This window comes from Micromonospora sp. M42, assembly GCF_000568915.1.
GTDB lineage: Bacteria > Actinomycetota > Actinomycetes > Mycobacteriales > Micromonosporaceae > Micromonospora > Micromonospora chalcea.
Genome location: NZ_KK037233.1, coordinates 4404667 through 4460772 on the forward strand (window position 1 = coordinate 4404667; position 56106 = coordinate 4460772).

53 protein-coding genes and 2 pseudogenes (1 of these 55 only partly in view) are annotated in these 56106 nt (G+C 72.8%); 19 read left to right on the forward strand and 36 right to left on the reverse strand.

All coding sequences use genetic code 11. From position 1 onward, the window contains the following. Window positions 1-965: 965 nt before the first annotated feature. Window positions 966-2375 (forward strand): replicative DNA helicase, encoded by a 1410-nt coding sequence (gene dnaB / locus MCBG_RS20300; RefSeq protein ID WP_043327703.1) that lies wholly within the window; start codon window positions 966-968, stop codon window positions 2373-2375. A gap of 6 nt (window positions 2376-2381) precedes the next feature. Here dnaB and MCBG_RS20305 read toward each other — a convergent pair whose 3' ends face one another. From MCBG_RS20305 to MCBG_RS20325, 5 genes and pseudogenes are all read right to left on the reverse strand, one after another. After that, window positions 2382-3062, reverse strand: a complete 681-nt coding sequence (locus MCBG_RS20305; RefSeq protein WP_043330810.1) for a maleylpyruvate isomerase N-terminal domain-containing protein — start codon at window positions 3060-3062, stop codon at window positions 2382-2384. Between the two features lie 107 nt (window positions 3063-3169). Continuing rightward, window positions 3170-3565 (reverse strand): annotated as a pseudogene (locus MCBG_RS20310) (zf-TFIIB domain-containing protein). Window positions 3566-3588: 23 nt separating this feature from the next. After that, a pseudogene (locus MCBG_RS20315) lies at window positions 3589-4222 on the reverse strand (phosphoribosyltransferase). Beyond that, window positions 4219-5562: a glycosyltransferase 87 family protein gene (locus tag MCBG_RS20320; RefSeq protein WP_043327704.1), complete on the reverse strand. Its 1344-nt coding sequence runs from the start codon at window positions 5560-5562 to the stop codon at window positions 4219-4221. Before MCBG_RS20320 ends, MCBG_RS20315 begins: the two are co-directional and overlap by 4 nt. Window positions 5563-5602: 40 nt before the next feature. Beyond that, the gene (locus MCBG_RS20325; RefSeq protein WP_369799318.1) at window positions 5603-8041 is read right to left on the reverse strand and encodes a putative bifunctional diguanylate cyclase/phosphodiesterase; all 2439 of its coding nucleotides are present in this window, start codon (window positions 8039-8041) and stop codon (window positions 5603-5605) included. A 642-nt stretch (window positions 8042-8683) separates the two neighbouring features. On the opposite strand from MCBG_RS20325, the gene MCBG_RS20330 reads away from it, so the two are divergent. From MCBG_RS20330 to MCBG_RS20350, 5 genes are all read left to right on the forward strand, one after another. Then, window positions 8684-11686, forward strand: a complete 3003-nt coding sequence (locus MCBG_RS20330) for an AfsR/SARP family transcriptional regulator (protein ID WP_051611309.1) — start codon at window positions 8684-8686, stop codon at window positions 11684-11686. A 244-nt stretch (window positions 11687-11930) separates the two neighbouring features. Then, a complete protein-coding gene (gene moaC, locus MCBG_RS20335) occupies window positions 11931-12422 on the forward strand; it encodes a cyclic pyranopterin monophosphate synthase MoaC (protein ID WP_043327705.1) in 492 nt (163 codons plus the stop codon). Continuing rightward, window positions 12395-12889 carry a MogA/MoaB family molybdenum cofactor biosynthesis protein gene (locus MCBG_RS20340; protein ID WP_181373751.1) on the forward strand — a complete coding sequence of 165 codons (495 nt, stop codon included), beginning with the start codon at window positions 12395-12397 and terminating at the stop codon, window positions 12887-12889. Before moaC ends, MCBG_RS20340 begins: the two co-directional genes overlap by 28 nt. A 37-nt stretch (window positions 12890-12926) precedes the next feature. After that, the gene (locus tag MCBG_RS20345) at window positions 12927-14186 is read left to right on the forward strand and encodes a molybdopterin molybdotransferase MoeA (RefSeq protein ID WP_043327706.1); all 1260 of its coding nucleotides are present in this window, start codon (window positions 12927-12929) and stop codon (window positions 14184-14186) included. 35 nt (window positions 14187-14221) lie between these two features. Continuing rightward, window positions 14222-14647 carry a molybdenum cofactor biosynthesis protein MoaE gene (locus MCBG_RS20350; protein WP_181373752.1) on the forward strand — a complete coding sequence of 142 codons (426 nt, stop codon included), beginning with the start codon at window positions 14222-14224 and terminating at the stop codon, window positions 14645-14647. A 4-nt stretch (window positions 14648-14651) separates the two neighbouring features. On the opposite strand, the gene MCBG_RS20355 is transcribed toward MCBG_RS20350, so the two are convergent. Together MCBG_RS20355 and MCBG_RS20360 are read right to left on the reverse strand one after the other, a co-directional pair. After that, a complete protein-coding gene (locus MCBG_RS20355) occupies window positions 14652-16073 on the reverse strand; it encodes a glycosyltransferase 87 family protein (protein ID WP_043327708.1) in 1422 nt (473 codons plus the stop codon). A 205-nt stretch (window positions 16074-16278) separates the two neighbouring features. Beyond that, window positions 16279-16824 carry a DoxX family protein gene (locus MCBG_RS20360; protein WP_030499461.1) on the reverse strand — a complete coding sequence of 182 codons (546 nt, stop codon included), beginning with the start codon at window positions 16822-16824 and terminating at the stop codon, window positions 16279-16281. Between the two features lie 135 nt (window positions 16825-16959). Here MCBG_RS20360 and MCBG_RS20365 point away from each other — a divergent pair, with 135 nt between their 5' ends. Continuing rightward, complete coding sequence (locus MCBG_RS20365) at window positions 16960-17508, forward strand: GNAT family N-acetyltransferase (RefSeq protein WP_043330817.1); 549 nt, start codon at window positions 16960-16962, stop codon at window positions 17506-17508. Between the two features lie 13 nt (window positions 17509-17521). Here MCBG_RS20365 and MCBG_RS20370 read toward each other — a convergent pair whose 3' ends face one another. Together MCBG_RS20370 and MCBG_RS20375 are read right to left on the reverse strand one after the other, a co-directional pair. Next, a complete protein-coding gene (locus MCBG_RS20370) occupies window positions 17522-18757 on the reverse strand; it encodes an ATP-binding protein (RefSeq protein WP_030499459.1) in 1236 nt (411 codons plus the stop codon). A 153-nt stretch (window positions 18758-18910) separates the two neighbouring features. Further along, window positions 18911-19732: an LppU/SCO3897 family protein gene (locus MCBG_RS20375; RefSeq protein ID WP_043330819.1), complete on the reverse strand. Its 822-nt coding sequence runs from the start codon at window positions 19730-19732 to the stop codon at window positions 18911-18913. Window positions 19733-19817: 85 nt separating this feature from the next. Here MCBG_RS20375 and MCBG_RS20380 point away from each other — a divergent pair, with 85 nt between their 5' ends. Next, a complete protein-coding gene (locus MCBG_RS20380) occupies window positions 19818-20858 on the forward strand; it encodes an EamA family transporter (protein ID WP_223201276.1) in 1041 nt (346 codons plus the stop codon). After that, window positions 20840-21469, forward strand: coding sequence for a prepilin peptidase (locus tag MCBG_RS20385; protein ID WP_043327709.1), 630 nt, complete (start codon window positions 20840-20842; stop codon window positions 21467-21469). Before MCBG_RS20380 ends, MCBG_RS20385 begins: the two co-directional genes overlap by 19 nt. Window positions 21470-21480: 11 nt before the next feature. Here the strand turns inward: MCBG_RS20385 and MCBG_RS20390 are convergent, their stop codons facing one another. The 5 genes from MCBG_RS20390 to MCBG_RS20410 form a co-directional block, all read right to left on the reverse strand. Next, window positions 21481-24666 carry a UvrD-helicase domain-containing protein gene (locus tag MCBG_RS20390; protein WP_043327710.1) on the reverse strand — a complete coding sequence of 1062 codons (3186 nt, stop codon included), beginning with the start codon at window positions 24664-24666 and terminating at the stop codon, window positions 21481-21483. A gap of 94 nt (window positions 24667-24760) precedes the next feature. Then, window positions 24761-26023, reverse strand: a complete 1263-nt coding sequence (locus MCBG_RS20395; RefSeq protein ID WP_282596139.1) for a metallophosphoesterase — start codon at window positions 26021-26023, stop codon at window positions 24761-24763. A 20-nt stretch (window positions 26024-26043) separates the two neighbouring features. Continuing rightward, window positions 26044-26289, reverse strand: coding sequence for a MoaD/ThiS family protein (locus tag MCBG_RS20400; protein WP_043327712.1), 246 nt, complete (start codon window positions 26287-26289; stop codon window positions 26044-26046). 2 nt (window positions 26290-26291) lie between these two features. Continuing rightward, on the reverse strand, window positions 26292-27308 hold the full coding sequence (gene moaA, locus MCBG_RS20405; protein ID WP_043327713.1) for a GTP 3',8-cyclase MoaA: 1017 nt from the start codon (window positions 27306-27308) through the stop codon (window positions 26292-26294). Continuing rightward, complete coding sequence (locus MCBG_RS20410) at window positions 27305-28219, reverse strand: fructosamine kinase family protein (protein ID WP_043327714.1); 915 nt, start codon at window positions 28217-28219, stop codon at window positions 27305-27307. Before MCBG_RS20410 ends, moaA begins: the two co-directional genes overlap by 4 nt. A gap of 152 nt (window positions 28220-28371) precedes the next feature. On the opposite strand from MCBG_RS20410, the gene MCBG_RS20415 reads away from it, so the two are divergent. After that, entirely contained in the window at window positions 28372-29481 is a 1110-nt protein-coding gene (locus MCBG_RS20415) for a DUF4192 domain-containing protein (protein WP_043327715.1), read from the forward strand. A 4-nt stretch (window positions 29482-29485) separates the two neighbouring features. Here MCBG_RS20415 and fdhD read toward each other — a convergent pair whose 3' ends face one another. Continuing rightward, window positions 29486-30340, reverse strand: a complete 855-nt coding sequence (fdhD, locus tag MCBG_RS20420) for a formate dehydrogenase accessory sulfurtransferase FdhD (protein ID WP_043327716.1) — start codon at window positions 30338-30340, stop codon at window positions 29486-29488. Window positions 30341-30586: 246 nt separating this feature from the next. On the opposite strand from fdhD, the gene MCBG_RS20425 reads away from it, so the two are divergent. From MCBG_RS20425 to MCBG_RS20435, 3 genes are all read left to right on the forward strand, one after another. Beyond that, window positions 30587-31321: a molybdenum cofactor guanylyltransferase gene (locus MCBG_RS20425; protein ID WP_043327717.1), complete on the forward strand. Its 735-nt coding sequence runs from the start codon at window positions 30587-30589 to the stop codon at window positions 31319-31321. Continuing rightward, the gene (locus MCBG_RS20430; protein WP_043330820.1) at window positions 31318-31575 is read left to right on the forward strand and encodes a DUF6457 domain-containing protein; all 258 of its coding nucleotides are present in this window, start codon (window positions 31318-31320) and stop codon (window positions 31573-31575) included. The genes MCBG_RS20425 and MCBG_RS20430 overlap by 4 nt, the downstream gene beginning before the upstream one ends. 65 nt (window positions 31576-31640) lie before the next feature. Further along, entirely contained in the window at window positions 31641-32795 is a 1155-nt protein-coding gene (locus MCBG_RS20435) for a T3SS (YopN, CesT) and YbjN peptide-binding chaperone 1 (protein ID WP_043327718.1), read from the forward strand. A 6-nt stretch (window positions 32796-32801) separates the two neighbouring features. On the opposite strand, the gene MCBG_RS20440 is transcribed toward MCBG_RS20435, so the two are convergent. Together MCBG_RS20440 and MCBG_RS20445 are read right to left on the reverse strand one after the other, a co-directional pair. Next, the gene (locus tag MCBG_RS20440) at window positions 32802-33758 is read right to left on the reverse strand and encodes a zinc-binding dehydrogenase (protein ID WP_043327719.1); all 957 of its coding nucleotides are present in this window, start codon (window positions 33756-33758) and stop codon (window positions 32802-32804) included. Between the two features lie 55 nt (window positions 33759-33813). Continuing rightward, window positions 33814-34272: an Lrp/AsnC family transcriptional regulator gene (locus MCBG_RS20445; protein ID WP_030499444.1), complete on the reverse strand. Its 459-nt coding sequence runs from the start codon at window positions 34270-34272 to the stop codon at window positions 33814-33816. Between the two features lie 59 nt (window positions 34273-34331). Between MCBG_RS20445 and ddaH the strand changes: the two genes are divergently transcribed. Further along, window positions 34332-35165 (forward strand): dimethylargininase, encoded by an 834-nt coding sequence (gene ddaH / locus MCBG_RS20450; RefSeq protein WP_176722883.1) that lies wholly within the window; start codon window positions 34332-34334, stop codon window positions 35163-35165. Window positions 35166-35231: 66 nt separating this feature from the next. Here ddaH and MCBG_RS20455 read toward each other — a convergent pair whose 3' ends face one another. Both MCBG_RS20455 and MCBG_RS20460 read right to left on the reverse strand, forming a co-directional pair. After that, on the reverse strand, window positions 35232-36455 hold the full coding sequence (locus MCBG_RS20455; protein WP_043327721.1) for an ABC transporter substrate-binding protein: 1224 nt from the start codon (window positions 36453-36455) through the stop codon (window positions 35232-35234). A gap of 48 nt (window positions 36456-36503) precedes the next feature. Then, on the reverse strand, window positions 36504-37331 hold the full coding sequence (locus MCBG_RS20460; protein WP_043327722.1) for an alpha/beta hydrolase family protein: 828 nt from the start codon (window positions 37329-37331) through the stop codon (window positions 36504-36506). A 57-nt stretch (window positions 37332-37388) separates the two neighbouring features. Here MCBG_RS20460 and MCBG_RS20465 point away from each other — a divergent pair, with 57 nt between their 5' ends. Next, window positions 37389-37979, forward strand: coding sequence for a bacterial proteasome activator family protein (locus MCBG_RS20465; protein ID WP_043327723.1), 591 nt, complete (start codon window positions 37389-37391; stop codon window positions 37977-37979). A gap of 35 nt (window positions 37980-38014) precedes the next feature. Here MCBG_RS20465 and MCBG_RS20470 read toward each other — a convergent pair whose 3' ends face one another. The 3 genes from MCBG_RS20470 to MCBG_RS20480 all read right to left on the reverse strand — a co-directional run bounded on the left by MCBG_RS20470 (window position 38015) and on the right by MCBG_RS20480 (window position 40496). Beyond that, window positions 38015-38827, reverse strand: a complete 813-nt coding sequence (locus tag MCBG_RS20470) for an HAD family hydrolase (protein WP_043327724.1) — start codon at window positions 38825-38827, stop codon at window positions 38015-38017. Further along, window positions 38827-39648, reverse strand: coding sequence for an HAD family hydrolase (locus tag MCBG_RS20475; RefSeq protein ID WP_043327725.1), 822 nt, complete (start codon window positions 39646-39648; stop codon window positions 38827-38829). The genes MCBG_RS20470 and MCBG_RS20475 overlap by 1 nt, the downstream gene beginning before the upstream one ends. 155 nt (window positions 39649-39803) lie before the next feature. Continuing rightward, entirely contained in the window at window positions 39804-40496 is a 693-nt protein-coding gene (locus tag MCBG_RS20480) for a hypothetical protein (RefSeq protein WP_223201277.1), read from the reverse strand. A 162-nt stretch (window positions 40497-40658) separates the two neighbouring features. Between MCBG_RS20480 and MCBG_RS20485 the strand changes: the two genes are divergently transcribed. From MCBG_RS20485 to MCBG_RS20495, 3 genes are all read left to right on the forward strand, one after another. After that, window positions 40659-41087, forward strand: coding sequence for an OsmC family protein (locus tag MCBG_RS20485; protein ID WP_013289315.1), 429 nt, complete (start codon window positions 40659-40661; stop codon window positions 41085-41087). An 89-nt stretch (window positions 41088-41176) separates the two neighbouring features. Then, window positions 41177-41521 carry a metallopeptidase family protein gene (locus MCBG_RS20490; RefSeq protein ID WP_176722904.1) on the forward strand — a complete coding sequence of 115 codons (345 nt, stop codon included), beginning with the start codon at window positions 41177-41179 and terminating at the stop codon, window positions 41519-41521. A gap of 86 nt (window positions 41522-41607) precedes the next feature. Beyond that, window positions 41608-42327 carry an AIM24 family protein gene (locus MCBG_RS20495; protein ID WP_043327727.1) on the forward strand — a complete coding sequence of 240 codons (720 nt, stop codon included), beginning with the start codon at window positions 41608-41610 and terminating at the stop codon, window positions 42325-42327. A gap of 43 nt (window positions 42328-42370) precedes the next feature. Here the strand turns inward: MCBG_RS20495 and pheA are convergent, their stop codons facing one another. From pheA to MCBG_RS20515, 4 genes are all read right to left on the reverse strand, one after another. Next, window positions 42371-43327 (reverse strand): prephenate dehydratase, encoded by a 957-nt coding sequence (pheA, locus tag MCBG_RS20500; RefSeq protein WP_043327728.1) that lies wholly within the window; start codon window positions 43325-43327, stop codon window positions 42371-42373. A gap of 10 nt (window positions 43328-43337) precedes the next feature. Further along, window positions 43338-43877, reverse strand: a complete 540-nt coding sequence (locus MCBG_RS20505; RefSeq protein WP_043327729.1) for a hypothetical protein — start codon at window positions 43875-43877, stop codon at window positions 43338-43340. Between the two features lie 73 nt (window positions 43878-43950). After that, window positions 43951-44403 (reverse strand): hypothetical protein, encoded by a 453-nt coding sequence (locus tag MCBG_RS20510; protein ID WP_030499431.1) that lies wholly within the window; start codon window positions 44401-44403, stop codon window positions 43951-43953. 144 nt (window positions 44404-44547) lie between these two features. After that, complete coding sequence (locus tag MCBG_RS20515) at window positions 44548-45285, reverse strand: hypothetical protein (RefSeq protein ID WP_043330823.1); 738 nt, start codon at window positions 45283-45285, stop codon at window positions 44548-44550. Between the two features lie 162 nt (window positions 45286-45447). Between MCBG_RS20515 and MCBG_RS20520 the strand changes: the two genes are divergently transcribed. Continuing rightward, a complete protein-coding gene (locus tag MCBG_RS20520; RefSeq protein ID WP_043327730.1) occupies window positions 45448-46662 on the forward strand; it encodes an arginine deiminase in 1215 nt (404 codons plus the stop codon). 8 nt (window positions 46663-46670) lie between these two features. Here MCBG_RS20520 and MCBG_RS20525 read toward each other — a convergent pair whose 3' ends face one another. From MCBG_RS20525 to MCBG_RS20570, 10 genes are all read right to left on the reverse strand, one after another. Then, a complete protein-coding gene (locus MCBG_RS20525; RefSeq protein ID WP_043327731.1) occupies window positions 46671-47555 on the reverse strand; it encodes a DUF5926 family protein in 885 nt (294 codons plus the stop codon). Between the two features lie 60 nt (window positions 47556-47615). Next, window positions 47616-48032, reverse strand: a complete 417-nt coding sequence (locus MCBG_RS20530; protein WP_181373753.1) for an ATP-binding protein — start codon at window positions 48030-48032, stop codon at window positions 47616-47618. Window positions 48033-48095: 63 nt separating this feature from the next. After that, complete coding sequence (locus MCBG_RS20535) at window positions 48096-49550, reverse strand: ATP-binding protein (RefSeq protein WP_043327733.1); 1455 nt, start codon at window positions 49548-49550, stop codon at window positions 48096-48098. Window positions 49551-49626: 76 nt separating this feature from the next. Next, window positions 49627-50418: a glycerophosphodiester phosphodiesterase gene (locus MCBG_RS20540; protein WP_043327734.1), complete on the reverse strand. Its 792-nt coding sequence runs from the start codon at window positions 50416-50418 to the stop codon at window positions 49627-49629. Between the two features lie 7 nt (window positions 50419-50425). Further along, entirely contained in the window at window positions 50426-50761 is a 336-nt protein-coding gene (locus tag MCBG_RS20545; RefSeq protein WP_030499424.1) for a rhodanese-like domain-containing protein, read from the reverse strand. Between the two features lie 28 nt (window positions 50762-50789). Next, a complete protein-coding gene (locus tag MCBG_RS20550) occupies window positions 50790-51707 on the reverse strand; it encodes an LCP family protein (protein WP_223201278.1) in 918 nt (305 codons plus the stop codon). A gap of 197 nt (window positions 51708-51904) precedes the next feature. Further along, entirely contained in the window at window positions 51905-53119 is a 1215-nt protein-coding gene (locus MCBG_RS20555) for an LCP family protein (RefSeq protein ID WP_043327735.1), read from the reverse strand. A 203-nt stretch (window positions 53120-53322) separates the two neighbouring features. Continuing rightward, window positions 53323-54570 carry an LCP family protein gene (locus MCBG_RS20560; RefSeq protein ID WP_043327736.1) on the reverse strand — a complete coding sequence of 416 codons (1248 nt, stop codon included), beginning with the start codon at window positions 54568-54570 and terminating at the stop codon, window positions 53323-53325. A 74-nt stretch (window positions 54571-54644) separates the two neighbouring features. Next, a complete protein-coding gene (locus tag MCBG_RS20565; RefSeq protein WP_043327737.1) occupies window positions 54645-55622 on the reverse strand; it encodes an NAD-dependent epimerase/dehydratase family protein in 978 nt (325 codons plus the stop codon). Window positions 55623-55688: 66 nt separating this feature from the next. Beyond that, on the reverse strand, window positions 55689-56106 hold the end of the coding sequence (locus MCBG_RS20570; RefSeq protein ID WP_043327738.1) for a solute symporter family protein. 1256 nt of this gene lie beyond the right edge of the window; the window shows 418 of its 1674 coding nt (coding positions 1257-1674); its start codon lies off the right edge, out of view; the stop codon is at window positions 55689-55691.

Genomic DNA, 56106 nt, shown 5'->3' on the forward strand with positions numbered 1-56106 from the left:
CCCGCTGTCCCGCGCGGGTTCCTCGTCGCCCGAGCCCGCCGAAATCCGGCAGCCCGGACCAGATCACCTGCGGACGCCGAGTCGCCGCGCGACGGGGACGACTACGTGGCGACACCCCCGACACCGGCTCGTCGTCCGAGTCGGCACGCCTGTTCCCCACGTACCCCCGCTCCTGGGGGGCGTCCATCGTCCACTCGGCAGTGTGGTCCGACAACGGACCCGCACCTATCACCCGCGGCTCGGGCCGATCGCGCCGACGGCGGCCCGCCTCCGTGCGCCGGCCACCCTCGGACGACGGCGTCTCGACCTCGATCTCGTAAGAAGTCGGGCGCCGCGTGCCGCCCGCCCCGTCCGCGCGGCTCACCCCGGACTCCAGAGCCCAGCGGGGAAGGTAGGTGTCCACCGGCTCGTCCTGGCCGCGCTCGATCGCCCGCCGCCGACTCGGCGTGCGGTAGCTCTCCGGCGCGTACGAGTCGGCCCGGCGCGGCCCGGCGGGCTCGTCCCAGGAACCGCTCGGCCGTCGCTCGCGCGGGCTGTCCTCCCCGCTTCCCCAGTCCCGGTGTCTCACGGCCGGAGCGTGACCTCTCTCAACCCGAAAGTAAACCCGCTGTCCCAGGTGTCGCCGTTCGCAGCGATAGTACGGGACGAACGACGACAAAGCTCAGCCGGAAATCTTCCGTCCACAGGGTGGGGACAGTAAAAGCGCAGGTCAGAGGCGATACGCCCGGAATTCCCCATCACTTTTCCACACCCTGTGCACACCCTGCGCACATGCCGGTCCCCAGGCGTCCACAGGTTGTCCCGAGGCTCATCCACCGGCCTTGTTGAGTCGCTGACCTCGGGTTCCGTATCGTGGTCCCCCCGACCGCCGGGCGATGACCCCCGATCGACCGGAGGGGTCGGCGGAAGTTGTCACACCCCAGCGATAGAGCTGGACTCGATCCGACGCAGCAAGGGGGGCACCCGTGTCGGTCACCGACGAGGCGCGTACGGAACGGACCGGGGGGCAACCGTCGTCCGAGCCGCCGCCGCCGCGCGACGCGCCGTTCGAGAAGACACCACCGCAGGACGTGGCCGCCGAGCAGTGCGTACTCGGCGGCATGCTGCTGTCCAAGGACGCCATCGCGGACGTCGTGGAGATCCTGAAGACCAACGACTTCTACCGCCCCGTCCACGCCACCATCTTCGACGCGATCCTCGACATCTACGGACGCGGCGAACCCGCCGACCCGATCACCGTCGCCGCCGCGCTCGCCGACTCCGGCGACCTCGCCCGCATCGGCGGCGCGCCCTACCTGCACACGCTCATCGCCAGCGTGCCCACCGCCGCGAACGCCGCCTACTACGCCCGCATCGTCGGGGAACGGGCGGTGCTCCGCCGCCTGGTCGAGGCCGGCACCCGGATCGTGCAGCTCGGCTACGGCACCGGGCCGAGCGGCAGCCGCGACGTCGACGACATCGTCGACCTCGCCCAGCAGGCCGTCTACGAGATCACCGAGAAGCGCGTCAGCGAGGACTTCGCGGTCCTGGCCGACATGCTGCAGCCCACGCTCGACGAGATCGAGGCGGTCGGCGCCCAGGGCGGCGTGATGACCGGTGTGCCGACCGGCTTCACCGACCTGGACCGACTGCTCAACGGCCTGCACGCCGGCCAACTTATTATCGTGGCCGGCAGGCCTGGTTTGGGCAAATCAACCGCATCTATGGACTTTGCCCGAAATGCGGCGATCCGGGCCAACCAGGCGTCGGCGATCTTCTCGCTGGAAATGAGCAAGGTCGAGATCGTCATGCGACTGCTCTCGGCCGAGGCGCGCGTACCGCTGCACGTGCTGCGCAGCGGGCAGCTCTCCGACGACGACTGGACCAAGCTGGCCCGCTGCATGGGCGAGATCAGCGAGGCGCCGCTCTTCGTCGACGACACACCGAGCATGAACCTGATGGAGATCCGGGCGAAGGCGCGGCGGCTCAAGCAGAAGCACGACCTGAAGCTGATCGTGGTCGACTATCTCCAGCTGATGACCTCACCGAAGCGCACCGAGAGCCGGCAGCAGGAGGTCGCGGACCTGTCCCGTGGCCTGAAGCTGCTGGCCAAGGAAGTCGAGTGCCCGGTGATCGCGGTGAGTCAGCTGAACCGTGGCCCGGAACAGCGTACCGACAAGCGTCCGCAATTGTCCGATTTGCGTGAATCGGGATCAATTGAGCAGGATGCGGACGTTGTTATCCTTTTGCACCGCGACGACTACTACGACAAGGAGTCGCCGCGCGCGGGCGAGGCGGATTTTATTGTTGCCAAGCACAGGAATGGGCCGACCGACACGGTGACGGTTGCCGCGCAGTTGCACCTGTCGCGCTTCGTGGACATGGCCATCGTCTGAGCGGCGTCAGCCGAGCAGCGGGAACCAGCCGGCGGCCTCGCCCAGCTCCAGCCGGTCCCGGTCGGTCAGCGGCACCCGGCCGGCGGCCTTCAGCAGGTACTCGTGGTCGTCCCAGCCGGCCGGCCGTACCGCCTCGTCGCTGAGCAGCCCGTCCATGGTGGTCACCGCGACCCGCGTCGGGTCGGCCGCCGGCAGCGGCGCGTCCGGCAGATCCACCACGAGGTCGAGGTGGTGGATGACCGCCTCGGTGGTCAGGGTGGCGAGCAGATGGGGTACGCGCAGCACGTGACCCTGGGTGGTCACGTACCCGTCGGGGTCTATTGCGGTGGCCGCGCGGACGGCGGCGGGCGCGGTGTCGGACCAGAGCCGGACCACGCCGGTGGGCCGGTCGAAGGCGACGGCGGAGCGGCGTGCCCACCAGGCGTGCCGGGCGCTCGCGTCGTCGTCGCCGGGAGGGAACGCGCGCCAGTAGCTGACGTCGTCCACGTCGGGCGGCCCGGGTGCGGGGCTGGCCAGGGCGACGAGCGCGCGCTGGGCGTCGCAGAGCACGTGGAAGAGCAGGTCGGCGACGAGCCAGCCGCGGCACCGGGTGGGGCGTTGCAGGGCGGCGTCGTCGAGCGGGGTGACCACGGCGGTGATGCCGTCGTACGCCTGGGCCAGCGCTTCGTGCTGCCGGATCGGGCTCATGCCGTGCAGCCTGCCACGGCGCGCCACGCCCGGCACGGTGAAGAAAGACGACGACGAGCACGCCGGGTCGATGCGGCGCACCGGCCCGGCGTGGGCGACGTCGGCGGTCAGTCGAACAGTTCGCCGAGGAAGCCGTGCTTCTTCTTCCGGCGGTAGTGGCCGTGGTAGCCGTAGTGCTGCTGACCGTGGCCGTACGCGGGCTGGGCGTAGCCGTGGCCGGGCGGCGGCGGAGGAGGGGGCGGGGGGACCGCGCCGAACCGGGCTGGTGCGGCGCGAAAAAAGCACATTCTAAACCCCCTTTGATTCTACAACGCCTCCGGAGACGGCGCGGGCTGCCGGGCGCCGCCGTGCTGCTGGTTCCAGTTGGCCTCGGCATCGAACAGCTTTTCCAGCTCGCCGCGGTCGAGGAAGATGCCCCGGCATTCGCCGCACTGGTCGATGACTACTCCGCTGCGCTCGTACTGGCGCATCTCTCCGCGGCACTTGGGACAGGTCATCTGCATGACAACGACGGTACCGGGTGTTTTCACGCGGTGGCGGTCAGCGCCTGCGTCACCTCGTCGTCGGAGACCTCGTGGAAGTCCTCGAAGTACGCGCCGACGGCGGCGAAGTCGGGCGGGAGTTGGCAGCTCACGACCGTGTCGGCTTCGGGCGCGAGCATCTCGTACGCCTGCTCGGAGCCGACCGTTTTTTTTTACGAGGACGCGGGCGGCGCCGAGGTGGCGGGCGACCTGGACGGCGGCGCGTGCGGTGGCGCCGGTGGCGAGTCCGTCGTCCACGACGACGGCGGTGCGTCCGGTCAGGTCCAGTGGCGGGCGGCCGCCGCGGTAGCGCTGTTCGCGGCGTTCCAGTTCGGCCTGTTCGCGGCGGCGGACCTGGGCGCGGTCGTTCTCGCTGATCCGGCCGGCGACCATCTCGTTGAGGATCTGCACGCCGCCGGGGCCGAGCGCGCCGTACGCGACCTCGGGCGCCCAGGGCACGCCGAGCTTGCGGACGACCAGCACGTCGAGGGGGGCGCCGAGCCGGTCGGCGATCACCCGGGCGACGGGTACGCCGCCGCGGACCAGGCCGAGCACTATGACGTCGGGTCGGCCGGCGAGGTCGGTCAGACGTTCGGCGAGTTGCCGTCCCGCCTCGGCCCGGTCGCGGTAGGTGGTCATCCCTCAGGTGTACGCCTTCCGGCCGCATCGCGCGGGGCGGTTGCCGGGAATGCCGTCGGGTCGCCTGGTCGGGTGAGCGCCAGCGCCGGGGCGAGCACGAGCAGCGCGATCGGGTAGAGCAGGTAGCCGAAGCGGGTGGAGGGCATGAGCAGGATCGCGGCGAGCAGCCCGTACCCGCAGATGATCGTGGTGGCGGCGGCGGTGCGCGGCGGGCGGCGCAGCAGCCGGACGGCGATGGCTCCTCCGGCGGCGACGAGCAGCGCGGCGGCGATCGCCCGGCCGGCCGGGAGCGTCTCGGCGATCAGGTGGCCGGGGAAGGGTGACTGGGCGGGGCTGGTGACCAGGCCGTGGCCGAGGGGGAAGCGCAGCACGTTCTCGACGAGGGCTTCGCGGTCGACGAGCAGCACCGGGATCAGTGCGAGGACTGGTAGGCCGAGGGCGCCGAGGGCGGTGCGCAGGGTGGCGCGGCGGGTGGCGGCCCAGAAGAGCAGCACGAGGGCGATCGGCCAGGCGAAGAGTTTCAGCGCGCCGGCGGCGCCGACGGCGAGACCGGCGCGGCCGGGTCGGCCGGTGGCTGCGAGTGCGAGGGCGAGCAGGCAGAGCGCGAGTACGGGCAGGTCGTCGCCGCCGGTGGCGAGGGTGAGCGCGCAGACGGGCAGGACGGTGGCGGCTTGGACGGCGCGCAGTACGGCGGCGTCGCGGCGGGGCGCGGCCGGGCCGCCGCTCGCGCGCAGTGTGGCGACGAGGGCGATCACTGTGAGCGCGGTGACGACGGCGAACCAGACGCGGGCGTCGGTCCACCAGGCGTCCACCGCGGCGCGGGGCAGCCCGAACAGGGCCATGCCGGGCTGGTAGGGGGTGTAGCCGAGGAGTTGTTCGCCGGGGGGCAGCGCGGCGATGGCGTCGGGACCGAGGTAGGGGGTGCCGTGCTCGGCGAGGCGGGCGCCGGCGTGTTCGACCACGATCACCTCCTCCTGGGCGCGGTCGGTACGCCCGCCGGCCCGTTCGAGGCTCTGCGTGACGATCGGCAGCAGCGCGGTGGTGGCCCAGGTGATTCCGGTGACCGTCCAGCGTGCGGGCAGCGCGGCCAGGGGTGTTCCGGGGGCGCGGCGGCGGGCGAGCAGTTGCGTGGTCGCGGCGAGGGTGGCGAGCGCGTACCCGATGGTGGCGACGGCGCCCCAGGCGCGGTGCGGCGGCAGTGTGGAGGTGGCGGCGGTGACCGCGGCGAAGACGGTGGCGGCGGCGTAGAGGCCCAGGTCGAGGGCGAGACCACCGGCTGCGGTGTCGAGTGCCGACCAGCGGCGGGAGACGGTGGTTGCGGGGTCGGCGTGGGCGGTCACGCGGGCCAGTCTGGCAGACCGGCGCGGTGGCCCGGCGGGGTCAGGGTTGCCGGGAGTCGCCGGCGGCGGACGGGTTGGGGCGGGTTCGGGCGCCGCCGGCGCGGCGTCCGGGGAGGCGGATCACGGCGCCCGCGTCGTGCAGTGCCGGGGCGAGCGCGCCGGTGCGGCCGCCGTGGCCGCGCTGGAGGCTGGCGAGCAGCGCGGCGGCGGGCAGTGGCCGGGCGAACAGGTGGCCCTGGCCGGCGGCGCAGCCGAGTTCCCAGAGGGCGCGGCGCTGGGGTTCGCTCTCCACGCCCTCGGCGACGACTGTGAGGTTGAGGCTGCGGCCGAGGTCGAGGGTGGAGCGGATGACGGCGGCGGCCTCGGGCGCGGTCTCCATGGCGGTGACGAAGCTGCGGTCGATCTTCAGTTCGTGTACGGGGATGCGGGAGAGCAGGGAGAGCGACGAATATCCGGTGCCGAAGTCGTCGAGCGCCAGGCGGACGCCGGAGTCGCGCAGGCGGCTGAGGACGCGGTCGACGACGTCGAGCTGGCTGAGCGTGAGCGTCTCGGTGAGTTCCAGCACGAGCCGGTCCGGCGGGAGGTCGTGGGCGCGCAGCCGGGCCAGGACCGCGCCGGGGAAGCGGGCGTCGAGCAGGCTGCGGGGTGACACGTTGACCGAGACGGGCAGGTCGAAGCCGGCGTCGCGCCAGGAGCCGGCGGCGATGAGCGCCTGGTCGAGGATCGCCTCGGCGAACGCGGGCAGCAGGCCGGAGCGTTCCACCGCTTCGAGGAAGCGCAGTGGGTCGATGAGCCCGTGGGTGGGGTGGTGCCAGCGGGCGAGGGCCTCCGCGCCGATCACCTCGCCGCCGGCGAGGTCGACGATGGGCTGGAAGTTGACTGTGAACTCGTGGTCGGCGACGGCGCGGGGCAGTTCCCCGCCGAGGGTGAGCCGGCTGAGGTCTGCGGTGTCGCGGGCGGGGGCGTAGGTGGCGAGTCGTTGGCCGGCGCGTTTGGCCTGGTACATGGCCACGTCGGCGCGGCGAAGCAGCTCGGGCATCCCGCCGGTGGCGGGGGCGACGGCGATGCCGCCGCTGGCTTCCACGCTGATCCGCATGCCGTCCACGTCGAGCGGGTCGTGCAGGGCGTTGAGCAGGGCCTCGGCGCGGTGGGAGGCGACGGCCGGGGCGGGCAGCCCGCGCAGCAGCACGGCGAACTCGTCGCCGCCGAGCCGGGCGACTAGGTCGTCGGGGCGGGCGGCGTCGCGCAGCCGCTCGGCGACCTGGATCAGCACCTGGTCACCGGCGCCGTGGCCGAGGGTGTCGTTCACTTCCTTGAAGTGGTTGAGGTCGATCAGCACCAGCGCGGTGACGCCGTCGGCGTGCCGGGTGGTGAGCTGGGCGCTGCCCTCGTCCAGCAGGTGGCGCCGGTTGGACAGGTCGGTGAGGGCGTCGTGGGTGGCGGCGTAGGCGTGGTCCTCGGCGATGCGGGCGAGTTCGGCGTACGCCTGGGCGTTGCGGACCGCGGTGCACAGGGCGGAGGCGAAGGTACGCAGGGTGTACTGCTCGCGCTCGGAGAGTTCGACCGGACCGGCGAACCGTAGCCGCAGCACGCCGAGGTCGTCGGTGCGGTTGTGGCCTTCCAGCGCGACCGGCATGACCCGGCCGTCGATGTCGCTGGGCTGGGGCGACGTTCCGTCGTACGCGATGCCTGCGGCGTTGCCGCGGACGGTGCGTCCGCCGTCGCGCAGTTCGATCTCGATCTCGTCGGCGGAGAAGAGTTCGCTGGCTTCGGTTACTGCGGTGGTCAGCACCTGGTCGAGGTCGACCACGTTGAGCGCGTCGGTGGCGCGGGCGAGTCGTTGCCACGCCTGCTGCTCGGTGCGGGTGCGGATCCGCGTGGAATAGGCCAGGTGGAGGCTGAGCACCAGTGCCGGCACGGCGAGCAGCAGCCGGGGATCGGCCCGCAGGATGAGTACGGTGCAGGCGGCCACCAGGAAGCGGACCGCGAAGCCGGCCACCCGCAGGTCGAGGTCGGTGCGGAACTGCCGCACGATGGGCGTGCCGGACGCGAGCGCGATGACCGGCATCGCCAGCAGGTCATCGAGCAACGCCGCTACCAGGTAGACAATCGCCAGGGTGCCGATGAGGTTGCTCACCGATGGTGATGCGGCCGGCCAGTCCAGGGCCGAGGCCATGGCCACCGTGCCGCCGGCGATCAGCACGTTCTTCCCGATGCCGAAGGCCGACTTGATCGCCGGCAGGCGCAGGATGAACGAGGACAGGGCCACGCCCAGCACGGTGCTGGCGACGACCCAGGACGCTGGTGCGATCGCTACACCGATGACCACTGCCGTCTCCACCCATGCGATGGAGTGCGTGGTGGAGCGGATCCGAATGGACGCTTTGACGACCCCACCCAATGTGATCATGAAGATGAGGGTGGCGAAGGTGCCGATGTCCCGGACCGAATCGGGGAGTGTCCGGGGAAGTGACGCCATGGCGCCGATCACGACGCCTGACGAGAGAACGACGATGAGACCGACGAGCGTCAGTAGACGCCGATCGGTCCCAACATCGTGTCGTCCGGCGGTGTGACTCATTCAGCTCCCAGGGCTGAGAGGCTGACGTTCGTGCTGGTGTGGCCCAGCGTCGTGACGTCAGGAGCCTACCGCGAGGAGTTTCTCGGCGAGAAGTGCCGGATTTTCAGTGCCACTCGCTACCGCGCATCGCCGAACTCCTTTCCTGCTCTTTTCGAAGCCGTTGCGGCTGGGCAAAACCTCGAAAGAAGCTTAGGAGAGGAAAGCTCCCGGTTAGAAGACATAAATGTCGCTATGCGCAATATCAGTTAAGTCTGTGGCGATTAATGACGTTCTGTCCACGGTGGTTGTGCAGAACGGAGTCGGAGGTATCCCCCATGTGCCTGCCCGGTTGCGGATTGCAACCGCCGCTCGATCGGCACTCCTATCCGCTGTCAGCCTGATGACCTGTAGACCGGAATTCAACCGTCGGGCAGCGCGGGTTTCATGCCGAATCGGCTATCCCGGGCCTTGACCACGCCTTGGCCGGTCAGCGATGACCCGCGATCGGGACTAGCATTTCAAGTTGCGCAATGGAGTTCGCTGAATCCGGGGTCGAGCGGCGTGGAGATTCGGGTCTTAGGCGGCATGGCGGTCAGGACCGGGCGCGACTCCCTGCATCTCGGAACGCCGAAGCAACGACTTGTCTTCGGCATGTTGGCCGTTGATGCGGGCCGCCTCGTGACCCTCGACAGTTTGGTCGACGAGCTGTGGCCCGAATCGCCGCCGCGCTCGGCTGTGGCGAACGTCCGCACGTACGCGGCAAACCTCAGGCGGGCGTTCGCCACAGCCGGCGGGGAAGCGGCGGTCGTCCGTCATCAGGGCGGTTACCAGCTCTCCGCCAGTCTGGAGGCCGTCGACCTGTTCGGGATGCAGCGGCAGTTCGCGCAGGGCCGCGCGTTGGCCGACACGAACCAGGGGGCCGCCGCGATCCGTGTGCTCGTGAATGCGCTTGGGCGTTGGCCGGGGCCTTTGCTGCACGGGCTGCCGCTGGGGCCCACGTTGACCGCACGACGCGAGGCGGTCGATGGGGAACACGAAGAGGCAGTGCTGCTGCTGGCAAGCTTGTACCTCAGTTCCGGACAGCCTGAGCGTGCCGTCGCGTTGCTCCGTCCCCATGCCGCGCGTCATCCCACCGGGGAGCGGCTCCAGGCGGTTTTCATGCAGGCTCTGCTCGCGTGTGCGGACGCAGCCGGGGCGGTCGCCGTCTATCGGGCAACTCGTGCAGCGCTGGCTGAGGAGATGGGCGTACGTCCTGGGCCGACGTTGGATGAGCTTCACCGAGTGGCGATCAAGGCTGCCCGACCACTTCCGAGCGCGGTTGACCGGCCGGGAGCATCGAGGCCGGTTACCCAACCTGCTAGATGGCTCCCTCTGCCGACGAGCGACTTCGTCGGCAGGGAGGACGTGCTGAACCGGTTGTCGAGGGAGATCAAGGAGCGATCCGGGCGAGCCGCTGCCGTCCAGGTGATCGATGGGATGGCGGGCTGCGGAAAGACCACTCTCGCGGTGCGGCTGGCGGAGATGTTGTGGGCCGAGTATCCCGACGGCCAGTTGTTCGTGGACCTACGAGGGCACGGGGAAGCTGCTCCCCTCGAACCGGCGGCGGTGCTGCTGACCCTGCTCCGACAGTTGGGCGTGCCACCAGGACGGGTACCGCCCGATCTCGAGGATCGGGTCGACCTCTGGCGCCGTGAGTTGGCGAAACGCAAGGTAGTACTGGTTCTGGACAACGCCGCGGGGATTGATCAGGTACTCCCGCTGCTGCCTCGAGGAGCGGGCACGGCAGTGCTGGTGACCTCCCGGTCACGGGTGCTCGCCACCGAGTTCGGCGTCCCGGAATCGCTCGGCGTGCTGAGCCGCGACGAGGCAATGAGTCTCCTTGCCTCCACGGCCGGGTCGGATCGGGTGCTCGCGGAGCCGGATGCGGCCGAGGAGGTGGTACGGCGCTGTGGTCATCTTCCTCTCGCCATCCGGCTTGCGGGAGCCCGACTGGCTCACCGTTCCACGTGGCTGGTGGCGGACCTGGCGACTCGCCTCGCTGACGAGCGTGGACGGATCGGTCAATTCGCCGTGGGTGACCAGACGCTGGCTGGCGCGTTCGCCACCTCCTACGAACCGCTTGACGATCAGAGCCGGCGGGTGTTCCGGATGCTCGCGCTCCACCCCGGTGACGATCTGAGCCAGCCGATGGCTGCAGCGCTGGCCGACCTGCCACTGCCCGAGACCATACGAATCCTCGAGGATCTGATCGATCGTCACCTGCTGGAGGAGACCGCGAGCGGGCGTTACCGCATGCACGACCTGATCCGCGAATACGCCGGCGAGATGTCACGGCTGGTCGACAAGCCGGAGGCGCTGCTGGAAGCCACGGACCGGCTTCTGAAGCTGTGTCTTCACGCCGCGCTGTCAGTGGCGGTCGTGCTCGAAGCGCGTCTCGGCGGGAAGCGACTGGCCGTCGAACCCACGTTCAGGTCAGATCTGCTCGCTGCCGTTGAACCGGACGTCGAGTGGCTGGAACGCGAACGGACCACCCTCACCGCACTAGTGGCATATGCGACAGAGGCCGGGCGGGACGAACTCGCTTGGCGACTGGCACGTGCACTCTGGCGCTTCTTCTACATTCGGACGTACTTCGACGACATGTTGTCGACCCATCGGTACGGCCTGCTTTCCGCCGAGCGGCTCGGGGACCGAGTGGCGGTTGCGCAGATGCAGAATTACCTCGCTTCGGCCTGCGTGCGGACCGGCGACTATCCCGAAGCGGCTCGGCTGGTGGAATCCGCCGTGGACATCTACCAGGCACTGGGTGATGTGCGCAGCGCGGCGCGATTCCGGGCCAATCTCGGCGTGGTCTACTGGTTGACGGGCAGGCTCGAAGCAGCGGTGCGTCTCGGCGCGCAGATGCGCCGAGACGTGTTGCTGTACGGCCACGACTGGATCGACCTGGTGCTGCCGAACCACGGCATCGCGCTGGCGGCCGTCGGTAGGTATGCCGAATCCCTGGAACTGCATCGACTCCACCTGTTCCTGGCTCGGCTCGAGGCCGACCAGTTCCAGCTTCTCAACGCTCTCGGGCACGTCGGCATCGTGCGGTCCAAGATGGGTGACCATCTGCCGGGCATCCGGATCATGCAGGCCTCGCTCCGGCTGCGGGACCGCACCGGCCACCGTTATGGAGAACCGGAACTTCGGGTGGAACTCGGCGTCGCGTTACGCGAACTGAACAGACTGGACGAGGCTCGGCACCAGCACGAAACAGCATTGCGGCTGGCTCTCGACAACGGCGAACGCCACGCGCAGTGTGCCGCTCTGAATGAGCTCGGCACGACGGCCGGGGCGCAAGGTGATCCGCTGGAAGCGATTCTGCTCCACGAGCAGGCATTGAAGTTGGCTACTCGTATCGCCCACCCACAAGAACAAGCCCGGGCCCTGGCCCGGCTCGGTGACCTCATGACGAGTAAGGACCGGGACGAAGCGCGCCGGCTGTGGCGGAGGGCACTGGCGATCTTCGAGCGGATCGGCGGGCCGGAACAGCAGCGCGTACGAACTTTGCTCTCCGACTGAGCGGTGGACCCGGCTTATCGATTTCTTATCGCGGCGTTCGTTAACGTCCCCGCCATCGGCCACGGGGAGGGCTCACCGCCAGGGCGGGCCAGGCCGAACGAGGCCCCCACCGCCAGTTCCCCCCAGCGAATCGGCGGTGGGTAGGTGAGGGAGGGGCGTCGTGGATCTGCACCCGACACGGCGCTCCTCCCCGCCGACGGCCCGGAGCACGCGCGTCGTCGTACCCGGCGGATAGGGTCGGGCCGTGACCGAACCCGCGCAGCTCACCCACGTCGACCCGGCCGGCGCGGCCCGGATGGTCGACGTCTCCGCCAAGCCGGTCTCGGGCCGGCTCGCGGTCGCCGCCGGCCGGCTCCGCACCACCGCCGAGGTGGTCGAGCTGCTGCGGCGCGACGGCCTGCCCAAGGGCGACGCGCTGGCCGTCGGCCGGCTCGCCGGCATCATGGGCGCCAAGCGCACGCCCGACCTGATCCCGCTCTGCCACCCGATCGCGCTGCACGGCGTCACCGTCGACCTCGACCTGACCGCCGACACGGTCGAGATCACCGCCACCGCGAAGACCGCCGACCGGACGGGCGTCGAGATGGAGGCGCTGACCGCGGTGGCGGTCGCCGGCCTCGCTCTCATCGACATGGTGAAGGCGGTCGACCCGGCCGCCTCGGTGGAGGCCGTCCGGGTGCTCCGCAAGGAGGGCGGCAAGACCGGCGAATGGGTCCGGCCGGAGGACCGGCCGTGATCCGGGCCCGGGTGATCGTGGCCTCCAACCGGGCCGCCGCCGGGGTGTACGAGGACACCAGCGGCCCGCTGCTCGTGACCGGCCTGCGGGAGATGGGCTGCGAGGTCGACCCGCCGGTGGTGGTGCCGGACGGCGATCCGGTCGGTGAGGCGCTGCTCGCCGCCCGCGAGGAACGTGTGGACGTGGTGCTGACCAGCGGTGGCACGGGCATCACCCCGACCGATCGCACGCCCGACGTGACCCGTGCGCTGCTCGACTACGAGATCCCCGGCATCGCCGAGGCGATCCGCGCGTACAGCCGCGACACCGTGCCGACCGCGGCGCTGTCCCGCGGGCTGGCCGGGGTGACCGGCCGGACGCTCGTGGTCAACCTGCCCGGCTCGCGGGGCGGCGCCCGCGACGGCCTTGCGGTGCTCGGGCCGATCCTGCGGCACGCGGTCGACCAGCTTCGCGGCGGCGACCACTGAACCCGCGGGCCACGTGCCCCGGCGCTAGGCTCGCCGGATGAGCACGGAAACCGAAGCCGCCGCGGCCGAGGCGGGCACGCCACCACCGGCCGGGTGGGAGGAGGCCCGCTCCCGGGTGTACGCGGTGGGCCTGTCCGCCGCGCTCCCCGCCGTCGCCCGCCCGCTGGCCGAGGCCGACGGGCACACCCTCGCCGAGCCGTTGACGACGCGTACCGACCTGCCGGCGTTCCCCACCTCCAGCGTGGACGGCTGGGCGGTGCGGGGCCCGGGGCCGTGGCGGGTGGTGGGCCGGGTGCTCGCCGGGCACACCGCCGCGCCGCTGGAGACCGACGGCAGCACCGTCGAGATCGCCACCGGCGCGATGGTTCCCGAGGGCACGACGGCGATCCTGCGGATCGAGGAGTCTGCCCGCACGGCGGACGGCCTGGTGACCGGCACGCCCCGCCCGGCGCCGGAGTGGCGGGAACCGGGCGAGGAGGCGTACCTCGGGGAGGAGCTGTTGCCCGCCGGCACGCCGGTGGATCCGGCGGTGCTCGGCCTGGCCGCCTCCTGCGGGCACGACACGCTGCGGGTCCGCCGCCCACCCCGGGCCGCGCTGCTGGTCTTCGGCGACGAACTGCTCACCTCGGGCCCGCCGGGCGCGGGCCGGGTCCGCGACGCGCTCGGCCCGTCGGTGCCCGCCTGGCTGCGCCGTTACGGCTGCCAGGTGCGTACGGCCGACGTGGTCGGCCCGGTCGCCGACACGCTGCCCGCGCACGTGGCGGCGGTGCGTGGCGCGCTCGCCAACGCCGACCTGGTCTGCACCACCGGCGGCACCATGCACGGGCCGGTCGACCATCTGCACCCGACGCTGGAGGCGCTCGGCGCCGACTACGTGGTCAACACGGTGGCGGTGCGCCCGGGCTTCCCGATGCTGCTGGCCCGGCTGGTGGGCGACGACGGGCGGGTGCGGTTCGTGGCCGGTCTGCCGGGCAACCCGCAGTCCGCGGTGGTGGCGCTCGTGTCGCTCGTCGCGCCGCTGCTCGCCGGTCTCACCGGCCGGCCGATGCCGGTGCTGCCGCACGTGACGCTGGCCGAGCCGATTCCGGGGCGCGGCGACTACACCCATCTGGCGCTGGCCCGCTGGGACCGGGTCGCCGGCACGGCGTACCCGGTGCGGCACGTCGGGTCGGCGATGCTGCGCGGTCTCGCGGGCGCGGATGGTTTCGCGGTGATCCGGCCCGGCGCCAGCGGCGCGGCCGGCGACCGGGTGCCGCTGGTGCCGCTGCCGCTGACCCCCGGGGAGCGTGCCGGGTGAGCGCGACGAACGAGCCGACGGGAGACGTTGTGACGGTGCGGGCAGGCGTGGTGCTCGGCGCGGTGACCGACCGGCCGCTCGACCTGGCCGCGCACGAGGCGGCGGTCGCCGACCGCCGGGCCGGCGCGGTGGTCTCCTTCCAGGGCGTGGTCCGCGACCACGACCACGGGCGGGGGGTCACCCGGCTGGAGTACGAGGGCCACCCCACCGCCGAGGCGGTGCTGCGTGAGGTGGTGGCCGAGATCGCCGCCGACCCGGCGGTGTACGCGGTCGCGGTGTCGCACCGGATCGGCCCGCTGGAGATCGGCGACGTGGCGCTGGCGGCGGCGGTCAGCACCGCCCACCGGGCGGCCGCGTTCGCCGCGTGCGCCCGGCTGGTCGACGAGGTGAAGGCGCGGCTGCCGATCTGGAAGCGGCAGGTCTTCGACGACGGCACCGAGGAATGGGTGAACTGCCCCTGAGTGCTCAGCGCCGGCCGGCGAGCGCGGCCGCGCGGCTGAACCGGTCGTGGTAGAACGCGGGCTCGGCTCCCGGACGCCACGGCAGCGCCGCCACCAGCACGATCAGCGCGATGGCCAGGGAGTTCTCCATCAGCGCGCCGAACAGGCCGTCCTGGTAGTGGGACACCTCGGGGAGTTGGTGCTCGTACGGCCAGATCGGTGAGATCAGGAACAGCAGGTAGAGCCCGAGCGCGCCGACGCCGTGGCGGAGCCCGGTCAACGTCGGGTACCAGATCGGCGGGCGCAGCGCCGGCACACCGTTGGCCGAGGGGCCGCTGCCGCGCAGGGGCAGGCCACGGCTGGCGTCGCGGCGGCGTACCGCGGCGTCGGCCAGCACGATGATCGCCGGGATGACCCAGATCAGGTGGTGCGACCAGGAGATCGGGCTGATCACGTTGGCGGTGAGCCCGACGAGTGTGAACGCGGTCAGCTCGTCGCCGTCGGCGCGGGCGCTGATCGCGCGGGACAGGCCCAGCGCCAGGAGCAGCACCGAGAAGGCGAGCCAGAGCAGGCCGGGCGTCTCGATCGAGTCGTAGAGCCGCGCCAGCAGCCCGGCGAGCGACTGGTTGGCGGTCATGTCCGCCGCGCCGACCCGCTCGGTCTGCCACAGCACGCTCGTGAAGTACGCGCGGGACTCCTCACCGACCAGGCCGAACGTCGCGATGGTCACGCCGATCGTGGTGCCGACGGCGGTGAGCGCGGCCCGCCACTGCCGGGTCAGCATCAGGTACGCGACGAACAACGCCGGGGTGAGCTTGACGGCGGTGGCGAGCCCGATGCCGACGCCCGCCCACGCGCCGCTGTAGACGAAGCGGGCCAGCGGCGAGTCGGCGGTCTCGTGGTGGGTGCCCCGCTTGGCGCGCCAGCGCAGGCCCACCATGTCGGCCATGACGAGCGCGAACAGCAGCAGGTTGACCTGGCCGTAGCCGAGCGTCTCCCGGGACGGCTCGATGGCCACCGCGAGCGGGGTGGCGATGCCGACGGTGAACCAGAGCGGCCAGCCGAGCCGGTCCACGATGGGGCGCAGCAGCGCCGCCAGGACGACCGCGAGCGCGGCGATGCTGGCCAGGGCGTTGACGAAGCCGGCGCCGTCGACGGGCAGCCAGGACATCGGGAGCATGACCACACCGGCGAACGGTGGATAGGTGAAGCCCAGTGTCGTCGACGGCGCGACGAAGTCGTACAGCTCGTTTCCGCTGGCCCACCACACCACCGCGCCGTGGTAGATCTTCATGTCGAAGAAGTTGTACGGCCGTCCGAAGGCGCCGATGGCCAGCCACGCGGCGTACGACACGGCGGCCACGATCCCGAGGCGCACGACGGTCCGGCGGTCGACGCGGGAGGTCGGGGCGAGGCGGTTGGTCCGTCTACCGACTGACGTCGGCATGGCGTGGCCACCCCCGTACCAAGGTCGTCGTACCCGTCCAGGTCCAGAACGGAGCCTAGAACGGCGCCTCACGTTGCTGCCTCCCGCGTTACGCGACCGTGTCCGATCCCACACGTGTTTGCGACATTTCCACCGCGTTAACGGGTCTCGGACGGTTCAGGTGATTGGTGGCCTTGCGGGGGGTGGTGGCCGTACGAAAGGGGTGTCAACCAGGGATTCGGCGGGCGGCCGCCGCGGAGCGTACGGCGATCTTCGCATCGCGGCGGGCGGTGCGGACCGCGCGCGTGACCGACCGGCGCGAGTGGTCGATCCGGTGGCCGGCGCGCCAGCGCAGCCCCGGCTTGCCCTCGGTGTCGGCGGCGGCGAGGAGGAGGCCACCGAGCAGGCCGAGGTTCTTCAGGAAGTGGACCTGGTTGTTGTTGCGCGCCGCCGGGTCGTCGTTGTTCCAGAAGGCGTGACCGGCGGCGGTGGTCGGGATCAGGGAGCCGGCGAGCACCAGCGCGGCCGGACGGGTGAACCGGCCGGTGGCCAGCATCAGACCGCCGACGAGCTGGGTGGCGGCGTTGGCCCGGATGAGCGACACGGTGTCGGTGGGGATGCGCGGGTGCACGTTGCGGATCAGCGGGGCGACCTTCCCGGTGACCGGCTCCGCGGCCTGCACCAGGCGTTCCGGGTTGCGCAGGTTGCGGGCGCCGCTGACCACGAAGATGCCGCTCAACATGACTCGGGCGAGGGAGCGCACGGGCTTCATGGCTCAGTCTTACCCCGTCGGGGGCGTCGTCATCCCCGCAACACACGAAAGGTATCGGCCGACGTGGACGTCCGGACGGTATCGATTTCAGCGACCGTCGCGGATGGACCGGTCGCGTTCGGTAAGGTCGCGCGGGTGACGACGCTGCGACTACGCCCGGAGGGCCCCGCCGACGAGCCGGCGGTGGCCCGGGTGCTGGCCGCCGCCTTCGCCCGGCCCGACGTGGCCACCCCGCCGGAGGTCGGCCTGGTCGAGGAGCTGCGGCACAGCCCGGCGTGGATTCCCGAGCTGGCCATGGTCGCCGAGTACGGCGGCGAGGTGGTGGCGTACGCGCTGCTCACGCGCGTCGGCGTACGCACCGACGACGGCCGCGTGTGGCCGGCGCTGGCGCTGGGCCCGGTGGCTGTGGCACGGCACCGGCAGCGGCTCGGTCACGGCACGGCGGCGGTGCAGGCGGCGCTCGACGCCGCGACCGAGCTGGGCGAACGGCTGGTGGTGGTGCTGGGCGACCCGGCGTACTACCGGCGGTTCGGGTTCGGCCCGGCGGACCGGCTGGGCCTGACCAGCCCGTGGTCCGGGCTGGGCGAGCCGTGGCAGGCGCTGGTGCTGCCGCCGTCGGCGAGCGAGGAACCGCCACCGCCGTCCGGCGAGGTGGTCTTCCCACCACCGTGGTCGCGGGTCTGAGCGGTCGCGGCCGTCACGCGGGCTGGGTGCGCAGGTAGCGGCCGAAGTGCGGGACGGTGAACGCCACGGTCCCCCGCTCGCCGGAGTAGATCAGCCCCTTCTTGATCAGCGCGTCGCGGGCCGGGGAGAGGCTGGCCGGCTTGCGGCCGAGCGCGCGGGCGATCTCGGCGGTCGGCACCGCGGCGTCCATGTCGTCGCGGCTGCCCTCCTCGCCGTCCACCAGCGCCAGCGTCGCCATGGCGCGCATGTACTCGCGTTCGGCCGGGGTGGCCCGCTCGAACCGGGAGCCGAAGAACCCCACCGCCAGTTCCGCCTCCGCCTCGGGCGCGGCGACCCGGACGTCCGCCGCGGTGATCGGCGAGCGGGGCGCGTGGTCCCAGGTGGCCTTGCCGTACGCCTGGACGAAGTAGGGGTAGCCGCCGGACTTCTCGTAGAGCAGGTCGAGGGCCTTCTGCTCGTACTCGACCTCCTCCCGCTCGGCCGGCGCGCAGAGCGCCTGGTCGGCGGCGATCCGGTCGAGCCGGTCGATGCGCTGGTAGCGGTAGAGCCGCTCGGAGTAGGACTTGGCGGCGCTGAGCACCGCGGGCAGGTGCGGCAGTCCCGCGCCCACCACGATGAGAGGCGCGCCGAGCTGGGACAGCTCGTGGCAGGCGGCGCAGAGCGCGGAGACGTCCTCGGCGCCGACGTCCTGCATCTCGTCGATGAAGATCGCGATGCCGGTGCCGACGTCGGTGGCGACCGCTGCCGCGTCGCTGAGCAGTTCGACCAGGTCGATCTCGATGTCGCCGGAGTCGGCGCGTCCGCTGCTCGCGGGCACGTCGATGCCGGGCTGCCAGCGGTCGCGCAGCTTGGGCGCCGCGCCGCCGCGCCCGGTGGGGGCGGAGCGTTGCGCGAAGGCCTTGAGTACGCCGAGGAAGGCGTCGATCCGGTCCGGGGCGCGGTGCCGGGGCGCGAGTTCGCGGACCGCCATGTGCAGCGCGGCGGCGATCGGGCGGCGCAGCGACTGGTCCGGCCGCGCCTCGATCTTGCCGGTGCCCCAGAGGTGGTTGATCGCCTCGGACCGCAGCGTGTTGAGCAGGACGGTCTTGCCGACGCCGCGCAGCCCGGTGAGCATCAGGCTGCGTTCGGGCCGGCCACGCGCGATGCGTTCCAGCACCACGTCGAACACGTCCAGTTCCCGCCCCCGCCCGGCGAGTTCGGGCGGGCGCTGGCCGGCGCCCGGCGCGTACGGGTTGCGGACCGGATCCACGAATCGCACAGTATCGGCTTCTCTAGCGGCCAGGCTAGACGTGCGTAGATGCAGCTACCGCGTGTCGGTCTCGACATAAAACTAGGGCTGTCTAGCGTGAAAGCTAGACAGCCCTAGTTTTGGTTACCGACGAGCCGGGGCGTCAGTGGCGCGTCAGCGGCGCTTCAGGCAGAGCACGAAGTCGAGCGTGTCCAGCTCACTGTCGAAGAAGTACCAGTCGGTGTACCCGTCGACCTTCCCGCACTTCGCCTCCGCGTCCTTCTTGCCGCTCGTCGCGCCGTCGATGCGCCGCAGCACCTCGTACGTCTTCGGGGCGCAGTCGGCGATCACCAGCTTCGGCTGACCGCCGCCACCCTCGTTGGCGACGCACTGGCCCGCCTTCACGAAACGCGGATCGGTCGAGGAGGCCGGCGCGGGCGCGGTCGGCGTGGCCTCCGCCGGATCGCTCGGCGCCGCCTCGGTCGGATCAGCGGCCGGCGCGGTGGCCGCCGTCGTCCCGGCGGTCGGGCTCTCCTCGTCCCGGCCGAGCATCCAGTACGCCCCGGCGCCGCCGAGCAGCAGCACCGCCAGCACGACCACCACCACCAGCAGCGGGCCCTTGCCGCGCTTCGGCGGCGTCGGCTCGGCGTACTGCGGCTCCCCGCCGCCGTACTGCGGCCCGGCGTAGGGGTCGGCCGGGTGACCCTGCCGCGGTGGGCCGGGGGACCACGCCGGCGCCGGCTCGTAGCGCTGCGTCGGCGGGCCGTACTGATCGGCCGGCGGGCCGTACCGGTCGGCGGGCCCGTACTGCTGGGTCGGCGGCCCGTACTGATCGGCCGGCGGGCCGTACGGTTGCGCGCCCGGCGGGCCGTACTGCGGGTCGTGACGCGGATCGGGCTGCGCGGCGTAGCGGGGATCGGGCTGCGGGGCGTAGCCGTCGTCGGGCCGTCCCCAGGGGTCGGGGGAGCCGCCGCCCGGTGGACCGAAGTTCGACATGAACGCCTCCTGCGTACGCCAGTGCTGAGAGGCCGGCCACCAACTGGGGACGCCGACGCCGTGGTCACCGTAGCGTGGACCCTCGATGAGCTCACGCCCCACGAGTGCGACGAACGCTGTCGATTCCGCGACGCCGCCGACACGCACCGCCCTGATCTGGACCGCACTCGTGCTGGTCTACCTGCTCTGGGGCTCGACGTACCTGGGCATCCGGGTCGCCGTCGAGTCCCTGCCGCCGCTCATCTCCGCGGCGATGCGGTTCGCCGGCGCGGCCGTGGTGCTCGCCGTGGTGCTGCGCCTGCGGCGCGGCCCCGGCGCGCTGCGGGTGCCCGTGCGCCGCGTCGGCTCCGCCGCTCTGATCGGCGTGCTGCTGCTCGCCGGCGGAAACGGACTGGTGGTGCTCGCCGAGTCGGGTCCGGCCGGCACCGCGGTTCCCTCGGGCGTGGCCGCGCTGCTGGTGGCCACCGTGCCGCTGCTGGTGGTGGTGCTGCGGACCGTGGGCGGGGACCGGCCCCGGCCGTGGACGTTCCTCGGGGTGGCGCTCGGGTTCGCCGGCCTCGTCGTGCTGGTGCTGCCCCGCGACGGCGTGGACGGCGTGCCGGTGGCCGGCGCGCTCACTGTGGTCGCGGCCGCCACCAGCTGGTCGGTCGGCTCGTACCTGTCCGGGCGGATCCGGATGCCCGCCGACCCGTTCGTGGCCACCGTCTACGAGATGCTGGCCGGCGCGGCGGTGCTCGCGCTCGTCGGCGTCGCCCGTGGCGAGCTGCGCGGCTTCAGCTTCGCCGAGGTGACCGGGCGGTCCTGGGCGGCGCTGGCGTACCTGATGGTGGCCGGTTCGCTCGTCGCCTTCACCGCGTACGTCTGGCTGCTCGCGCACGCGCCGAATAAAAAATGGTCTCCACGTACGCGTACGTGTCCCGGTGGTCGCGGTGGCGCTCGGCGCGCTGTTCGTCGCCGAACCGATCACCTCGCAAGTGCTGCTGGGCGGAAAAAATCAAAAGTGGTCGGGGGGGGCGGTGGTGGTGAGCACCGAGCGACCCCGCCGGTCCCCGCCACCAGCCGTCGACGGGGCAGCCGGGGAACCCGCCGGGCGGTAGCGTCCCGCCCGTGTCGGCGCTGCTGGTGACAGGGGCCGCGCTGCTGGGCGCGTCGGCCGGGTGGGTGGCCGTACCGGTCGGCCGGTCGTTCGTCACAGTTCCCGCCGGCGACGCTCCGCGCCGGGGCGCGTTCGCGCTGGCCGGCGCCGTGGCGTTCGGCGGGCTCGCCGCCACCCGGGCCGCCGACCCGGCGCTGCCCGCGCTGCTGCTGGTCGCCGCCGTCGGGCTGGCGCTCGCGGTCACCGACGTGACAGCGCTGCGGCTGCCCGACCCGCTCGTCGGCGTGGTCGCGCTCGGCGGCGGGCTCGGCCTCACCGCTGCCACGGCGGCGACCGGCGAACCGCGCCGCCTGGCCGTCGCGGCGGCCGGGGCCGCGCTCTCCTTCCTCGGGTACGCGCTGCTGGCGCTGCTGCCCCGGGCCCGGCTCGGCTTCGGCGACGTGAAGCTCGCCGCCGCGCTCGGGTTGCCGCTGGGCTGGCTCGGCTGGCCGGCGCTGCGCCTCGGGCTGCTCCTGCCGCACGTGCTCGCCGGAGTTGCCGTGCTCGTCCTGCTCGCCGCCGGCCGGGTACGCCGGGACACGCCGGTGCCGTTCGGCCCGGCGCTGCTCGGCGGCGCGTGGCTCGCCGCCGTCCTCAGCTGAGGCGTGCCCGGTCAGATCAGCCGGAGCTGGTGGTCCTTCGGGCGGCGGGGCTCGGTCGCGTCCAGGCGCTCGAACAACGCCGGGTCGATCACGTCGAGGAACGGCGACGGGCGGGTGTCGCGTTCCGCGCCGTGCCGGGCACGGCGGCCCGCGTGGCTGACGTAGAGCCGGTCCTGCGCCCGGGTCAGCCCGACGAAGAACAGCCGCCGCTCCTCGGCCACCGCGTCGTCGTCCGGCTCGCTTCCGGGCCAGCGCAGCGGCAGCAGCCCGTCCTCGGCCCCGACCAGGAACACCACCGGGAACTCCAGGCCCTTCGCGGCGTGCAGCGTCAGCAGCGTGACCGCCTCGGCGCGCGGGTCCAGGGCGTCCACCTCCGCGCCGGTGGCGAGCTGGTTGAGGAACAGCTCCAGGTCGTCGTCGCAGCGCCGGGCCAGCGGGGTGAGCAGGTCAACCGCCGTGCGGACGTCCTCGGGGCGTACCGCGCCGGAACCGTCGAGCGTCGGCACGGCGAAGCGCTCGGCCAGGATCTGCCCGGCCTGGCGTACCCGGGCGGCGAGCGAACCGTCCAGCCCGGCGTGGCGCAGCTCGCGGGCGATGGCCGGCACACCGGGACGGTCCCGCAGCCGGTCGTGCGAGCGCTTCTGCACCGGGATGTTCGCCCGGGCCAGCGCGTCCACGATCGGCGCGGCCTGCGCGTCCGTGCGGTACAGCACCGCGATGTCGGAGAAGGACAGCGACGTGGTCCGCCCGTCGATCCGCCCCGAGTCCAGCGAGCGGTGGGACAGCCCACCGACCAGCTCGTCCACGGTACGGACCACGAAGTCGGCCTCGTCGTACGGCGAAGCCGCCGCGTACCGGCCGACCAGAGGCGCCTCCGGGTCGAGCCGGGCCGGGTCGAGGCGACGGCCCCGCACCAGCGACGACGGCGCGATGGCCTGCACCGCGGCGGCCAGGATCGGCGCCGAGGAGCGGTAGTTGCGGTTCAGCCGGACCAGCCGCGCGTCGGTGAAGTCCTGCGAGAAGCGCAGGAAGTAGCCCACGTCGGCGCCCCGGAACGAGTAGATCGCCTGGTCCGGGTCACCGATCGCGCAGAGGTTCCCGTCCGGCGGGCTGAGCAGCCGCAGCAGGTCGTACTGCACCGCGTCGACGTCCTGGTACTCGTCGACGAAGATCCACTTCCACCGCTCGCGGTACTCGCGGACCAGCTTCCGGTCCCCCTTGAGCAGCGACACCGGCAGCGTCAGCAGCTCGTCCAGGTCGACCAGGTCCCGCTTGCGCAGCAACGCCGCGTACCGCTCGTCGTCGTCACCGGCCTCCGCGCGCGCCGCCGCCCGGTCCGCGTCGTCGGCGATCCGGAAGTCCGCCGGCAGCCCCGCCGCCGCCGCGTTCTCCCGCAGCACGGTCAGGCCCAGCGAGTGGAACGTACCCACAGTGACGTCCTCGGCGACCGGGCCGAGCAGCCCGTCCAGCCGGTGCCGCAGCTCCTCGGCCGCCCGCCGGGTGAACGTGATCGCCAGGCACTGATCGGGGAAGACGTTCAACTCCGCGCACAGGTACGCGATCCGGTGGGTGAGCGTGCGGGTCTTGCCGGTGCCCGGACCGGCCACGATGAGCAGCGGACCGCCCGGCGCGGACGCGGCCACCCGCTGCATCGCGTCCAGCCGGTCCAGCAGGCCGGTGCCGACCTCCTCCATCCCGGCGAGCATCGGCTCGAACGGCTCGTGCGGGGACGGCGGCGTCGCGATCGGAGGCGCGGGCGGCGGCGTCCGCTTCGGCTCCGGCCGGACCGCCGCCGGGCGCTTGGCCTTCGGCTTCGGCGCCGGCTCCGCGGGCCGCCGCTGCGCGGGCACCGGTACGTCGAACAGCGTCTCCTGCCCCGCCCCGGCGCCCGGGCCGCCCAGTTCCGCCGGGTCGAACAGCGTGATCACGCCGTACTCCCCGTCGTAGCCCGGCACCCGACGCACGTCGCCGCGGCGCAGCCGGCCGATGCCCTCCGCGAGCAGCTCGCCGCCGACCCGGCCGATCTCCTCCACCGGGGTACGGGTCAGGATCTCCAGCTCCGGGCCGAGCGCAGCGACCAGCTCGTTGAGCTTGCCCTCGACCTTCTTCGACCGCGCGCCGACCCGGTTCAGCTCGCCCAGGATCTCGGCCAGCGGCACCAGATGGGTCACCTCGCGCGCGTGCGCCGGGCGGTGCCCCTCCGGCCGGTCCGCCAGCTCCTCCACCCGGCTGAGTACGCCCACGGTGAGCGGCTTGCCGCACTCCGGGCAGCGTCCGCCCGCCTCACGGGTCCGCTGCGGCGACCAGTTCACCCCGCACAACCGGTGCCCGTCGGCGTGGTACTTGCCCTCCTCCGGGAAGAACTCGACAGTTCCGGCGAGCCCGTCCCCGGTGCGCAGCGCCTCGCGGATCGCGAAGTAGTCACGGTCGGCGGTGAGGACCGTGGCCTCCCGGGCCAGAGCCGGCGGTGAGTGCGCGTCCGAGTTGGACACCAGCTGATAGCGGTCCAGGCTGCCGACCCGCCAGTTCATCTCCGGGTCGGACGACAGGCCGGTCTCCACCGCGAAGATGTGCTCGGCCAGATCCGCGTAGCAGTCGGCGATCGCGTCGAAGCCCGACTTCGAGCCGAGCGCGGAGAACCACGGCGTCCAGATGTGTGCCGGCACCAGATAGCCGTCCGGACTCGCCTCCAGCGTGATCTCCAGCAGGTCGCGGGAGTCCAGCCCGAGGATCGGCCGCCCGTCCGAGCCGAGGTTGCCGATCCGGCCCAGCGCCGTGTTGAACCGGGCCACCGCGTCCAGGTCCGGCAGGTAGATCAGGTGGTGCACCTTCCGGGTGCGGTCGTCGCGCTTGTAGATCGTGGAGATCTCCACGCTCAGCATGAACCGGACCGGGTCCGCCTCCGCCTCACTGGCGAGCCGGGGCGGCAGCCGCCGGGCGACGTCCCGCTCCGCCTCGGGCGCGAGGCGGTACAGGCCCGGCTCGGCCGGGTGCAGCGTCTCGCGCAGGTGGTCGTACCAGGCGGGATGGGTGAAGTCGCCGGTGCCGAGCACGCCGATGCCCTTGCGCCGGGCCCACCAGGCCAGGTTCGGCAGGGTCAGGTCGCGGCTGCACGCACGCGAGTACTTCGAGTGGATGTGCAGGTCCGCCACGTACGGCGGGAGGCCACCGGAGGGTGCGGCGCTGAACGGAGGCACGCCGCATCCTGTCACGTCCGGTCCCCCGCCCGCCCGCCGCCACGCGAACGGGTGACCTGAGCAATGCGGTGCTGGACTCGGCGGCGGGTGCGCGCTATGGGGCGCGCAGCTCCACGAGCGTCACCTGGGGAGGCGCGCCCACCCGCACCGGCGGACCCCAGAAACCGGCGCCGTTCGTGACGTAGACCTTCGTGCCGTCGATCTCGCCGAGACCGGAGACCACCGGCTGTTCGAGCTTCACCGCCAGGTTGAACGGCACCATCTGGCCGCCGTGCGTGTGCCCGGAGAGCTGGAGGTCGACGCCGAACTTCGCCGCCTCCTGCGCGGCCACCGGCTGGTGCGCCAGCAGCACGACCGGCCGGCTCGGGTCACGGTCGCCGAGCGCGGCGGCGTAGTCGGCGGGCGCGGCCACCCCGGTGCCGGCGGCGCTCACGTCGTTCACCCCGGCCAGGTCCAGCACGCCGCCCCGGGCCTGGATCTCCTGCCGCTCGTTCTGCAGCACCCGCAGGCCGAGCCGGTCCACCTCGCGGACCCACTCCTCCACGCCGGAGTAGTACTCGTGGTTGCCGGTGACGAAGAAGCTGCCGTAGCGGGACCGCAGGTCACGCAGCGGTTCGGCGGCCTCCCCCAGCTCGGCCACCGTGCCGTCGACCAGGTCACCGACCACGGCGACCAGGTCGGCGTCCATCCGGTTGATCATCGCGACGATCCGCTCGGTGTGCGCCCGGCCGCGCAGCGGCCCGAGGTGGATGTCGGAGACGGTGGCGATGCGCAGCCCGTCCATGCTCCGGGGCAGCCTGGCCAGCGGGATCTGGACCCGGTCGAGCTGCGGCGGACCGATGGCGGTGCGGACGCCGTACCCGGTGACGCCGGCGGCGGTGAGCCCGGCGAAGATCGCCGCCCCGCGCGCGAGCAGCAGCCGCCGGGAGGGGTCGTGGTCCGGCGCGAGGGCACCGGCCGGCGGCGCGCCGGCGCTGTCGACCGGCGGTGGCGTCGCACCCTCCGCCGTCGCCGCGCCCACGAGTACGGGCTCGGGCTCCGGGCCGGTGGCGACCACCGAGCGGGCGCGGCGGCGCAGCACCAGCCGGGCCACTGCGGTCGGCACTTCGAGCACCAGCAGGATCACCAGCAGGTAGAACATGAGCGCGACCCAGAGGTAGCCGGGCCAGGCCAGCCAGTACCAGCCGTTGCGGGTGCCCGCCAGAGTCACCGGTACGAGCACCGCCAGCGCCGCGATCGCCACCCCGCCGACCCGGCGCCACCGCCCCGGGCGCGTGGTGTCCCGGACCAGCCGCTTCCACAGGTAGAAGTGGATCAAGCCGATCACGAGCACGACGAAGCCCAGGAATGTCGCCATGGCCAGCACGTGTGCCCCCCTCAGCCGCCCGCGAAGGGCGGCAGCACGTCCACCGTCACCCCGGCCGGCAACAGCGCCCGTCGATCATGACAGGCCACGCCGTCGACCAGGAAACTCGCCGCCTTCAGCACCACCGCGAGGCGTTCGCCGTGGCGGGCGGCCAGGTCATCGAGGAGTTCGTCCAGGGACCGGCCGGCGGATGCGGTCTCCTCGGAGAGTCCGGCCGCCGCTCGGGCGCCGGCGAAGTAGCGGACGGTCAGCTCCACCCTCAGCCTCCGATCGCGGACATCGAACGCGCGGGCTGGAGGAACGTCGGATCGTCGATGCCGTGACCGGCCCGCTTGGCCCACATCGCGGCGCGCCAGCGCCGGGCCAGCTCCTCGTCGTCCGCGCCGTCGCGCAACGCGCCGCGCAGGTCCGACTCCTCGGTGGCGAACAGGCAGTTGCGCACCTGGCCGTCGGCGGTGAGCCGGGTGCGGTCGCAGTCGCCGCAGAACGGCCGGGTCACGCTGGCGATCACCCCGACCCGGGCCGGCCCGCCGTCGACCAGCCACGTCTCGGCCGGTGCCGCGCCCCGCTCGGAAGGGTCCGGCGTCAACGCGAACGCGGCCTTCAGGGAGGCCAGGATCTCGTCGGCGGTGACCATGGTCGAGCGGTCCCAGCCGTGCTGCGCGTCGAGCGGCATCTGCTCGATGAACCGCAGCTCGTAGCCGTGCGCGAGCGCGAACCGGAGCAGCGCGGGCGCCTCGTCGTCGTTCGTGCCCCGCATGAGCACCGAGTTGACCTTCACCGGGGTCAGCCCGGCTTCGGCGGCCCCGGCCAGCCCGGCGAGCACGTCGGCGAGCCGGTCGCGGCGGGTCAGCGCGGTGAACCGGTCGCGGTCCAGCGTGTCGAGCGAGACGTTGACGCGGTCCAGCCCGGCGTCGCGCAGCGCCGACGCCATGCGGGCCAGGCCGATGCCGTTCGTGGTCAGCGAGATGCGCGGCCGGGGCGTGAGCGCGGCGACCGCCGCCACGATGCCGGGCAGGCCGGGCCGGATGAGCGGCTCACCGCCGGTGAAGCGCACCTCGGTGATGCCGAGCCGGGTCACCGCGACACCAACCAGCCGGACGATCTCGTCGTCGGTGAGCAGCTGCGGACCGGAGAGCCAGGGCAGGCCCTCGGCCGGCATGCAGTAGGTGCAGCGCAGGTTGCACTTGTCGGTCAGCGAGACCCGCAGGTCCCGGGCGACGCGGCCGTACCGGTCGGCGAGGACGCCGTCGGTCGTCGTCCGGGGGGCGCTCATCCGTCGACCGTAGCGCGGTCGAGGCCCCGGAGGGCGGCCCGGGCGGTGGCGGCCACCGCGTCCGCGTACGCCGCGCCGAAGATCGCGGTGTGCACGAGCAGCAGGTGCAGCTGATGCAGCGGCACCCGTTCCCGCCAGCCGTCGGCCAGCGGCCACGCCTCCCGATAGGCGGCCAGGACGCGGTCCAGGTGAGGCGGGCCGCCGAAGAGGGCGAGCTGCGCCAGGTCGGTCTCGCGGTGCCCACCGTGCGCGGCCGGGTCGACCAGCCAGACCCGGTCGTCGGCGCCCCAGAGCAGGTTGCCGGGCCAGAGATCGCCGTGCACCCGGGCCGGCGGCTCGTCACCGCCGAACTCGCCGATCCGGGCGACGACCTGCTCGACCAGCGCCGCCCCGGAACCGTCGAGCGCGCCGCCGTCGACCGAACTGCGTAGGTAGGGCAGGAGGCGGCGCCGGGCGAACCAGTCCGGCCAGGGACCGGGATCGGGCGTGTTGTCCTGCGGCAGCGCACCGATGAACCCGGCCCAGTCCGCGCCGAACGCGGGCGCCCCGGCCCGGTGCAGCCCGGCCAGGTCACGCCCGAACGCCTCCGCGGCCTCCGGCGTCGGCTCGCCCGGCTCCACCCAGTCGAGCGCGAGCAGATCGGGCAACGCCACGATCACCTCCGGCACCGGCACCGAACCCGCCTCGCGCAGCCAGCGCAGCCCGGCCGCCTCGGTGGCGAAGAAGCCCTCGGGCAGCGGACGCGCCGCCCGCTCCGGCCACGTCTTGGCGAACACCGAGTGCCCGTCGTCCAGCGTGAGCCGGGAAGCGGCGCAGATGTCGCCGCCGGAGACCGGGGTCTCCCGGATCCGCTGGTGGGTCAGGAAGGTCGGCAGGTGCTCCGGGTGTGCCCGCAGGTACGCCAGGTCCATGAGCGCAAGGTAGCGGGTACCCCGGACAACCGTGGGGCAAGCGACGCCACGGATCGCCGCTGACCTGGACCGATACGCTCCGTATCTGTGGACGGACCGCGTGTCGTCCACAGGGGCGGACGCGGTGGCACTCCACCGCCCACGCTCCCGGCATGAACTCCACCGAGCAACCCCGCCTCTCCGTCCGCACGCCCGCCGACATGGTCACGGCCGTGCCCTACCTGCTCGGCTTCCACCCGGCCGACAGCGTCGTGGTGGTCGCGGTACGCGGCCGGCGCGTCGTCTTCGCCGCCCGGGGAGACCTGCCCACACCCGGCGCCGACCCCGGCCCGGCGGCCCGGCACCTGGCACACGTCGTGGCCCGGCAGGACGCCGACGCCGCCACAGTCGTCGGCTACGGTCCGGCCGCCCGGGTGACCGGTGCCGTGGACGCGATCGGCGACGCGCTGACCGCTGCCGGCCTGGTCGTGCTCGACGCCCTGCGGGTCACCGACGGCCGCTGGTGGTCGTACCTGTGCGCCGAGCCGTCCTGCTGCCCGCCCGAGGGCACCCCGTACGACCCGGCCGCCAGCCAGGTCAGCGCCGCCGCCGTGTTCGCCGGCCAGGTCGCCCTGCCCGACCGGGCCGCGCTGGCCGCGCAGGTGTCCCCGCTCGACGGGCCGGTACGCCTCGCCATGCGCCGGGCCACCGGCCGGGCCCGTCTGCGCCTGGCCGCGCTCACCGGCGGGACGCCCGCGCAGTCCGGCCGGGGCCCGGAGGCCGGCAGTTCCGTGCCGGGGGACGGTGATGTGCGGGCCGACGGTGGAGGTCCGGAGGATTCACCACGCGCGGTGCGGAGCGCGGGCACGGCGGCGGTGCGGGCCGCGTTCCGCAGGCAGCGGCGTGGCGAGCGGCTCGACGACGACGAGGTGGCCTGGCTGACCGTCCTGCTCACCCACATCCCGGTACGCGATCACGCCTGGTCCCGGACCGACGGCCGGGACGCCGACATCAGCCTCTGGACCGACGTGACGCGGCGTGCCGAGCCGGACCTGATCGCCGCGCCGGGCTGCCTGCTCGCGTTCTCCGCCTGGCGCTCCGGACACGGGGCGCTGGCGGCTGTCGCCCTGGAACGGGTGCTGTCCGCCCACCCCGGCTATTCGCTCGCGCTGCTGCTCGACGAGGCGCTTCGGCGCGGGGTGGCCCCGTCCGAGCTGGACGGCTGGCCCGGTTCCGACGGAGGCCCGGTGCTGCGCCGTCGCCGTCGCCGTCCACGGCGCTGAGCCGTCAGCCGCCGATCCGGGCCGCCCCGGTGTAGACGTTCATGGTCGGCCCGCGCAGGAAGCCGACAAGCGTCATCCCGGCCTCCTCGGCCAGCTCGACGGCGAGCGTGCTGGGCGCGGACACCGCGGCGAGCAGCGGCACGCCCGCCATCCACGCCTTCTGGGTGAGTTCGAAACTGGCCCGCCCGGAGACCAGCAGCACGTGCCCGGCCAGCGGCAACCGCCCTTCCCGGGCGGCCCAGCCGATCACCTTGTCCACCGCGTTGTGCCGCCCGACGTCCTCCCGCAGCACCACCATCTCCCCGTCGGCGGTGAAGAGGCCGGCCGCGTGCAGGCCGCCGGTGCGGTCGAAGGCGCGCTGCGCGGCCCGCAGCCGGTCCGGCAGCGCGGCCAGCAACTCGGCGGTGACCACCAGCGGGTCGTCCCGCACGGCGAACCGCGAACGGGTACGCACCGACTCGATGCTGGCCTTGCCGCACACGCCGCACGAACTGGTGGTGTAGAAGTTGCGCGACGGATCGGTGACCGGCTCCGGAACACCGGGGGTGAGCGCCACGTCGACCACGTTGTAGGTGTTCGGGGTCTCCGCACCGGCGCAGAGCTGTGCGGTGTGCACGTCCTCGGCCGACCGGATCAGTCCTTCGGTGAGCAGGAAGCCGATCGCCAGGTCCAGATCGTCGCCGGGCGTACGCATCGTCACCGCGAGCGGCCGACGCCGACCCGGCCCGGCCGCGCCCACGCGGATCTCCAGTGGCTCCTCCGCGGCCAGGGTGTCCTGGCGGCGGATCCGGCCCCGGCCTTCGCCCGTCGCGTCGAGGTCGATCCGCAGCACGCTCCGCCGGTCTGTCGCCCGTCCCATCCCGCCATCCTCCCCGGCCCCTCCACTGCCCGCACCCCACCCCACTCCTTCATGTGCCCCGCCGGCCCAGCCGATCATGATCGACACCAGATCGCCGAAGTGGCGGTATCGGACGGCCCCGGATGCCGCCACTTCGGCGAGATGGAGTTGATCAACGTCGGAAAACCGCCAGCGAAGCCGGGCCCGGGCCCGGGCCTCGTGTCCGAGCCGGGATTCGACGGTCGTGGCCGTGGATAGGGTGAGGCGGTGACGGGGTACGCGGCGGTGGTCCTTGCCGGTGGCGCGGCCCGGCGGATGGGCGGTGTCGACAAACCGGCCCGCCCGGTCGGCGGCCGGCCGATGCTGCACCGGGTGCTGGCCGCGGTGGCCGACGCGGACCAGCGGATCGTGGTCGGCCCGTCCGGTCCGGTGCCCGACGGCGTCCGGACGACACGTGAGGAGCCACCCGGTGGCGGGCCGGTGGCCGCCATTGCGGCCGGGCTGGCGCTGCTCGACCCGGGTACGACAACAGTCGCCCTGCTCGCCGCCGATCTCCCGCTGCTCACCGCCGCCGCCGTGACCGAGCTGCGGCACGCGCTCGACACCCCGGCCGCCGAGCGGGAACGCGACCTGGCCGCCGAGCGGGAACACGATCGGGCCGCCGAGCGGGAACGCGAACCGGCCGCTGATCGGGAACTCGACCGCGCTACCGAGCGGGCATCAGCGCTCACCCCGCGCGGACCGACCGTCGCCCTCGCCTGTTACGTGGACGGCGACGGCCGCCGCCAGCAGCTCTGCGCGGTGTGGCGGTTACCGGCCCTGCGGGCCGCCCTCGACCGGCTCGCCGCGACGCGGGGCGGCACCCTCGACGGGGCGCCGGTACGCGGACTGCTGACCGGTGTCGCCGTACGCGAGGTGTCGTGGTCCGGCTCAGGTCCTCCGCCCTGGTTCGACTGCGACACTGACGAGGACGTACGCCGGGCGGAGGAGTGGTCGAGATGACGGTGCTGGACGACTGGGTCACGGCGGTCTGCGCCGAGCTGGACCTGGACCCGGCCGGGGTGCCGGTGCCGACAGTGCTGGACGTGGCCCGGGACGTGGCGCATCAGGTGGTCCGGCCGGGGGCGCCGGTCACCGCGTACCTGTTGGGGGTGGCGGTGGGGCGCGGGGCGGACCCGGCGGCGGCGGCCGAGCGGCTCAGCGCGCTGGCCGGCTCGTGGCCGGTGGATCTGGGTGGGTCCACGCCCGCGGAATAGCGCCTTGCGCGTGATTCGGTGGCCGCCGCGCGTGGGTAGGGTGGCGGGGACGGACGGAGGCGATCATGACGGCAGACCACCCCTCGGCGCCGGTCGACAAGCCTGCCGGCAGCACGCCGGAACACCACGCCACCGGCAGCGCGCCGGAACACCACGCCACCGGCAGCGTGCCGGAGCATCACGAGTCGATCCTGCTCGACGAGCCGACCACCGCTGATCTGCGGGCCAAGGTCACCGAGGCCTGGCGTGAGTTCGCGCGGGCGCTCGCCGAGCGGCTACGCGCACTGCCCGCCGGTGGTCACCTGGAGGTGACACTCGATCCGACCGCCTCCGGCACCGGGGACGCCGTCTACTCGGTGAGCGTGGACGCGGGCGAGGAGGGTCGCCTCTCGGCCCGGGCGGTCGGCAACGCCACGCTGCCCCAGGGCTACCGGTTGGACCGGGCGGCGGTGGCCGACATGGTGGCGCTCGGCTGGTCGCCGCCGGGCGTGGTGCCGGGTTCCGGTGAGCAGTTCGGGCTGGACTGCGGCACCGACGAGGCGACCCGGCTGGCCGCCGTGCTGTCCCGGACGCTGCGTGACGTCTACGGCGCCCCGCATCCCGCCTTCCTCGTCTACCTGGTGCACGACACCGAGGGTGAGCCGTTGCCGGTGGAGCCGCTCGGCACCGCCCGTAGCGAGTTCGGCCCGGACCGCGACGTCGAGGCCGACCTGGACGAGGCGTTGGCCGCGGCGGCGGCCGCGCAGTCCGGCGAGAACGACGTGCTGGCCCTGGAGGAGCGGGTCCGCACCGTCGTGTCGACCATGCTGAAGTCCGCGTCCGACCAGCTTCAGGTCGACTCCGACGGTGACATCAACATCCGGGCCGGCTCGGCGATGGTGTTCGTCCGGGTGCGCGACAACCCGCCGCTCGTGGACGTCTTCTCGCCGGTGCTGACCGAGGTCGAGCCGACCGAGCGCCTGTACGTGAAGCTGTCCGAGTTGACCAACCGGATGCCGATCGGGCGGCTCTACTGCGCCGACGACACGGTGTGGGCCTCGATTCCGGTGTTCGGCCGCAACTTCCAGCCCACCCACCTGATGCTCGCGGTGCAGGTGATGACCGGTCTCGCCGACGAGCTGGACGACCGTCTGCACGGCGAGTTCGGCGGCAAGCGCTTCTTCGGCGAGGGGGACAAGCCGGCCCGGGCCGAGGAGCACCGCACCGGCATGTACCTCTGAGCCGGGTCAACGCACGTCGAGCAGGGTCTTGCCGACGGTCTGCCGGGCCTCGATCGCGGCGTGCGCGTCGGCGGCCCGGTCCAGCGGGAAGCGCTGCCCGATCTGCGGTCGCAGCCGGCCGGCGGCGCCCTCGGCGAGCGCCGCCTCGGTGAGAGCGCGCAGCTCGTCCGGGCCGGGCCACGGACTCAGCAGCGTGACGCCGCGTGCGGTGGCCGCCTCGGCCGGGATGTCCGCCCAGGCGCCGCCGGCGAGCCCGAAGCTGAGCATCCGCCCGCCCGGGTCGAGCAGGTCGAACGCCTCCCGGGCGAGCGGTCCGCCCACGCCGTCGAACACCACGTCGACCGCGCCGACGGCGTCCCGGACCCGGCCGGTCCAGCCGGGCTGCCGGTAGTCGACTGCCAGGTCGAGGCCGGCCGCGCGGAGCCCGGCCACCTTCGCCGGGCCGCCGGCGGCGGCCACCACCGTCGCCCCGGACGCCGCCGCCAACTGCGTGAGCAGCGACCCGACGCCGCCGGCCGCCGCCTCCACCAGGACCCGGTCGCCGCGCCGCAGCCCGGCCGCCCGGGCCAGCATCAGGGCGGTCCGGCCGTCGGCCATCAGCGCCACCGCCGCGTCCAGGGCCAACCCCGGGGGTACGGGGACAGGGGCGCTCCGGTCGACCACGACGCGCTCGGCGTACCCGCCGGTGCCGCCGGTGGCGGTGACCACGACGCGCCCGGCGAGCGCCGGATCGACGCCGGGTCCGAGTTCGATGATCGTCCCGCCGACGCCGTTGCCGGGGATCAGTGGCAGTTCGGCGTCGAACGGCCCGAAGCCGGTGGCCCGGAACATCGTCTCGACGAACGTGATGTTCGCGTGTGCCACGTCGACGAGCACCTGGCCCGGTCCGGGTGCCGGATCGGGTGCCGTCCCGGGCACGAGCACCTCCGGTCCGCCGAACTCCCGCAGCCACACCGCACGCATACCGCCCCCTCGCTTCGAGCCGGTCACCAGTGCACGACATGAAGCGAGGTTGAGGTCAAGGCGTGGACGGTCCGACGCCGGGGGACTCGACCAGCCGGGAGAGCACGATGGTGCTGCGGGACGAGGTGACGAACGATTCGGCGCGCAGCCGCTCCAGCGCCTCCTCCAGGTGCGAGATGTCCGCGGCGCGCAGGTGCACGAGCGCGTCGGCCTCGCCGGAGACGGTGTACGCGCCGACCACTTCGGGGTGCCGTCGGGCGGCGGCGCCGATCTGTGCCGGGGTGGTCCGGCCGGCGCAGAACAGTTCGACGAACGCCTCGGTGGTCCAGCCGACAGCGGCCGGGTCGACGACGGCGGTGAATCCCCGGATCACCCCGGCGGACCGGAGTCGGTCGACCCGTCGCTTGACGGCGGGGGCGGAGAGTGACACCCGGGTGCCGATGTCCGCGTACGAGGCGCGGGCGTCAGCCACGAGCAACGCAATGATTCGCTGGTCTACCGCGTCTATCTGCAACGTTCTGCTCCCGGGAAGCAATGCTTGTGGCTGTTACCAAAGTTGTACCGTACCTACTCTTGGTGACCGTGAACCAGCAGCGAGTCTCGCGAAAGCGGACATATCTCATGTGCTCGCCCGAGCACTTCACGGTCGAGTACGCGATCAACCCGTGGATGGACGTGACCACGGCGGTCGACGCCGACCTGGCGGTCAAGCAGTGGGACCGGCTGCGGGAGACGCTCGTCGGGCTCGGCCACGACGTGCACCTGCTCACGCCCGAGGCGGGGCTGCCGGACATGGTCTACGCGGCGAACGGCGCGTTCGTGGTCGACGGCACCGTCTACGGCGCCCGGTTCAAGCACGAGCAGCGGACCGCCGAGGCCGCCGCGCACCGGGCGTTCTACGAGGAGCAGGGCTGGCGGTTCATCGCCCCGAACGAGACCAACGAGGGCGAGGGCGACTTCGCGTACCTGCCGGAGGCCCACGGCGGCCTGATCCTCGCCGGGCACGGCTTCCGGACCGAACCGGCCGCGCACGCCGAGGCGCAGGAGGCGCTCGGCCGCCCGGTGGTCTCGCTGCGCCTGATCGATCCGCGCTTCTACCACCTGGACGTGGCGCTCGCCTCGATCGACGACGAGAACATCGTCTACTACCCGGGCGCCTTCTCCGCCGCCAGCCAGAAGGTGCTGGCCCAGCTGTTCCCGGACGCGATCGTCGCCGACGACGAGGACGCGCTGGCGTTCGGCCTGAACCTGGTCAGCGACGGGCTCAACGTGGTGCTGAACAACGAGGCGACGCGGCTGGCCGGCAAGTTGAAGGCGGCCGGCTACCACCCGGTCCCGGTGGAGCTGTCCGAGCTGAAGAAGGGCGGTGGCAGCGTGAAGTGCTGCATCGCCGAACTGCGGCACTGAGCCACGCCTCGGCGCGAAGGGCGGCCTCCCGGTGGGGAGACCGCCCTTCGTCGCGTACGGGGCCGGTCAGCCGAGCGTGGCCAGCTCGTTGATCACGATGTTGGACAGCAGCCGGCCGTCGGTCTGCACCCGGCGCAGGTACCACTTCTGCTGCGGGGTACGGGTCTGGTTGAACTGCCAGGGGCCGCGCGGGCTGTCCACCTGGCCGACCTTGCCCAGCGCCAGGTTGACCTGCTGCGGGGACGGGTTCGCCCCGGCCAGCCGGATCGCCTTGTCCAGCACCAGCGCGGCGTCGTAGGAGGCCATCGCGTACGTGGTCGGCGCGGAGTTGAACGTCTTCCGGTACGCCGAGGCGAAGATCCGGTTCGCGGTGTTGTTGAGATCGGCCGAGTAGTTGAGCGCGGTCTCGATGCCGTTCGCCTCGATCAGCTTGCGGTCGCGGCCCTTCTCGCCGTCGTCGAGCTGGTCCAGCGCGGTGCCCTCGGTGAGGAACCCGGGGGCGTAGATCGGCCCCCGGTAGCCCAGGGCGTAGAGCTGCTTGACGAACTGGACGGCCTGGGCGCCCGAGTAGTGGCAGAAGACCGCGTCCGGCTTCCGCTCCAGCGCCTTGCGGATCGGCCCGGCGTAGAGATTCCGCGAGGGGTTGTCGGAGTCGTCGGTGTAGATCGGGTCCTCGGTGAGCCGGCGACCCCGCTCGTACGCGCGCCGCAGCCCTTCGACGACGTCCTGGCTGCCCTGGCCGCGGGTGCCGAAGATGGCGATACGGCTCGACGCGTCGAGCTTCTGGCGCAGGTACTCCCCGAGCGCCTCGCCCGGCTCGGTCAGCACGTACGACGTGCGCCAGATGTAGACGACGCCCTGCAGCGTCGAGGGGGAGGCGTTGGAGCCGATCAGCGGCACCCGGGCCTGCTCGACCGAGTCCTTGATGCCGGTCATCACGGTGGGGCTGACCACGCCGGTGAGCGCGAGCACGCCCTCCTTGATCAGCCGCTCCACGGCGGCCTTGCCGCTGGCGGCGGTGGAGCCCTCCTCGGCCGGCACCAGCGTGACCGGATGGCCGGCGATCTGCTGGCCGCGCAGGCGGAGGTAGAGCTGGAAGCCGTTGGTGATCTCGTCGCCGATGGCCTTGTTCGCCCCGCTGCCGGGCACGATCAGCCCGATCTTGATCGGGCTGCCGGATCCGGCCTGCTCCCCGGTGTCGTCCTCCCCGGAGCCGCAACCCGCCGCCAGTCCGGTGGTGCCCAGCGCGGCCAGCAGTTGCAGAGCCCGCCTGCGGTTCATCTGTGCCACCGATTTCCTTCCCGACGGGGTGGCCATGGTGCACACCCCTTCGGCGTTCTACCTGGTCGGCGACGCTGCGTCAATGCCCGGAAGATCATCGTGAAGCGACCGCAACGCCTGTGTCACCCGGGGCCAGGCGGCCGCCTCCGGGTCGATCAGCCCGAAATGCTCGCATTCAGGCAGCTCAATCAAGGTGGAAGTGCCGCCGGCAGCCCGGTCGGCGGCCACCCAGGATCGGCTGATCGAGGTGGGAACCTGAAGATCCTGCTCGCCATGCACGACTACGGTCCGTGTTCGCATGGGTACGAAATTCGACGGATCCGCGTCCGCGTACCGGTCCGGCACGTCCTCCGGGGAGCCGCCGAGCAGCGCGGCCACCGCCCCGCCGTCCAGGTCCAGCCGGTACGCCTGCGCGAGGTCGGCCACCGGGGCCAGCGCGACCACCCCGGCGACCGTCTCCGGGGCGCGCGCGGCCACGTACAGGGCCAGGTGCCCGCCCGCGGAATGGCCGATCAGGATCGGCGGTACGGGCGCCACCCGGCCGGGCAGCGCGGCGGCGGCCAGACCGGGCAGGGCGGCGACCCCGGTGCGGACGTCGGTGAGGGTGTGCGGCCAGCCGCCGCCGGGCTGGCCGGTCCGGCGGTACTCGATCTGCGCGACCGGGTGGCCGAGCGCGGCCAGCGCCGCCGCCATCGGGCCGGTGTGGGCCCTGTCGTACTCGGCCCGCCAGAAACCGCCGTGCACCACGACCACGAGCGGCCGGGCCGGCCCGTCGCCGGCGGGCCGGCGCAGGTCGGCGAGCTGGTCCGGGTGGTCGCCGTAGGCGACTGTGGCGTCCGGCGGCGGAGACGGGCGGGTCAGCACCTCGCGTGGGTCGGAGAGCATGCGGCGACGGTAGCTCCCTCCGGTCCGGCCGCGTGCACATGGTCGGCGTGGGTAAAGATGGGTGCCATGACCGAAGCGCATTCCGGACGGGACGACGAGCAGGGCAACGATGGCATCCCCGGCACCGTGGTGGTGGTCGGGCCGGACGGCCGCCCGGTCGGCACGGTGCAGACCGACGAGGAGGGCAAGGGCGAGGACCCGACCCGCCTGGTCGAGCAGCCGGCCAAGGTGATGCGGATCGGCAGCATGATCAAGCAGCTGCTGGAGGAGGTGAAGGCGGCGCCGCTGGACGACGCCAGCCGGAACCGGATGCGGGAGATCCACGAGCGCTCGATCGTCGAGCTGAAGGAGGGTCTCGCGCCCGAGCTGCGCGAGGAGCTGGAGCGGCTCTCGCTGCCGTTCACCGAGCGGCAGACGCCGAGCGAGGGCGAGCTGCGGATCGCGCACGCCCAGCTCGTGGGCTGGCTGGAGGGCCTGTTCCACGGCATCCAGGCCGCGCTGGTGGCCCAGCAGATGGCCGCCCGTGTGCAGCTGGAGCAGATGCGCTCGGGCCGTCAGGCGCTGCCCAGCGGCCCCGGCGGCGTGATCCCGGGCATGCCCGGGATGCCCGGCGCCGGCGAGGGCCACGCGCCCGGCCAGTACCTGTGACCCGTCGGCCGGGGCGCGTCACGCGCCCCGGCCGCTCAGTCCAGCTCGAAGACCTTCTCCAGGTACGCCGCCACGCCGTCCTCGGTGTTCGGCCCGGTGACCTCGTGCGCGATCTCCCGTACCGCCGGGTGGGCGTTGGCGACCGCCACCGCGCGTCCGGCCCAGGCCAGCATCGGCACGTCGTTGGGCATGTCGCCGAAGGCCAGCACGTCCCGCTCGCCGACGCCCAGCCGTTCCGCGTACCAGGCCAGGCCGGCCGCCTTCGTCACGCCGGCGGCCGAGATCTCGATCAGCCCGCTGTACGACGAGTGGGTCGCCTCGGCCAGCCCCTCCAACGCGCCCGCCACCACCTGCACGAAGACGTCCGGGTCCTGCTCACCGGCGCGCGCCAGCAGCTTCACCGCGGGTGCGGCCAGCAGTTCCTCGGGCGACTCGACGGCCCGGATGGCGTCGAGGTCGGCGTCCCAGCGCAGCGGGTAGTGCGCCTCGTGCCGCATCTGCCGGCTGTCCACGATCTCCACCGCGAGACTGACCCCGGGCACCTCGGCCCGTAGTCGCCGGGCCACCTCGGCCAGCAGCTCCGGGGCGAGCGGGTCGGCCCGCAGCACCTGGTCGGTGACCGGGTCGTACACCACCGCGCCGTTCGCGCAGATCGCCGGCAGCGGCGCGGCGAGCTGCTCGTACACCATTTGCAGCCAGCGGATCGGACGGCCGGTGACCAGGACCACCGGCGTGCCGGCGGCGGCGATGCGGGCCAGCACGCCGGCGGTACGCGGGCTGAGCGTCCGGTCGTCGCGCAGCAGCGTGCCGTCGATGTCGGAGGCGACGAGCCGAGGTGGATCTTCCATCACCGGGACAGTAGTCGGTCCAGGTAGACGGCCACCCCGTCGTCGTCGTTGCGCAAGGTGATCTCGTCCGCGGCGGCGCGTACCTCCGGGTGGGCGTTCGCCACAGCCACCCGCGCCCACCCGGCCCAGTCGAACATCGGCAGGTCGTTCGGCTGGTCGCCGAAGACCAGCACGTCGGCCGGGTCGACGCCGAGCCGCTCGGCGATCACGCTCAGGCCGCTGGCCTTGTCGGTGCGGGGCGGGCAGATCTCGATGAAGCCGAGCCCGGCCTGGGTGAGCGTGGCCACCTCCGGCGGCACGATCGCCCGGGCGGCGGCCAGCAGCTCGTCCACGTGGTGGTCGGCGGTACGCGCGAACGCCTTGATCACGTCGCAGGACAGGCACTCCATCCGGCTGCGCGCCTCGAACCGGTCCGGGTAGGGCCAGCTCGGGTGGTAGTCGCCCCACAGCGGCGCGTCGTGCTCGTCCGACGCCTCGACCATCACGGTGAGCGGGCCGACCGCCGCCTCCAGGTCGGTGAGGATCCGGGCCAGCACCTCGCCGGGCAGCCGCTCGTCGCGCAGCACCAGCGGCCCGTCGGGGTCGCTCTGGTCCACCACCCGGCCGCCACCGGCCATCACCAGGAAGTCGGCGGCCCGGATGTCGTTACGGGTCAGCTCGGTCAGGCGCGGTCCGCGGCCGGTCGCGCCGACCACCGGAATCCCGGCGGACCGCACCCGGTCCAGCACCCGGTGGGTGTACGCGGAGACGGTCTCGTCGCTGCGGACGAGCGTGCCGTCGAGGTCGGTGGCGATCAGCTTGGGCAGTCCCGGGCGGGTCATGGTTCCTCCTTCGCCCGCGCCGTCACGCCGGCCGACCAGGTCTTCGGTGCCGCGACCACGGGACGGCGGGCAGCAACCGTATCTCGCGGAACGGGCGGCAACCACGGCTTTCCGGCGAATCGGAGGCGAAGCCGCGGTGGCCGACGTAGGCGGCGTCAGCGGGACCGGTCGGGGTCCGCGAACGGCACCGTGGGCTGCACCGTCAGGTCCGCGGGGGCCGGCGGCAGGTCGTCCGTGGCGGCGCGCCCCCGCCAGGCGTGCCGGTCGTCCGGGTGGTCGTGGTCCGGTTCCTCGTCGGCGGGCGTGTCCCCGGCGCTCCGGCCGGCCAGGTGCAGCGCGGCGGCCAGCAGCGCCACGGCGAGGAACGCGGTGACCAGGCCGCGCCCGTGCTCCACGTCGAGGCGCTGGTCTCCGACGAAGAACAGGATGCGCCGGGCCAGCTGCTCGAGGGAGGCGGCGGTCGCGACCAGCACGCCGAGCACGCCCGCCGACAGGCCCAGCCCGGCGAGCGCGGCGTGCCGACGGACCGCCGGGGCGCCGCGCAGCGCCAGAGCCAGCGCCACGGACAGCCCGAGCAGGCCCACCAGGTACGCCACCCCGAACCCGCCGATCTCGGAGATGCCACTGGTCAGCCGGGTGGGCGCGTCGTCGTCCCGGGCCTCGGCCGGCACCGTGATGATCAGCCACTCGCCGATCAGCGAGGCGACAGCGGCCACCGTGGCGAGCCCGGCGAGCACTGTCGGCAGGCGGCGGTCCCGGCCCAGGGCGGCGAGCGAGCGTCCGGCCCGGCCGGGGGACTCCGGCTCGGCGTCACCCCACTCGACGACAGTGGTGTCGTCGTCCCGCACGGGGATTCGCTTCTCCTGGCGGGGGACGGGGAGATCCTGTGACATGGCCACCCTTCCCGTACGCGGGCCTGCGTCGAATCATGGCACAGCACACACCCGACGGCCCGGATCGTGGTCCACAGGTGCGGTGCGACGCGGCCCGCTTTCGCGTAGCGTCGTGCCATGCCTATCCGTACCGCATCCGCTCGCTGGCAGGGCAACCTCACCGAGGGGTCCGGCACCGTCCGCACCGGCAAGGGCGGCCTGTCCGGCAACTACTCCTTCAAGTCGCGCTTCGAGGAGGGCGAGGGCACCAACCCCGAGGAGCTGATCGGCGCCGCGCACGCCGGCTGCTTCTCGATGGCGCTGTCCAAGCAGCTCGCCGACGCCGGCGCCCAGGAAACGGCGGTGGAGACCACCGCCAAGGTGCACTTCGACAAGACCGACGCCGGCATGACAGTCACCCGGATCGACCTGGAGACCGTCGGTCAGGTTCCGGGCATCGACCAGGCCGAGTTCACCAAGCTGGCCGAGGCGGCCAAGGAGAACTGCCCGATCTCCCGGCTGCTGTCGCCGGGCGCGCAGATCACGCTGAACGCCCGCCTGGCCTGACCATCACGTACGGCACGGCGGGGGTGTCCTGCGGGCCGCCCTCGCCGTGTGACGTGCCGATTCTGGGGGAGTGACCGGGCCGCGTGGCCGTGGAGATGAGCCGGGACCGGTTCGAGGAACTGGTCGGCGAGGCACTCGACGAGGTGCCCGAGGAGCTGCTCGGGCTCATGAGCAACGTGGTCATCCTGGTCGAGGACGACCCGCCGCCGGGCGAGGACCTGCTCGGCCTGTACGAGGGGCACGCGCTCACCGATCGCGGCTGGGACTACTCCGGCGTGCTGCCCGACCGCATCCTGATCTACCGCAATCCGATCCTGGCGATCTGCGACACCGACGACGACGTCGTCGAGGAGGTCGCGGTGACCGTGGTGCACGAGATCGCCCACCATTTCGGCATCGACGACGAGCGTCTGCACGCCCTGGGCTGGGGCTGACCGGGTCCCCGCCCGGCTGATTCCGGCGGTTGCGCCGGTCCCCTAACCTCCGTGTTCAGGCACATTCTGACCCAGGAGGAAAACCCATGCGCAGCGCGCTGTTCTCCGCGGAGAACCTTGAGAAGGAGTCCCAGCAGCCGGGCATGCGGTTGCAGAACTCCAAGATGCTGAAGATCGAGCTGAACGGCGAGGCGATGGCCCGCGTCGGCTCGATGGTCGCCTACCAGGGCCAGGTGCAGTTCCAGGCCCTCGGCTCCGGCGGCATCGGCAAGTTCATCAAGCAGCGCCTCACCGGTGAGGGCGTGCCGCTGATGAAGGTCTCCGGGCGCGGCGACGTGTTCCTCGCCGACTTCGCCAAGGACGTGCACGTCATCGACCTGGAGCCGGGCGACGCGCTGTCCATCAACGGCTCCAGCGTGCTGGCCTTCGACTCGACCCTGCAGTACGACATCAAGATGGTCGGCGGCGCCGGTTTCGCGTCCTCCTCCGGCCTGTTCAACTGCGTGTTCACCGGGCACGGCCGGATCGCCATCACCACCAAGGGCACCCCGGTGGTGCTCAACGTGGACGCGCCGACGTACGTGGACCCGCAGGCGGCGGTCTGCTGGTCGGCGAACCTCCAGACCGGCTACCACCGCGCCGAGCAGCTCGGCCTCGGCACGCTGCTCGGCCGCAGCACCGGTGAGGCGTTCACGATGAGCTTCGCCGGACAGGGTTTCGTCGTCGTCCAGCCCTCGGAGGAGCCTCCGGTGGCCGGCAGCGGCACCCAGCAGCAGGGCGGCGTGCTCGGCGGCCTGCTGCAGTGACCCTCCGGTGCCCGGGGCGCCCGCCGTGGTCGCCCCGGGCCGGTCAGCTCAGCTCGCCGGACCGCAGCCGGGCCACCCAGGCCGCCGCGTCGGCGTAGTCGAGGTCGGAGGGCCCGGTGGACGCCGCCGCCGACCGGTCACCCGCCGCCGCGTTCCAGCGGTGCCGGGGGTACGACCCCAGGAACCGCACGTCGGCGCAGACCCGGCGCAGCCCCTGCAACGCCTCGCCGAGGCGTACGTCGGCGACGTGCCCGGCACAGTCCAGGAAGAACACGTACCGGCCGAGCGCCTCACCGGTGGGGCGGGACTCGATGCGGGTCATGTTCACGCCCCGAACCGCCAGTTCCATGAGCACCGCCAGCAGCGCGCCCACCCGGTCGTGCGCGATGTAGACGGCCAGCGAGGTGAGGTCGTCACCGGTCGGCGGCGGAGGCGGCCCGGGGCGGGACACCAGCGCGAAGCGGGTCACCGCGTCCGGGTGGTCGGCGATCTTGTCGGCGAGGACCGCCAGCCGGTGCCGGGTCGCGCCGATCGGGGCGCAGATGGCGGCGTCGTACTCGCCGCTCGCCGCGCCGGCCGCTGCGGCGCCGTTGGAGAGCACGTCGACAACCGTGGCATCGGGCAGGTGCTCGCGCAGCCAGCCCCGGCACTGGGTGGACGCCTGCGGGTGGGCGGCCACGCCGCGCACGTCGGCGAGCGTGGTGCCGGGCCGGGCGGCGAGCACGAACTCCACCGGGAGGACGACCTCGCGGGTGATCACCAACGGGTCGCCCTCGGCCAGCTCGTCGAGCGTCACGCCGACGGCGCCGCCGATGGAGTTCTCCAGCGGCACCAGGGCCGCATCCGCGTCGCCGGCGCGTACCGCGTCGAGCGCCTCGCCGACGCTGCGCGCCGGTGTGCGCTCCCCGCGTTCGGCGGCGGGCACCGTTCGCAGGGCCTGTTCGGCGAAGGTGCCCTCGGGGCCCAGGTAGACGAAGCGGGTCGGCGGTGTTCCCGGCATGCCGACCAGCCTACGCACCCGGCGTGCCGTCGCAGGCCAGGGTACGGATGCCGGGCGGCGCGAGGGTCCGCACCTCGACGCCGCACACGTCCGTCCCGGCCGTCACCAGCGTCGGCGTGCCGCTGCCGCCCCGGGTGACGACCTGCAGCTCCTCGTGTCCGGTGACCGCCAGCACGGTGTACTGCCACCCTTCGGCGCAGAGCGGACCGGTGGCCACTGTGACCCGGACGTCGCGGGGCAGCACTCCGGCGGACCCGCGCAGCAGCGCGACGATCCGGTCGCCGGACGGCCGGCCCCGGCACGGCGTCGCCGTCACCGGCGTGGACGGGGAGAGCACGGGCGCGGACGGTGTGACAGGTGCCACCGTCGTGGCGCTCGGGGTGGGCGTGGCGGACGTCGACGGGACCGGCGCGGGCGTGGCGACGGCGGGCGGCGTGCGCAGCTCGGGCGGCGCGCCGCAGGCGGCGAGGGCGAGCACCGCCAGCAGCGCCAGTGGGCGGTGCCGGCGACCGGGGTGGGGGGTGCGGAGCACGGTGGGCGTCCTCGGCATCGAGGGATGTCGTCGTACGGCGGGGGCCGAGCCCATCGTAGGAGGAGGCCGGGCCCGGGTGGAAGCGTGCCGGTCAGACCGCGGAGAGGAAGGTGAGCGAGCCGGCCACCACGCCGTCGGTGAGCACCGGGGTGGAGATCGCGTCGACCGTGCGGCCGGCGTCGGAGTTGGGCCCCTGCACGCGGAGCAGACCCCGGGCGAGTCGCCCGGAGTGCAGCGCGAGCAGCGGCGGGATCTTGTCGGTCTCCTGCTCGGTCAGCTCGCTCGGGCTGGCCGTGAAGTCCACCAGGCGCAGGCCGCCCTCCAGCAGCGGCAGGCCGATCACGTCCCCCGGCGCGCCCAGGCAGAGCAGCGCGCAGCCGGACGAGGAGATCGCCACGACCGTGGTGCCGGCGTCGATCAGCAGGCACGGCTCGGCGGCTCGGGAGACCATGCCGGACCACTGCCCGAAGTTGTCGGACTCCTGCTCGGTGGAGCCCGCCGGGGGCGCGAACACGTCCGAGAGTGAGAGTTCGACGTGGGCCACCGCGCCTCCTATGTACACCGACGGTCTGTCCACGCTAGCCGGTCGGTGCGGCGGGAGCATCGGCTGCCGGGCGGCCGGCGACGACGCGGACCGACGGAACCAGTCGGGGGCGGAGCCGGGGGCCGCGTGGCGTCGCCGGAGACGTTACCGGCGGGCGGCCCGCTTGTCAGCGGCCGTTCGGCCCTCGTCGTACCACCGGTAGTCGGCGGTTGGACGGTACGTGCCGTTGAACCACGTCGACGGCGCCTGGGCCACGCGGGACAGCTTCTCGGCGGTGGCCGGGCTGATCCGGTTCCCGCCGGCCACGAGCAGGCGGTCCAGCTCCCGGTGGGTGGCCATGAGGCAGTCCTTCGGCAGTCCGTAGACGCTGATCACGCCGGAGCCGACGAACGTCAGCACCGGCGTGACCGGGATCGGCAGGCCGACCGCGTCGGAGAGGGCCTTGCTGGCCCGCTTGGCGTCCCGGCGCGCCTCCGCCACGTACGGCGGGCGCTTGCCGTTGATCTGCACGACGTCACCGGCGACGAGCACGCGCGCGCGGCCGTGGTCGGCGATGGTGACCGCGAACAGGCCGCTCGGGCCGATGGCCAGGAACCCGGCCCGGTCGTCGCGGACGCGGTCGAGCAGCATGTCGGCCGGGTCCGTCCGGGGCCACTCGATGACGTGCCAGGCGGGCCCGAGGTGGTCGAGCTGGCCGAGGGCGCGGGCCCCGGCGGCTTCCAACCGGCGGGCCCCCCGCTCCGCCCGGCGACGCCGGGCCCACTCCAGTGGAGTCGGTCGGGCCGGTTCGAGCACCGACGTGGGCTCGACCCGGGTGTGCGGCACCGTGCGGGGCGGCAGTGCCCTGCTCGGTACGGCTCGACGAGCGGGAAAGACAGTCATCGCGACCTCCGGCAAAAGGTCTCTCGAAGTTATGTCTCCACTACCCTACGTTGCGCCCCCGGGGGCTCGGCAAGCCGGGGCGCCGGAGTGAGTGTGGATGAATGCCATATTCATCCACGCTTCTTTTCCGAATGGTGCGCAAGCCTGCCCTAGGCTGCGGGGGTGACCCACTATGTGGACAGCGAAGTCGCCCGGCTCGGGACGGTGTTGCTGCACCGCCCGGGACCGGAACTCGCCCGCCTCACCCCACGCAACAACGACTCGTTGCTGTTCGACGCCATCCCGTGGGTGGGACGGGCGCAGGAGGAGCACGACGCGTTCGCGGCGGCGCTGCGGTCCCGCGGGGTCGAGGTGCTCTACCTGGCCGACCTGCTGGCCGAGACGCTCGCCGTGCCGGACGCCCGGGCCGAGCTGACCGATCAGGTGCTGCGGTCCCGCCGGCTCGGCCACACCCTGCGGCGCCGGGTCGCCGACCACCTGGCGTACCTGGACCCGGCCGGGCTGGCCGACGTGCTGATCGCCGGCCTCGCCCACGAGGAGCTGCGAATCGGCGGCGACCGACCCGGCGGTCTCGTGTGGACCCTGATGGACCGGCACGACTTCGTCATCGACCCACTGCCCAACCTGCTGTTCACCCGCGACTCGTCGGTGTGGATCGGGGACCGGGTCGGTGTCACCAGCCTGGCCATGCCGGCGCGACGGCGGGAGACCACGCTCACCGACGCGATCTACCGCTACCACCCCCGGTTCGTCGGCACCGAGTTCGTCTACCACCCGCGGCTGGAGCATCTGGAGGGCGGCGACGTGCTGCTGCTCGCCCCGGGGGTGCTCGCCGTCGGCGTCGGCGAACGCACTACCCCGGCCGGCGCGGAGCGGCTGGCCCGGCAGGTGTTCGCCGCCGGCCTGGCGCACACCATCCTGGTGGTCCCGATCGCGCAGGAGCGCGCCACCATGCACCTGGACACGGTCTGCACGATGGTCGACACCGACGCCGTGCTGATGTACCCGAACATCGCCAACGAGCTGTCCGCGTACACGGTGATCGTCGGCGCGGACGGCGACGACCTGCGGGTCGACGGCCCGGCGCCGTTCCTGCGCGCCGCCGCCGACGCGATGGACCTCGATCAGCTCCGGGTGATCGACACCGGCCTCGACCCGGTCACCGCCGAACGCGAGCAGTGGGACGACGGCAACAACACGCTCGCGCTCGCGCCCCGGCTCTGCGTCGGGTACGAGCGCAACGTGGAGACCAACGCGCAACTGGAACGGGCCGGCATCGAGGTGATCGCGATCGCCGGATCGGAGCTGGGCTCCGGGCGCGGCGGCCCGCGCTGCATGTCCTGCCCGCTGGTGCGGGAGAAGGGCGGGGCCGCCTGACCGGAACGTCAGCGCAGCGTCAGCTGGCGGCCGAGCAGCCCCTGCCGCGACCGGCGGCCGGCCGCGTCCAGCGGCGCCTGCTCGGCGACCGCCTCGGCGTAACGCTTGGCGAACTCCGCCAGCGGCGCCTCCCACTCGGCGGCCGGGGTGTCCTCCGGCAGGTCCCAGACCGGCGCGAGACGCCCGTGCGCCCGGAACATGCCGGCGAACTTCGTGTCGTCGCCGAGCGTCAGCGCGCCGGCCGCGCCGAGCCGGGACAGCGCGTCCAGCGCGGCGTCCTCGTCCTCCGGCAGGACCATCCGCACGTGGGCCTTCTCCGGCACCTGGCACCAGTACGCGGCCCGCGCGGCGGCCAGCTTCACGGTCGGGTAGATGGCCGAGTTGGCCCGCTCCAGGGACGCCTGCACGTTCGGGTCGTCGGCGGCGCCCGGGTCGAGCCAGAAGTCGAACCCGTCGTGCATGGTGATGTCCAGCGGGCCGTCCACCAGGATGTCCTGGAGGCGGGGGCCGGGCCCGGGCAGCGGCGGCACGCTCACCTGGCCGCCCGGCTCGGTGCGCAGCGCGGAGATCAGCGCGTCGGCCAGGTCCCGGGAGACGTCGCCGGACTGCTGGTGCCGCTGCAGACCGACGAAGACGCGCCCGTCCGGCTTGGTCATCGCCGGGGCGGCCATCGGCAGCACGGTGGCCAGCGTGACCGGGCGGTCGCCGTACTCCTCGATCAGTTCCGGGGTGAGCCGCAGCGGCGCGGACGCGGCCGGGACCAGCTCACGCAGGGCGATCCACTCCGGCTCGTCGACCAGGCCCTCGAACGGCCGGGGCACGAAGACGTCGCGCACCTTCTCCCGCTTGGGGGTGCTCTCGCCGACCCGCTGGTTCTTCCGACGCTTGCTCATGGCGAGACAGCCTAGATGCCGGGCCGCGCGGGTGGGGGCAGGACCCGCCTGCCCGTGCGTTCAGCCGGCCGCGACCAGGCCCGGCCGGTGCGCCGGGGCCGGATCGAACCGTGCCCAGACGCTCTGGCCCAGGCCGTCGCGCTCCACGCCCCAGCCGCTGGCGAGCCCGGCGACGATGTGCAGCCCGCGCCCGTCGGCGGCGTCCGGCGAGGCGGCCCGCATGCACGGGCCGGCGCCGGAACCACCGTCGGTGACCCGGAGCTGGATGCTCGGCCCCTGCTCGGTGACCCGCAGCCGCCAGGCCACCCGGACCACGCCGCCGGGCAGCGCGTCGGCGTGCCGGACCGCGTTGCCGACCAGTTCGGCGAGGACCGCGACCAGGTCGGCCAGCAGAATCGGGGGTACGACGCCGGTCAGCTCGTCGGCGAGCCGGTGCCGGGCCAGACGCGCGCCGGTCGGGTCGTGGGGCACCACCACACACCACGACCGTTCGGGCGGACCAGTCGACACGTCGTTCCTTCCCCGTCTGCGAGCGCCGGGTCAACCCCGCGGCAGCCGCACCTCTGCGACCGTACCGCCACCGGCTCTGGGCCGGAGGGATACCCATCCATTCTGCTGTTCAACGATCTGGCGGACGAGATAGAGACCGAGTCCCGCGCCCGGATACCGCCGGCGGTCACCGGACTCGCCCTGCCAGAACCGGTCGAAGGCCCGCTCCACGTGTTCCGGGCGGATGCCGATGCCCCGGTCGGCCACCCGGAACGAGACGGTCCGCTCGTTCGCCTCGGCGGTGACCTCGATCGGGGTGTCCGGCAGTGAGTACTTCCCGGCGTTCGTGCCCAGCTCGGTGAGCACTGTGGCGAGGCTGTGCCGGTCGCCGAGCGCCTTGGGTAGGTCGGCCGGCAGGTCGAGCACGACCCGGTGCCGGATGTCGGCCGGCAGGTCCGTCGCCGCCGCGCGCAGCGCGTCGACCAGGTCGAACGGCGCGGCCGGTTCCCCGCCGGGACGGTTCTCGGTGGCGGCGGTCAGCAGCCTGTCGACCAGGCGGGCCAGCTCGTTCGCGCGTTGGCCGATGATCCGCGCGGCCTGCCGGCGGTCGTCGTCGCTCAGCGAGTCCCAGTGGTCGGTGAGGGTGTCCGCGTACCCCTTGATCACGGTGACCGGGGTCCGCAGCTCGTGGCTGGTCACCGCCACGAAGAGATCGCGGTCGTGGTCGCGCCGCTGCTGGTCGGTGACGTCGCGGAAGGTGACCACGCGCAGCGCGTTCGGGCCGGGCAGCTCGCCGGAGGTGATCCTCAGCCAGCGCCCGTCCGGCATCCGGTGGTCGAGCACCTGGCCCGGCGGCGGCAGCGGGAACGGCAGCGGGCGGCTCAGCGCCTCCTCCGCCGGACGGCCGGTCACCTGGACCGCCGCCGGGTTCCAGAGCCGGATCCGCCCGTCGCGGTCCACCACGGCCAGCCCGTCGGCGAGCGCCGCCACCACCGGGCCGTCCCCGTGCACCGGCAGGCCGGTCTGGTCGCCGTACATGTGCGCGACGCACGCGGCCACGTAGCCGATCACGGCGCGTTGCGCGGCATCCGGCGGCTCGCCCAGCGGGTAGAGCGCGTGCAGGCTGCCGACGGTGAGACCGCCGATCTCGGCACGCGCCACGATCATCCGGCTGAGCCCCCGGCCGGCCACCTCGTCGGCGAGCGCGCCCGGGATCGCGTCGACCCGGACCTCCCGCACCGGCGGCCCGGCGAGCAGGCAGACGGTGGCCGGGTCGGTGGCGGGCAGCGGTCGGCCGAGCACGAACTCGGCGCGGCCGGTCGCCGCGATCACCCGTCCGCCGGCCGGGGTGAACTCCACGAAGACCAGACCGGCCGCGCCCACCGCCGGTCCGACCTCGTGGAGCAGGCGGTTGAGCACTGCGGGACCGGACTCGCCCGCGTTGATCATGTTGATCACAGTCGTGTGGCCGGCGATGAGGGCGGGGTAGTCGGTTCGCTCCGGCATGTCCCGAGTGTGCCGCGCGGCAGCCCTCCCGGACACCCCCGGCCGGTCGACCGTGGCCGATACCGATCGACCGGACTCACCGGCCCAACCGGGCCAGCGCACGGGCCGGCCGGTCCGTGATCACCCCGTCCACGCCGGCTTCCAGCACGAGTTCCAGATCCTCCGGCTCGTTGACGGTCCACACGTACACCGAGTGGCCGGCCGCGCGCAGCGAGGGAACCAGGCGCGGGCGGGCCCGGACCAGGTCCACGCCGGGACCGGCGATCCGGGCGCCGAACGGCAGCCGGCCCAGCGGCAGCAGCCGCGGCAGCACCTCCAGCAGCAGCACCGTGGGCAGCGCCGGGGCGAGTTCCCGCATCCGGCGTACGGCCAGCGGCGAGAACGACATCACAGTCACCTGGACCCGGTGGCCCGGGCGGGGCTCGTCCAGCCCGTACCGGCGCAGCAGCGTGACCAGGCGGCGCTCGACCTCGCCCCGGTAACGCGACGGGTGCTTGGTCTCGATCAGCAGCCGGACCGGCCGCCCGGCGTCGAGCACCGCGTCGAGCAGCCGCTCCAGCGTGAGCAGCCGGGTGTGCGACTCGTCCAGCGGCTCGTCGTCCTCGGCGAGCGTCGCGGCCCGGTGCCAGGAGCCGAAGTCGAGCGCGTCCAGTTCGGCGAGCGTACGCGCGCTGACCAGCCCGTGCCCGTTGCTGGTGCGGTCCAGCCGGCGGTCGTGCACGCAGACCAGGTGCCCGTCACGGGTCAGCCGGACGTCGCACTCCAGCCCGTCCGCGCCCTCCTCGATGGCACGGAGGTAGGCCGCGAGCGTGTGCTCCGGCAGGTCGTACGAGGCGCCGCGGTGGGCGAAGACCAGGGGGACGGTCATGACCGCCTCAGGCGACCCGGCCCGGCTGCCCGTCGTCGGTGACCACCGGGCGGCCGGCGGCGGCCCAGTCGCCCATCCCGCCCTCGACGTTGCGCACCTGGTCCCAGCCGTTACGCAGCAGATAGCCGACGACCTGGGCGGAGCGGCCGCCGGAGCGGCAGATCACCGCCACGTCGCGGTCCTGCGGGATCTCGGCCAGCCGGGCGGGCAGCTCGGTCATCGGCAGGTGACGGGCGGCCGGCGCGTGGCCGGCGGCCCACTCGTCGTCCTCGCGGACGTCGAGCAGGTAGACGTCGTCGGGCACGGCCGACGCGGGGACGCTTGGTAGTGAGGCTCCGAACACGGTCACCAAGCCTAGCCGCCCGGACCGCTCACAGCCGGTTGACCCAGCGCGGATTCGCGCCGGCCCACTGCGGCATCCGGGTGTCGCGCAGCGCGGTGAACAGACCGCCGCCGCCGTTGTCCAGCACCACGTACGAGACGCCGTCGATGGTCTGCGGGTACGAGGGCACCTGGACGCCGCGCAGGGCATCCGCCGGTAGCCCGCGCAACGCGAACAGCAGCTCGTCCAGGGGTACGCCGTTGGTGTCCACGGTCAGCGCTCCGCCGGCCGCGCGCAGCACCCGGTCGAGCTTCACCGGATCGGTGCGCAGGCGGGTCTCGCCCGCCCGGTCGAGCACCGCCCGGAGCATCTGCTGCTGGTGGCGCTGCCTGTCGTAGTCGCCGCCGGGCAGGTCGTAGCGCTGGCGGACGTAGTCGAGCGTCCGGGCGCCATCCATCTGCTGGCAGCCGGCGTCGAACTGGTGCTTCGTGTGGATCGAGCGCACCGGCGTGTCCACGCACATCCGGATGCCGCCGAGTTCGTCGATCACCTGTTTGAAACCGGAGAAGTCGACGAGCGCGGCGCCGTCGAAGCGGATGCCGGTGAGCCGGGTCAGCGTGGTGCTGAGCAGCCGGGCACCGCCCTCGCCCCCGCCGCCGTGCTCGTACGCGGCGTTGACCTTGTCCTGGCCGCCGGGGAAGCCGGGCGCCGCCGGGAGCGCCACCAGCAGGTCGCGCGGCACGGAGATCAGGTACGCCTGCCGCATGCCGGCCGGCACGTGCACGATCAGGATGCTGTCGGAGCGCTGGTCCTCGGGGTTCGCGCCGGGCCGGTGGTCGGAGCCGATCAGGAGGTAGTTGAGCGCGCCGTCCAGGTCTGTCCGCTTGTTCCGGGCGGCCGGGTCGAGCAGTTGCTCCTTGGCGACGGTGCGGTCGTAGCGGTGGGTGAGCCAGTTCAGCCCGGCCACGCCGAGCGCGGCGAGCAGGACCAGGACGAGTCCGGTGCCGAGCAGGAACCGGGCCCAGCGGGCGGGTGCGCCCCGCCCGCGTCGGTTCCGTGCTGGCCTGGACGTGACGATCCCCCCGTAGCCGCGACATGAGACCCGCTCACGTCAGGCTACGGGGGGATCGGCCGACCGATGGCGCTTTCGCGCAGGTCAGCAGGTCATTTACGGGTGGAGAGGACGTCCGGGTTGCTCACCACGAAGTCGGCCAGCTTGTCGTTCTTGACCGCCTGGAACATGTCCATGGTCGTCTCGTTGAACGTCTCCCGGCCGTTGCTGTTGCCGGCGAACGTGCCGCCGTTGGTCCGCAGGGTGACCAGGTCGTTCCCGTTGAGGTTCTTGAGCGTGAAGATGAAGTCGGCGATCGGCACGCCGCCGGTGTCCAGGACGAACGCCTTGCCGGCGGCCTTCATCAGCGAGTTCAGCTTGATCGGGTTGGTCAGCATGCCGCCCTCGGTGGCCTTTTTGGCCATCGCCTTGATCAGCTGCTGCTGGTTCTGCTGCCGGTCGTAGTCGCTGTTCGGCAGGCCGTAGCGCTGGCGGGAGTAGTCGAGCGCCTCCCAGCCCTGCATCTCCCGGCAGCCCTTCTTGTGCACCACTGCCTTGTACGGCTTGCCGGTCTTCTTCGCGTCGGCGTTCCACATCGGCTTGCCGTCGACGTACGACATGTGGTGCGACTTGACCTCGTGGCTCACGCAGATGCGTACCGAGCCGAGCGCGTCGATCACGCTCTTGAAGCCGCCGAAGTTGATGATCGCGGCGCCGTCGAAGCCGATTCCGGTCATCGACTTGATCGTCTTGGCCATCAGCTGGGCGCCGCCCTCCCAGCCGCCGCCGTTCTGGGCGCCGTGGAAGAAGGCCGCATTGATCTTGTCGGTGCCGCCTTTGTAGCCGCTCTTCTCGAACGCGGGGATACGCGCCTCGGTGTCCCGGGGGATCGAGATCAGGTACGCCTGGTCGTGGCTGGCGGGGATGTGCAGGATGATGATCGTGTCCGACCGGACGTCGTCGGCGGCCCAGCGCTCGCGGGCGTCCACACCGAGCAGCAGCATGTCGATCGGGCCCTCGAGGCTGTTGCCGCCTTCGGCCTCGCTTTTGCCCGCGCCGCCGAGCAGGTTGCGCTGGGCGATGTTGTCGGTGGCCTGGCCGATGACCGCCTTGCTGCCGACGATGGCGACGCCACTGGTCACCATCAGCACGGCGCCGAGCACAAGCGTGAGCTTCGCCCAGAGCGGGTCCTTGCGCTTGGTGCGCTTCTTCTTGCCACCGCCGGGACCGCGACCGCCGGAACCGGGCTGTGTGGGGATGACCGGAGGGACCCGCCCGGATGATCCGGGTGCCGGTGACTGCGGGCGACGGCTGGTCTGGACCGACATGCGTGCTCCAGCTCGGTGATCGGGGGCGGGACCACTTTACGTATCTGTTCCCGTTCTCGCGACCTCGTAGGGCGGCAATTCCCATCAATACCGGCCCACATCTTCGGGTTGTGGCCGAACGGGCAGGGGTAAGGAGCCGGTCGGCGGTTGGCCTCCGTGGTGGCGAGGCCCTAGCGCTCGTTCCCGGTCATGCCGTGCCGGCGTCAGCCGCCCGCGTTGTCGCCCGAACCCTTCTGGTTGGCCTGCATCCACTCGGCCATCCGGTCCGCGGCGATCGCCTTGTACATCGCCAGCGCCTTCTCCCGGTCGGAGACCACCACCGACTGGCCGTCGATGGTCTGGCCACCCAGGTGCGGGCTGGTGACGAACGTCAGGTTCTCGCCCCGCAGGCTGCGGAACTGCACTGCCATGTCGGTCAACGAGAATCCCTGGTCGACCGTGACGGCGGCGGTCACCGCCTTGAGGAAGTCGTTCAGCTTCTTCGGGTTGGTGAGCGTTCCGCTGCTTGCCGCCTTGTCCATCAGCGCCTTCAGGAACTCCTGCTGGTGCCGCATCCGGGCGAAGTCGCCGTCCGGGAACTGCTTGCGCTGCCGGACCCAGTCCAGCGCCTCGGCGCCGTTCATGTGGTTCACGCCCTTGGTGAACGTCCGGTACGGCTTGTGGATCGACGTGATGGTCCGCTCCACCTTCAGGTCGACCCCGCCCAGGGCGTCGGTGACCTCCTTGAAGCCGCCGAAGTCGATGGCCATCACGTGGTCGATCCGTACGTCGGTGAAGCACTCCACGGTCTTCACCGCGAGCGGCAGGCCGCCGAACGCGAACGCCGCGTTGATCTTGTTGCGGGAGCCGGAGTCGCAGGACGCGCCCGCGCTCTCCGGAATCGGCACGTACAGGTCACGCGGCACCGAGACCAGGTAGGCGCGCTTGTGGTCGGCCGGGATGTGCATGACGATCACGGTGTCCGCGCGCCACTTGCCGGAGCCGTCGACCGGGGCGTCCGGATCCCGCGAGTCGCTGCCCACGAGCAGGATGTTGAACGCGCCGTCGACCTGCTTGGCCGGGCGTCCGCCGGTGATCCCGGCGAACGGGTCCGTGCGGGCCAGGTCGTCGTCGAGATTACGGGCGTAGAACCAGGCGCCGAGGCCGCCGAGCAGCGCCAGCACCAGCACCGCGACGCCGGCCACCAGGCCGATGCGTCCCCAGCGCGGTCGAGGGCCGCGCCGGCCCGGACCGCCCGGACCGCCGTCGCCCGGGCCGCCGGGTCCGGTCGGCCCCACCGGACCGCCGGTACGCCCCGAGCGGGGCGCCTCGTCGTGCGGGGGATACCAGCGGGCATCCGAGGTGCGGGCGCGCCCGGTGGCGCCCCGGCCGGAGCCGGGAACCGAAGCGCGGCCCGCGTCCCGGTTCAGGGGGTGCGGGAACGGAGAGCCGGCAGACGAGGTCGCTGACATGTAACCGAGGGTAGGTCGGCCGGGCCACCGACGCCCTCGTACGCGCGCCGATGTCAGCCGCGTCCCGGGCGGGTTCAGTACCCGAGCCGCCCGCGGAAGTACTCGATCGTGCGCCGGAGTCCGTCTTCGGGCGTGACGCTCGGCTCATATCCGAGCAGTTCGCGGGCGAGGGTCAGGTCCGGGCGGCGCATCTCCGGGTCGTCCGAAGCGCGAGTGATGTAGCTCACCTCGGACGTGCTTCCGGTGAGTGACACGATCGTCTCGGCCAGTTGCCGCATCGACATCTCGTGCTCGGTGCCGCAGTTGATCGGACCGGTCTGCGTCGAGTCGAGCAGCAGCAGGATTCCGCGCACCAGATCGTCGACGTAACAGATCGAGCGGGTCTGGTTGCCGGTGCCGTGCACGGTGATCGGCTCGCCGCGCAGCGCCTGGGAGATGAACGTCGGGATGGCCCGGCCGTCGTCCGGGCGCATCCGCGGGCCGTACGTGTTGAAGATCCGCACGATCGCGGTGTCGGTGCCCCGGCTGCGGTGGTAGGCCATGGTGGCCGCCTCGGAGAAGCGCTTCGCCTCGTCGTAGACGCTCCGGATGCCGATCGGGTTGACGTTGCCCCAGTACGTCTCCCGCTGCGGGTGCTCCTTCGGGTCGCCGTACGCCTCAGAGGTGGAGGCCATCAGGAACCGCGCGCCGTCGTCGGTGGCCCGCTCCAGCAGCGCCAGCGTGGCCACCGAGCCCACCCGGAGGATCTCCACCGGCAGCTTCTCGAAGTCGGTGGGACTGGCCGGGGACGCCATGTGCAGGATCGCGTCGAACCGCTCGGTCATCGCCGGGTGGTGCGGCAGGCCGTCGGAGATGTCCGCCTCGACCAGCGTGAAGGTCGGCTTGTCCAGCAGGTGGGCCACGTTCTCCTTGGACCCGGTGACGAAGTTGTCCAGCACCACTACCGTGCAGCCGCGCTCGACGAGCCGGTCGACCAGGTGGGACGGGACGAAACCGGCGCCGCCGGTGACCAGGATGCGGTGTCCGCTACCGAAGCGGGGAGCGACCTTCATGGCGGTCAGCCTATACACGCGAGGCGGGGCCCCCGCGTACGGCAGGGGCCCCGCTCGACGTGCCGATCAGTGCGCGCCGGCTCCGGTGAGCGAGCGCACCTCCAGCTCCGCGTACTTCTCCTCGTCGCTCTCCTTGGACAGGATCGTGCCGAGCCAGCCGCACAGGAAGCCGAACGGGATCGAGATGATGCCCGGGTTCGACAGCGGGAACCAGTGCCAGTCGTGGTCGGGGAACATCGCCGTCGGCGCGCCGGAGACGACCGGCGAGAAGAAGACGAGCAGCACGGCGGAGAGCAGGCCGCCGTAGATCGCCCAGACCGCGCCCGAGGTGTTGAACCGCTTCCAGAACAGGCTGTAGAGGATCGCCGGCAGGTTGCCCGAGGCGGCCACCGCGAACGCCAGCGCGACCAGGAACGCCACGTTCAGGTTCTGCGCGAAGATGGACAGGACGATCGAGACCGCGCCGATCACCAGCGCGGAGATC

What these genes read in the sequence shown, in the direction of transcription:
- MCBG_RS20560 (WP_043327736.1), bottom strand. Translation starts at nt 54,570, where the DNA reads ATGTCAGCGACCTCGTCTGCCGGCTCTCCGTTCCCGCACCCCCTGAAC.
- MCBG_RS20460 (WP_043327722.1), bottom strand. Translation starts at nt 37,331, where the DNA reads ATGCTCTCCGACCCACGCGAGGTGCTGACCCGCCCGTCTCCGCCGCCG.
- MCBG_RS20340 (WP_181373751.1), top strand. Translation starts at nt 12,395, where the DNA reads ATGGGTCCGGCCGGAGGACCGGCCGTGATCCGGGCCCGGGTGATCGTG.
- MCBG_RS20475 (WP_043327725.1), bottom strand. Translation starts at nt 39,648, where the DNA reads ATGACCCGCCCGGGACTGCCCAAGCTGATCGCCACCGACCTCGACGGC.
- MCBG_RS20535 (WP_043327733.1), bottom strand. Translation starts at nt 49,550, where the DNA reads ATGCCGGAGCGAACCGACTACCCCGCCCTCATCGCCGGCCACACGACT.
- MCBG_RS20430 (WP_043330820.1), top strand. Translation starts at nt 31,318, where the DNA reads ATGACGGTGCTGGACGACTGGGTCACGGCGGTCTGCGCCGAGCTGGAC.
- MCBG_RS20515 (WP_043330823.1), bottom strand. Translation starts at nt 45,285, where the DNA reads ATGACTGTCTTTCCCGCTCGTCGAGCCGTACCGAGCAGGGCACTGCCG.
- MCBG_RS20355 (WP_043327708.1), bottom strand. Translation starts at nt 16,073, where the DNA reads ATGCCGACGTCAGTCGGTAGACGGACCAACCGCCTCGCCCCGACCTCC.
- MCBG_RS20410 (WP_043327714.1), bottom strand. Translation starts at nt 28,219, where the DNA reads ATGGACCTGGCGTACCTGCGGGCACACCCGGAGCACCTGCCGACCTTC.
- moaA (WP_043327713.1), bottom strand. Translation starts at nt 27,308, where the DNA reads ATGAGCGCCCCCCGGACGACGACCGACGGCGTCCTCGCCGACCGGTAC.
- MCBG_RS20565 (WP_043327737.1), bottom strand. Translation starts at nt 55,622, where the DNA reads ATGAAGGTCGCTCCCCGCTTCGGTAGCGGACACCGCATCCTGGTCACC.
- MCBG_RS20465 (WP_043327723.1), top strand. Translation starts at nt 37,389, where the DNA reads ATGGGTGCCATGACCGAAGCGCATTCCGGACGGGACGACGAGCAGGGC.
- MCBG_RS20375 (WP_043330819.1), bottom strand. Translation starts at nt 19,732, where the DNA reads ATGTCGAACTTCGGTCCACCGGGCGGCGGCTCCCCCGACCCCTGGGGA.
- MCBG_RS20470 (WP_043327724.1), bottom strand. Translation starts at nt 38,827, where the DNA reads ATGGAAGATCCACCTCGGCTCGTCGCCTCCGACATCGACGGCACGCTG.
- MCBG_RS20395 (WP_282596139.1), bottom strand. Translation starts at nt 26,023, where the DNA reads ATGGCGACATTCCTGGGCTTCGTCGTGCTCGTGATCGGCTTGATCCAC.
- MCBG_RS20325 (WP_369799318.1), bottom strand. Translation starts at nt 8,041, where the DNA reads ATGGCGTCACTTCCCCGGACACTCCCCGATTCGGTCCGGGACATCGGC.
- MCBG_RS20540 (WP_043327734.1), bottom strand. Translation starts at nt 50,418, where the DNA reads ATGACCGTCCCCCTGGTCTTCGCCCACCGCGGCGCCTCGTACGACCTG.
- MCBG_RS20305 (WP_043330810.1), bottom strand. Translation starts at nt 3,062, where the DNA reads ATGAGCCCGATCCGGCAGCACGAAGCGCTGGCCCAGGCGTACGACGGC.
- pheA (WP_043327728.1), bottom strand. Translation starts at nt 43,327, where the DNA reads ATGCCGGGAACACCGCCGACCCGCTTCGTCTACCTGGGCCCCGAGGGC.
- MCBG_RS20345 (WP_043327706.1), top strand. Translation starts at nt 12,927, where the DNA reads ATGAGCACGGAAACCGAAGCCGCCGCGGCCGAGGCGGGCACGCCACCA.
- fdhD (WP_043327716.1), bottom strand. Translation starts at nt 30,340, where the DNA reads ATGGGACGGGCGACAGACCGGCGGAGCGTGCTGCGGATCGACCTCGAC.
- MCBG_RS20525 (WP_043327731.1), bottom strand. Translation starts at nt 47,555, where the DNA reads ATGAGCAAGCGTCGGAAGAACCAGCGGGTCGGCGAGAGCACCCCCAAG.
- MCBG_RS20380 (WP_223201276.1), top strand. Translation starts at nt 19,818, where the DNA reads ATGAGCTCACGCCCCACGAGTGCGACGAACGCTGTCGATTCCGCGACG.
- MCBG_RS20555 (WP_043327735.1), bottom strand. Translation starts at nt 53,119, where the DNA reads ATGTCGGTCCAGACCAGCCGTCGCCCGCAGTCACCGGCACCCGGATCA.
- MCBG_RS20485 (WP_013289315.1), top strand. Translation starts at nt 40,659, where the DNA reads ATGCCTATCCGTACCGCATCCGCTCGCTGGCAGGGCAACCTCACCGAG.
- MCBG_RS20495 (WP_043327727.1), top strand. Translation starts at nt 41,608, where the DNA reads ATGCGCAGCGCGCTGTTCTCCGCGGAGAACCTTGAGAAGGAGTCCCAG.
- MCBG_RS20360 (WP_030499461.1), bottom strand. Translation starts at nt 16,824, where the DNA reads ATGAAGCCCGTGCGCTCCCTCGCCCGAGTCATGTTGAGCGGCATCTTC.
- MCBG_RS20440 (WP_043327719.1), bottom strand. Translation starts at nt 33,758, where the DNA reads ATGCGTGCGGTGTGGCTGCGGGAGTTCGGCGGACCGGAGGTGCTCGTG.
- MCBG_RS20435 (WP_043327718.1), top strand. Translation starts at nt 31,641, where the DNA reads ATGACGGCAGACCACCCCTCGGCGCCGGTCGACAAGCCTGCCGGCAGC.
- MCBG_RS20415 (WP_043327715.1), top strand. Translation starts at nt 28,372, where the DNA reads ATGAACTCCACCGAGCAACCCCGCCTCTCCGTCCGCACGCCCGCCGAC.
- MCBG_RS20505 (WP_043327729.1), bottom strand. Translation starts at nt 43,877, where the DNA reads ATGCCGAGGACGCCCACCGTGCTCCGCACCCCCCACCCCGGTCGCCGG.